Raw genomic sequence first — 57,671 nt, 5'->3', positions numbered from 1 at the left:
CCCACTCAAATGGAGCTACCACATCATTGCCAGATTTCCATGCAAGGCCGGCAACATAATCATTACCCGGATCTCCATAAGTACGTTTTCCTTGGAAGGAGAATGACAGTTTTTTACTGGTCATCATAGCGTCCCCCCAGCCCTCATGCTCCATGGCGTTCCACTCTTCCACGCCACCTTCAATACTGGGGGCAAAATTCGTCAGGTTGGCAATCATGGTCATTGTATCCTTAAGCCCATTTAATCCAACCTTAAACTTGTTGTTATTTACTGGGTATACCTTTGCGTCTCCCATTAATCTCACCTGTTCCTTTCATATATAAAATCCAGCCAGATCACATATTCGTACACTCCGCTATCATCTGTCCCAACGTCCTGCGGCTCAGGAACCATCAGTCTTATGTAATTGATATGGGTGTCTCCTATTGTAAGACTGGTTACACTTCTTAGTTTCTCAAACAGCTCAAAAGCCGTTCTCTCTGTCTCATCCTTGCTTTTACTCCAATGGACCAGTAGAGAAACCGGCTTGGTATCATAGGTGGTGCATTCCAGTCCGCCAATGGCGATATTTGCAGGTCCGGACGACGGCCGGCTATAAACTCCAATGGATTTTTGACTTTTATTATCCAGTTTCCCCATATAGACGTTATCATCTTCTGCAATACTCAGATCGGAAATATATTGACGAATATCCTTTAAAGTCAGCATTATACACCACCTACTCTCTTATAAAAATTCTTATATTTACTAAAAGCAAAATCAGCTTTGCTACCTCCGGCCTCCCAATCTTCATACCAATGCCCTTTTGCGTTGGGGTTTTCGTCCGTCTTGAAGTCGTACTCTGGGTGAAAATAAACCCGCCTTGCGTAAGGAGCACTGGATACCAGCTGAACTTTTCCTTTGGAGGAATCAGAGTAATCAGCAAAGAAGCTTTCATTTTGTAAATTTCCAGTATCAAACGGTACAACCTGCGCTTGAACAACTTCGGTATGTACTGCATCTACAGTCATTTCCAGAGCTGTTACGGCAGCCTGTGTTAGTTGTCGAATCCGAGGCATATTCATTTTAACCGTTGATTTAACCTGCATCAGATTACCTCCAGTGTGCAAAAATTTACGGTACCGTCCGGATTCCGGTTCTTTGCTCCCTGCTCAATCCGTCTTTCTTCCCCAAATATAGTAACGGTACCTCCGCTTAAGGTTGGGAAGGCTGGCGCGATATCACCAGGAAACATAGCTGTGCCGGTTATCTGAACCAGCTTTTTTTCTGCTGTGAGAATCGTCTTTGACCGGTCCTGAAAATTGCACTTCAGATCCAGATCAGCCTTGTATTTTGGCTCTCCCAGATTATTAGTTTCCTCACTTTCCAGGTGAACGTGAATTTCTGTCTTACACAGGCCTTTTGGTACTAAACATGGGTATTTCATAGGCTTACCTCGCTAACCGGCAGCACAAGCCCGTCTGGGACAGCTGTGCGTACACATCACGCTTCATAGCCACTCCTTTATCCATGAACACATTCCAGGAACTCCCAAACTGTGCGGATACTCCATTAATACTGTAACTGGATAGAATCGTGCTGATCTCGTCAGCGTTTTCATGTTCAAAGTCCGCCTGTAGACATACCACTTCCTGAATGACTTCCTGCTGAAACTCGGTCAAATCTGTAAATCCCCGACCCACAATTCGATTGTAAGTCAGGGAATCAATATGGTGGCTAGCTTGTCGGAGTGCTCTTTCCTGCTCATCTTCTGGTACCGTTCTGCCTTTATAGATTTCTTTGTAATAATCCGGTGTTAATAGGGGACATAGGCCATCTTATTCACCGGCCTTCTGGTTCGCAGATTTTCCTTTCTTTAATTCCTTATCAGGTTCTTTCTCTGCATTTTCTTCCGGGGCTTCAGGATTCTCCTCTTGAGGTTTCCCCAGATCTTCCGCAGGATCCTCTGATTCCGGCAGATCCTCTACTTCATACCCATGGCTTTTGAACCAATGTATCAGGCGGAGATCTGTTGTCTCTCCCACACCGTTGCAAAAAGGTACGCTGGCGGACGTACCTGTATACTGTTTGTTGGGTGCAAATACTTTCATGGAAAACCCTCCCTTATTTTACTTTAATATTACGGAATGCCCCGGCTGCTTTGGAAGCCTTTAAGGCGATTGCTGCGTTCATTTCCACTTCACCAGTCTTTACTGCTCCTGCCGTTGTAAAGTCAGGAAGCCAGGTCTGCACCGGGGCTACTCCTGCAAAGGACACACCGTGAAGTCCATCAAGTGCCAGTCTTGCTGCAAAGAGGGAGGTGGTTCCTTTGGTTGCGTCAATTTCCACCACTTCACTATTGGTTCCCGGCTTCGCTCCCAAATCCACGAAAGGAATATTTCCGTAGGCTTCCACATTGGTTCCCCAGTCGGTCTTTGTTACATTATACATGGAAGCACGCCTTGCGCACGCTCTCAGTTTTGAGATTAGTTTTGTATTGCCTGCAATGAAAGAGGGTTCTCCATCAAGTCCCCTGAGGAATTCGTCAAGCATATCTAGGAAGAGCTGGAAATTATCCGTTACCAACTGGGATGTGGACAAATCAATGACGGACGCTCCAGCATTATACTCTGTGGAGCTGCCTGTCAGAGCTTTTTCCAGACCGTCGAAAGCATTGCCATTTACAGCAATATCTCCATTAATAAATGTATCATTAAACAACGCTTGAGCTGCCTTAATCTTCTGGGACTGCTGAAGCTCTACCTCTGATACGATACCGCCCATATTGGCGATAACACGGTCGATTTGATAGGATCCACCAAACACCTTAATATCTACTGAAAAACGTTCCTTTGTAACTTCATGGGGCGTATACTCCTTATTGATCTCACGGAACTGCGCCGTAGGCTGAGTTTTCAGTCTGGTGTAGGAATAAGTAGGGGTCGCTCCGCCTCCGGTTGGGGAAACGGCATCATCAAACGTAATATGATCCAGGATCCAGTTGGACTTTCTGAATTCATCAATCACCCCGATCTGCAGGTCGTCCTGCACATTATTTCTTGCTTCTTCTAACGTAATAGCCATAGTCTTTCATCTCCTTAATTTTATTTAGACGGCATCTGTGCCTGAAGTGCTGCTTCAATAGCGGACTTCATATTCACCTTGCTACCATCGGTTGTAGTTGTTGTCTGGGTCTGCTGACTGGGAGCTCCCAGAGGACGGAAACCAGTATTTTTTGCTGGTTCTGTCTTTACTTCCTTAAACAAAAACGGTTTCGATTCCTTAATGGACTTTAACTGCTCCTCCAAACCGGTTACCTTCCCGTCATCAGAAAGAATCAGCTTAGACTTATCAAATAAACCCGTTACCAGATCTGCATCCTGAGCAGATTCAGCAATGGCCAGCTTAATAGCAGTGGAAAGTTTCAACTCCTTCATGTCAGCTTCGTTTTTCTCAACGGCTGCTTTGTTTTCTGCCTGCAGGGTTTCGATCTGTTTTTTCAGTTCCGCATTGTCCCCGCTGTTCTTCTTTAAATCTTCCAGCTGCTTATCCCTGTCCTTGATATCCTTTTCAAGCTGTCCCTTTGCCTGATTGGCTGTATCATAATCAGCTTTAGGTACATAGGATTCCAGCTCCTTTTTTGAAGCCTCTGCCGCTTTGGCCGCCTGATCCTCACTGATTCCCAGTGCAGTAAATTCTTCTTTCTTCATGATCTCATCCTTTCTATGCAATAAAATAACGCCCAGGTTATCCTGCGCGCTTTATCTGTAATGATTTTTAATTATATCGGATCCTCTCTTATCCGGTTCATACTGCCTCCGATCTGTTGCGACGGTCGCAACGCAGAATATAAAAATACCACCAATCCTTAATAGATCAGTGGTATCAGCCATTCATTACAATATCCCCTTCTTCATAATGCTTAAGGATCTCCAACTCTCCCAGTTCTTTCAACCTGGTAGGAAATTCTTTCTGCTTTTCCAAATCTTCCGTGAATAAGACACAAGTGTTTGGAAAATACTCTTCAATTAATTGGTGTACTTTAACTTCATTTTCTGGATTATGAAGCCACTGTTTCGGAATGTAAACCATTATTTTATTCCCTCCTTCCACATAGGTATATAATTTAATAATACCACCGGCCATTTTACTGACTGAAGGTATTAACTGTTATTCTGTGCTTCAGCTTTCCTTAACTCTGTTTCAAAAAGACTAAGTACCTGTTTATCTTCCTGCTTTTCTGTTGGAAAGGCATTGTTTAATAGCTTTTCGGATTCACGCTCATCTATCACATAATCTCCATTTTTATCTGTTAGATATTCGCCGTTCTTACCCTTTTTAAATATGGCACCGATTACCATGTCTGCCTCCTTAATGGTACATTTTCTTTATTCTATCATATTCAGCCATAAGTGCCAAGGCTTCTTTTGTCGGCTTCGTTCCATGTACAGAAGAAAAAGCCTCAGCAAATGCTTCTGAATGTTCTGATACTGCATATCCGCTTATTTTCTTCTGAAGCTTACCTGCAGTAATATGTAGTCTTTTTGCTGTTTCTTCAACCCTGACCTTGCTGAAAGCCTTTCCTGCCACTCTTACATTTTTCCATTCATCTGCTGTAAATTTACCATTAATATCAATATGACACATTTTAAGACCCATCTCATCTGCCAGGGCGTGAGCGAATTCATGATCAACAATATTTTCATAAGTTGTGCCTTTAGGGAAATATCCAGACTTAACAAGGGAAGAGTACTTTTTACTTAGCACTTCTATGTTTTTATATTCTTCCTGGTTAAATTGTATAGATCGGCTTATTCTGCCATCTCCTCCCGGAGTCAGAACCCTTGCAGCATAAGCGCCCTCTCCTAAAGTATCCGTAAACTCAAATTCCTGAATGAATCCTTTCATATGGGGGTTTTCTTTTATAAGCTGCCCATATCTCCTATTTATAGAGTTTACATTTTCTAAAGAAATATCTTCGGCACCTTTAATTAAAACTGAGAATTCCTTAAAAGCATATTCCTTTGCTTCCTGTAATGAGCTTGCTGGTATAAAATCATTTGCAATATTGTCTACTTTTTCTTCGGTCACTTTCTTCGTCTGTATTTTCTTAAAGAATCCAATTTCTTCTTTTTCAGACTGGCTCTCCCATTGCTGCCTTTTCTTATCGTAAGCCTTTTTATTGGATTCATCTAAGGAATATTCAGCCAATCTTTTAAACTTATCCGCCTGTCTCTGATTGTATTGCTGATCCTGCTCCTGCTTATAAGATTTTTCAATTGATTTTAGTTCTTCTCTGGTCCAGATATCATCCGCCGTAGATATTCCAGGGAAATATGTGCTGTGACTGTCCTTGCACCTTGGGTGATAGAGTCCTCTTGCAATGGCTGCGCTCATAAGGGGATACGGACCATCAGACGCCTTTCCTCCGCTCCACACATCATCAATCAGGACTTTTCCCACAAAGGGGAGGCACTTGGGGCAGGGGTTTCCACGCTTGTTTACAATAACGGTACTGATTCCCCATTCCTGACGTTTCTCCCCCTCTCCCTGCAGATATGCCCGCTTACTGGCTGTCCGGATTGCCATGTCTGCATAGTCTGACAGAGCATGGCGCGCGCCATTCTTATACTCCACACAGTTAAGCCCACGGGAAAGCATATCCTTGGTAGCCATATCCACTGCCTTTTCATAAGTACCGGCTCCGGAGTTGGCATATACCTGGGCATTAAAAATAGCCTTACGATACTGGTCATTTGCTATTCGTAAGACTGCCGTTTCTGCTTTCTTCATATCATTACCGGTTGCTTTGATCAGGGCTTCCAGCTTCCGGGTATTCAGTTTGAAAAACTCTGCCTGCATGGCTGCCGAAGCGGGCTTATAGCTTTTAAAGCCGTTCTTGATAGCCCGGAGGATCTGCGCCTCCTGCTTCATGCCTCCCTGCTGTCTGGCCTGCCAGATAAGTTCTCCGATCTGGGCGTTTATGCTTTTAAACTGCTTGCTGTATTTTTTCTGGTTCTCCAGCTTATATTTTTCCAAAGACTTAAGCTGTTCCGTCTGCCACATGGACCAGTCATAGCCCTCTTTCAGTTCCTCCGCTCTGTGCCGGTCCATATTTCGGATCATGGAGGCAATAAGTTCCTGTTCAATCGATTCAAACGCAGCGGAGATATCATACTCATTCATGTGATCACCTGCCGTTTGCTAAAACTTTAAATCCCTGTGCCTTAAACTTCCGGGTAAGATCTTTCAGCTGTGTAATGCTTTTGCACTTATCACACCTGAGCTCTGCATAATCCTTTTTTTCAACGGCATAAATGCCAAACGGAACCTGCTCATTTGCCACTTTCAGGAGTCCCTGGTACTCCAGCTGGCTCATTTGGTACTGGCGGTTCATCACCTTCACTTTCATCCGCCTTCACCCCTTCCGTATTTAGTCCAGGCTCTTCTGTTTCAAAGATCCCCTGCTCAATCTTGATCCGCTTGACCTCCTCTGCCTTTTCATCTTCTGTCAGAGTATCGCCGTACATTTCATCTATGGACTTCTCTATACTCATGACTCCACTGGTTCGCGCCTTGCCGACCGTCTCCACAACGGCATCAAAGCCTGGAGCTGCATACTCTCCAAATTTTACGGAAACTTTATACTCCCCAGGAGCCTTTTCCTGCATCTGGTCATAAGTCATCATGATTTTACTTACCAGCTCAGGAAGAACCTTGCACAACACCTTAACCAGCGTCCCTCTGGTATGAGTGGTGATCTTTTCCTTTTCTCTCTGGCTTTCTGCATTGTCCGTCTTTTTCAGATCAATACCAAGGGTTGCTGGGGAAATGATTCCCTGCAGCACTAGATCCAAAAAGGAAGTATAGCTGTTTAAATACGCTTCGTAGGATATCTGGGGCTGAACAACTTCAATTTTATCGCTGTATCCTTCCTTCTTTACTGCACCGATCGCTATGTAATCATTGTCAAACTCATTCGGTTCTATCAGCTGCCCTGTATTGGGATCCCTGGGAACCATATCTTCCGGGATATACCGGTTCACCCTTCCTTTTCTCACTGCATCAAGCCACTGGCTGATCACTTCGTCTAAAGCGTCCAGATCGTCCGTCTTGCCTTCAAACAGCGCTTTCCCTCGCCCCTTCCACTTACTTGATGTGAAGAAGATAAGGGGCACTCCCATGATGTAATCCCCGTCATAGGCAGTATCTTCATAGACTGCTGTTTCAGGAAGAGTATTAAGCGGAACTTCTCCACCAGCATCATCAAAGAGTTTATAAAGGACATACCCTTTCCCGTAAGTCTCCTCTAAACGGTATTCTTTTTCCTTGTTATCTGGATATGAGTAGCTTGTCGAGAAGATAATTTCACTCAATCTGCCCCGCAGGTATTTATACTCCACCCGGTCCGCTTCGTAAAATTCTATGACCGGATATTCACTGACCTGATCCAGACTAATTTTAAAGGCGCCATCACCGGCTGACAGAACACCGGCCACTGCTTCGCCCAAGAGCCCTTCAAAGTTATTATCCTCTGCAATCTGATCCCATAATTCCTTTAAAGGCTGATTGTCTCCTTTTTCTCCAAAGCTGATATCATTTAGATCTGCGGTTATTATATCCTTAAACCGATCCACCACAATTCCTACAATGCCGGAATGGATCTTTCTTACTTTCCGGTATGGAACGGAAGCCCAGAACCTTGCCTTAAACACATCACAGTAAGCGGTCTGTTTGAAAAACTGTTCTAGTTCTGACGGATCTCCGCGGTACCAGATCTTATTTTTTAAGACATTGCCCTGAAAGGAAAGCGGTTCCTTTATGACCACCTGCCTCTCTTTTGCTCCTACAATCTTAAGCAATTTAAAATACATATCCTTAAACCAACCCACTTATGAAGCCCTCCTTCCTGTTCCGATTTTTACTTCGTATGGCAGCCATGCATACTGCACGCTATTTACCATGTGATCGTTTCTGTCTTCTGGCGTATTGTCCTTGTCTTCCAGCCAGCTATATACTTCAAGCTCCCGGATATAATTTGAGCAGGTATCCACGATATAGAAACATGGCTTTGCTCCTGCATCAGCAAACCAGTTTAACTGATTGATAATACGGTCAATAATCTGTTCTTTCTTCCAGGCATCATTGAAATTGTAGACGCAGCCATTCAGGCGCTTATACTTTAAAAACTCTGTTATGGTTGCCTGATCCGCAGAATCTATAAAGGTATCTCTGGCAAATCCCCATTCATTCCGGTTGCGATCAAGGAAGTCAATAAAGTTCCGGACCGTATCTGTAGGGGCAAGAGGAGTTCCCAGATCTGCGTTGTTGTACACCTTCTCATCAAGCACATAGCAGTTGCCCCGGTTCGTGATCCCGATAAAACTCATGGAAATGGTATCCGGTGACTTCTGGGAATAGGACGTATCTAGCCCCGCAGAAAAATGTACAAACCACTCTGTTTGATGGCGATCGTTCTGATTCCGTATAAACTGCTTTGCAAGAGCCTTACTGACCACATGCTTTTTGCGGTCAAAGTTCGGGAAGATCAGGCCGGTTGCCTTACCTCTTAAGCCCTGGATCTTATTCTTCCAGATCTTTGTACCTTTTGGAGTGTTCCGGATAATGTTCTCCAACTTCTCCTTTGACAGACCCAAATTGTGGGTAAAAGAAAAGAACCAATGCACCCAGCCGGGCTTTGGTTCCTCTCTTAGTTCTTCCAGTATTTCTTTTGGTGTCTCTTCCTCCCAATCAGGAAGCGGACGGGAGCAGTTAATATACTCTTTGTAAACAGGCAGGTTCGGATCGTCGGGGTTAAGTGTCCCCATCAGGTAATCACACCGCATGGCTGACTCTCTTACAAACTCAATATCTGCTGTATTGATCTCGTCAATGTAAAGGCAGCCGTACTGACCGCCCAGGGCTTTCTGCCACTTCTTTTTGTCACCATAACCCAGAACGTAGATGACCTTATCCCCTCCTGAAGTATGAAAGAGAATATGAGGAATCTTATCGTCTTTGGTACCGTTGCCGTTATATTCAGTCAGGATCCCGAAGTCGTCTGTGATGCCCAGATCCTTATTGATGATATTCTTCTCAGCAGTACCGGTATCCTTTGCTGCTATGATGTGTAACTTCTTGGGGTTCTCTGCAACCTTAAGCATGAATTTAAACAAACCGACCGTTGTTTTACCCGCAGCCGTTGTCCCTTCCAGAAACTCGACTGGAGCATCATGTTTAAGAAAAGCTTTATACTTCTCTGACAGAAGCAGGCGCTCATTGCTCATTATCCATCACCGCCACGCATTTGCTTGATCAGATCGTCAAGCTTAGTTTTTTCTGTTTCCAGTGTGCCGGAGACATTGTTTTCCACCTTAGTTGTATAACCATATTTGCTCATCCAAAGCCCTGCCAACTGTGAAGGAATCACCTGCAATTCAAACTTCTTGCGGGCGTCGACCTCACATTCCTCACGTATACGCGTAACGATGTCCGAATACCTCTTCTTTGTAGAATATGTATCATAAAACAACGACCTTGGAATTCCCACAAATACACAGAACCCCTCAATTGTATATGTGATGCTGCGCTGTAACTTAGCGCTTACAAATTCGCTATTCTTGGAACTGAAATCATGGGTAAGAACCTCCTGATTGTCACAATCTGCTTTATACTTTTCCCACGACTGCTCCATTTCTTCTGGAGTTTTTATTTTTAATGGTCTTCCCATGCTCTCACCTCACCTTCCAATCTTGTTAATATTTGTATAAAAAAAACACCGGGTGTGGTGTCCTTTTTATACAAACTTTTTTATTCTTTTTGATAATTTAAATATGTCTCATACAGACGCTGTAATGAATTAAAATTTCCATCTTTTATTTCATTCCACATAATAGTAAAATCAGAAAGTTTATCTGTATTTAATTTATACAACCAATCCTGATCATCTGTGTATAGCACTCCTTCATTTATAAGAAAACTTAAGATTTCTTTTTTCTTCTCACTTTTCCCAATTATTCTATTATCAATAAAATCCATTTTTCTCGCAGGTGTATCCTTACTGTGCGATCTTAAGCAACTAAAAATCCTCCTAATTGCATAAGCAAACGGTTCGAATCCCGAATCAGTAGAATTAAATATGTTATCTGCTTTATAAGCAATTAATTTATAATAATTGCCCAAATTACTAGATGATATATTTAAATTTTCTTTTCTATCCGTTTTTATTTCAAATCTGGGAGAGCCAGTAGTGGCCGATTTAAAAAGATTAGCAATCAAAAGACATTCACCTGGAGAATATGCTTCAATCAAGATTTTTTCACTTTTCCAAAGCAATTCTTCACAAATAATAGTAGAATTATTTATTCTTGCTTCTCCATAAGCATCTCCAACTATAACATTTCCAACTATATCAATATAACAATTTGAAAGTTGATTAATAAAAACACCTTCATCCAAATCTATTAGCTGAAATTCTACTGATAATACAATATTATCTTCTCTTGTAAGTTCAAACTCAATATAACAATCTTCTTTATCACCGCTTATATTTAATGAAACTTTATCTCCTAAATGTGCATGGGCCTTAAAAGAATTATACATTAACGGAACGAATTTACCTTTAATTTTCCCACCCGAAAACAAAGCATAAAATTCTATAAGCATTTGAGATGGAAGATATTTCAAATGGTCATTATTAGCAAGAAATTCCCATGTATAATCTGATAACTCTTTATCTGCTAAACCGTATGCAATCACATAATCACGAAATGCAGGCCCAGTAAATTCGTATTTAACGACTCCATTGTTATCTTTAGCACAAATAAATGGATGTTGGGGCAATTGGGTAGCAACAACTTCAAGATACTCATCGTAATATTCAGGTGGCATTGCATCATGAATTGTTCCGAACATTGTGGCATCCAAAAATAACATCATGCCAATAATGCGATAAAGTTGCTCATCTTTTATATAGAAATTAAACCAATCCCAATTAATATCTCTATTGTTTTTACTTAATTTATTACGTAAAGCTTTTAAGAACTTATCCTGTTCTCTAATTAGCAAATCATCAAGAATCTTTATCATTAATGAACAGTTATTTTCACCCTTAGTAGTGTTTTTCAAAAGGTTTACTGTATTTCTTTCTTCTGTATAAGAAGCAGCCAAAGCATCCAGGACCGGAGCATAACCTAAAAATTCTTGTGCACTTTTATCTGTGAATATTCTGTGTATCTCATTGAACTGTTCATCTATGCATTCCTCAACAACCAATGTAGTTTCAATTTTCAAGCTTGCAAGTTTATTTTTAATATATATTTTAGATTCTTTTTCTTTAAAATACCCCACTTCATAATGTTTAAAAGCTATATTATTTTTGACTAAGTATTCTTTTATATAAATCGCACTTTCTGTTCTTGCTAAAAGAACTGCAGAAGTGTCAATACAATTTTCCGTTACCGCATTTAAATCTCTCAAAAAAAATTCAACACCAGATCTTCCAGAACCCGCCTCAGCTTCATCAAATGCATCTATAACAAGAAAGTTTTTTCCCTCTTCTATACTTTTTACAAAGTTGCTGATATTAGCAAAACCAACGGCTTCAGATAAAGCTCCTTGAAAACTATATTCTGCAATTTTATTATTAGGAAGATCCCAGTAGATTCCATTCTTTGTGTAACAAATATGTTTCGCTAACGCTGTCTTTCCAGTTGCGCCAGGTGCCGAGAACAAAATAAACTTTGGATTTTTTAAATTTTCTGAATTTGAATCATGAAATTCAGGACCGACATATTTATATATATCCTGTTGGTATTCCTTCTCATCTATATAACGTATTGTCGTATATTCACTGTTTAAATTAAAGTTTTTAACTTTTTTCCCAATTTTCGGCAGTATATCATCTAAAGTCATTATATTTCCTCCCGTATTTCCTATACCTTTATTTAAAGTATACTCCCAGTAACTATTCGTGTCAAACACCTTCTTTTCATTTTTATAATAAAACTATTGAATATGTACATTTATTAAATTGTATGATTTGTTTTTAATTTTATACATTAGTGTATTGATATATTTATTAAACTAATTTAAAACAGCTTACTAACATTAGTATGGATTTCAATTTAATATGGTAAACATCTATTTCAATGGGAGGCCAAATATGTTGGCGTAGCCGCCGTGTATGGATTTTTCAAATTTATTCAATCTGTAAAAACACTATTTTAAATCTAATGTTCAGTCATTAACAGGACACGAATTTGGCATGGTTTTTCAAACTGAACCCAACAATTTTTTTTTCAAAAAGCGCCTATTGATATAAGATCAACAGGCGCTCTATAAAAAAGAACTAAGTAACTTCCAGTTTTATCTAATACTGGATAATATTAATATACCATATTGACTTGTCCTGTTATTACGGTTCATTTTACATTTTCCTTCTTTTATCCAATAACCAGTAAAATTTTCGGCGTCGATCATAATACATATCCTTACCACAGGGAATCTCCATGATCATTTTTAAATACCGAAAAGTTACATCTTCTTCTGTCACGGCCTTAAGTATGTACTGGTATATATCCGGATCAACCTCAATAGCCGTCTGCTCTATCAATCGGCAGTTCTGTTCTAACATGGTGCGTCTCATAGCCAGCTGCTGGGTAGCATCACCGATATTCCTGCTCATAGGCATGTCAGTGATCTCCATGGCACCCACCGTATCCGTTTTATATTTAAGCTCATCTTTCCATTCACCATACTGCAAACACCAGTAATATAGTTCCCAGAATCGATTTTTACTGATACCGTATTTGCTGTAATTTAATGGTCTTATATTTCCCAAAAAATCACCTCTTCCCGTTTTGTTCACTTCTTACTTGGTAAAAATACATTTTAATCTATTTTGTAAACTTCTTCGGTTGATACAACCTTCCTACCGCAAACAATCTCCCGTGATCCTTGCAGCTGCAGCTTGTCCGCTTCGAATCAGAAGGATAAGTCTTTCCGCAGATCAGACACCTTTTCCTGATAACACTAAACCTTATCTTTTCCATCTTCCACCTCCACCGATACAATTCTCACCCGTTCCTGGGGAACATCTATGTATTCACCACTTTTTAACATGATCCCGATCAGACCGTCATTGCTGCCGATCATGGTCCCAAACTTTCTCCCAGGGTAAACTGGACAGTGATTATCTGTTTATCTAAAAGCTTCATGTTGCACCTTCTTCCTCGCAGGATGCTTCCTGCGCTTCGGATCCGGACACAGGCTTGTATATGTATAAGCTGGCATCTGCGCGCTGAAACTCATAACCGGCGGTGCCTTTATAGCTGCATCCGCCTCGGCCTGTATGCGACTGTTTACACTGGCTCTGTCTGCTCTGCAGTCTTTTGATGATTTTCTCAATGTATCCCTCCTTTTGGGCAATAAAAAACCAACTACCGAAAATTGATAGTTGGTTAACATATTAAACTTTAATTGACTCTTCTTCCCTCAAAGTTTGTAGAACATTGGTTATAATCTCCATGTAGAGAAAACGCAACCGAATATTTATCAAGGACTTTACTTCCAAAGATATCTGTATATTGCAAGTATATTTTCAAAATTGCAAATCCATTGAAATCTTCTAATTTTAAGATTGATTTTAGTTGTATGTGCCTTTCTTCATTTTTTGTCAAAATACTTTTGTTTTCATTGTCAGATATCAATGGGTAGACTTTTTTGTCAAGCTGTAATTCAGCTTTACCCACTCCAAAATTATAAGCTATTCCATCCGTAATATTTTTTATTTTGAAATTTAAACCATCATGAGATTCAAATGCCAAAATAGGCCTTTTGCTATCTTTTTGTTCCATTTCTAATCTTTGATTAAGTTTATTGCTTTCGTTTCTGTAAAGTTTATTTTGGTATAGAGACAATCCACCAAGCAAAATCGTTCCAATAAATGATATTGCCGAACCATAATACCCCAAAATAACACCCTCATTCCATTCTGAACCAGCCCTCAAGATTTCATATTTAGCAGGAATTTTAAAAACTCCATTTATGATAAGTGGAACACCTATGATTAAAAAAATTGCTAACAAAACTAACGCCAAAAAAAATAAACGTTTAATCACCCATACAAATATTGGTATTATCTTTTCCATACGCCCCTACCCATTTTTTTAGTTATTATATCCCATATATTACCAACTATCAATATTCAATTATCAAGGAACAATAAATCTTTAAATTTCAGTTTTCCTTACTTGCAATATTTGTACTTTTCGGCTGAATATCTTCTATCCCGTACTATCTGACTTACTCCATACCGCTTTGCAGTAATACCACAACAGGTGCATTTATAAGTGTCATACATTTGCCCAGCTCTACGAATGGTAACAAGATTCTGTTTTTCCCATGAATGTTCCTTTCTGCTCTCCCCATTTTCCTCAATAACAGTAACTTCGAGTAATTCTCTTGGGCTTTCATTGGGCCGTAATGTTGCATTGAAGTTGCTTATAAGATTTAAGCATATACCTTTTCTGAAACTGAATTGTCAATTTCATATGTTTCTTCAACAACGCACCCACCCTCAATAATCTTAGTCTGCATTTTAATTTTTTTCATATATACCCTTTCTCCCAGTACTCCAGGAAATCCTAATTCACCCGGCTAAACCGTTCCGTTAAATGCCACTTCCAGTCAGCCACCATATTCTCATGTGCAGCCTGTCCCTGTAATATCTTTGCCCCAGAACTACTCATCCGGTTATATGTATTCAGTATATTACAGATATGATCTCCCATCTGACACCCCCCGCAGATCTTGTCCAATTCTTCCTGATCACCAATCTCCCCAGGGAACCGGCACAGGTGATCACATACATGCTCCATCATAGGAGTGACGATTTTTAACATTTCATTTTGCTCTGACATCTGCTCTCCTTTCACAACTCTTTAGGCAAATCTAAGCTGAGCCTGACTATCATCAATCCTCATGTTCGGCATTCGCTCTCCCACTTTCAGATAAGGACAAGCTGTATAACAAAGTTTCTCTGCCATCAAAGGAACAACGCTGTTTCCAATCTTCTCAACCTGCATAGTCTTGGGATAAAGTTTTCCGTTTGGCATTTTAAACTCAATAACGTAATCTTTCGGAAACCCCTGTCCCAGTTTTAATTCTTCAGGCTTCAACATTCGAAACCAGATATCTATGATCTGATATGTCACTCCGTCTATAATCACAAGGACGAGTCCGAACCGGTCTTTTGTGACAATGGTGCCTATCGGTTCATTAAGACTTTGACCGATTCCATGACCGTAATACTTAATCAGAAAAGCTGATACTAAAGCAAAATGTCCGGGAGAAGTAGTGATTGTATGTATTGGTTCATTAACGCTCTGACCGGTTCCAGTCTTATAGAACTTTGATAGAAAGCAGGTAACAAGCGCATAACGGTTCGATGTATCAATCGTCTGTATGGGTTCTTTCAAGCTCTGTCCCCGTACCTCACCTTTTGTTGTTTCGGAATGATACTGTATCAGGAATGGCGCTGCCAATTTGTCCGGAAGAATAAACCGGTTTGGATCATCAACAACAAACTTTTTAATACCTGCGCCTATACGGCTTAGTGTTTTATCTTTTAGTGGTCGCTTCCTGGTGAATATCGAGCTACCTAAATCAGTAAAATCAATATCCTGACTGATCGGCTCCCAAGGCTTTATTCCGTTTAAGCCATTCTTTGAATGAGTTTGTTCCGGCCAGACAATAGGTCTTCCATCAGATCGAAACTGCCCATACCAGCGCTCTCTGGTCGTATGAGCTCCGTAATCCGCAGCAACTAAGACCCGACATTCAAACTCATAACCAAACTCTTTCATAAGGCGAATAAATTTATTGTAATACTCTCCTTCTTTGGCTTTGATCGGCTTATTGTTTTTATCTAGAGGACCCCATTTCTGGATCTCCTTAACGTTTTCCATCATGATCACTTCCGGAACTTTTCCCGTAGCCTTCAGGATCAACTTACACTGTTTCCATACTCCCATTGGAAGAATTCGTAAGCCCCTCTCAATTGGTTTAGATCCTTTTGCGTTTGAATGCGAGGTACAGTCAGGACTTGCCCATACAAAGCTGACTTTCTGTCCCCAAGTAAGGAACTTGTCAATCTTGACTCTCATGATATCTTCCGTAAAATGGTGAGTATATGGGTGATTGTATTTGTGCATTGCTATTGCAGCGGCATTATGATTAATTGCATAATCAAAGCATCTGCCCCATGCCATTTCGCCACCAGTACTCACGCCACCTCCACCGCAGAAATAATCTATAATTACGTCTCTCATTTTGAAAGGAGCCAGGATATCCTGTCACGGTGGCCACCGCTCCAGCCTCCTTTCAGTTTTTAATTAACTTGTTGCCTTTACCGACACACACTCAAAATGTATGTGCAGCTCAGTCCGTCTCTTAGTCTTTATGTATACATGATCCCCATGGATCTCCTTACCGCAGTAAGAACAAATATGTGTTTCTACTGGTGGAGGCCCACCGGCTTTCTTTTTAGCTGGCATTTCTTTCACACCCTTTCACAATCCCATGAACAATTTCCCTCAGCTGACCGGCATATTCAAGGACCAGATCTGCATCCTGCTGAACGAAAGCTGCCTGACTTGCCTTTTTCATAATTCCCGATTTCCTGATAGCTAAATTAATTTCCGTATATCTCTGATCCGCTTCGGCTCGTTCGATCTGCAAACCTTTAAGCGCTACATCCTGAAGGATCTCCCTGGTCATGGACTGTATCTTTTGCGTGAGCTGATCATATCCCTTCCGGTATTCCGTCTTTAGTTGCTCCAGAGGTATGTTTTCCTTGTTACGCTTTAGCGTTCCAAGTAAGGACCGATACTCATTTATTGTATCGGTTTTTTTTTGAATGTTATCAGCTACATTAATACAAGCACATCTTGCAGATTTTCCGTATACATTTGTTGATTTATACAGATTCCCCTGGCTGTCTTTAGTAAGCCGACCATTCTGATCAAGCCAGGACAGCAGTGCCTTAGGATTAAATCCTCCGTCTTCACATATTTTTTCAAAGTTATTTCGTATTATTCGAACCTCATCCCCCTTGATAGAACCAAGACAGGGATCGGATCCGCTTTCGAACTTTGCCTGATTACTGACACAAAAATCCTGTATGTACTCAAAGCCACGAACACCCACATCCACATTCTCCTTGGTGTGCAAATGCTTTTCTATGTCTGCTACTGTTAAGGCTCGTCCATCGCAAAATATCCACTCCGTTGCCAAAGCGTCGCCGGTCAGAATTGCCGCTGCAGCCATGGTCTGCTTTTCAGTCGAAGAGGTGCCTAATTCCTGGTAGAACTGTTTATAATAATTCTTTGCCTTTTCCCTGGCCCCTTCTGTTGATAGAAAACCCATGAATAACCGCCCCGCATGACCGTAGTTTGTTCTTATGACCTCCAGGAGACCGTGTGCATCCTCAAACAACTTATCCCTGCACTCAATCTCAATGATACGGTTTACGGATCCGCCCCCTGACGCATTGTGGGTAATGGGAGACTCTCCGGATGTAATGGTGCAATTCTTCCATGTAAGAGTATTCTGTAATCCTCCTGTTTTCGCTCCTCTGGTCTTACCTATGCCTTCACAGAGCATATAAACGGCTTGCTCAAAAGACTTCTTATCTTTCACAAGCTGAAATTCATCTAAGATCAATGGGAGGTTATTTACAAATCCTGCCTGCTGTTCCAATCCCACTACTGTGCCATTAAAAGTCTGCATAAAGTTAGCATCATCGTTCGGATCAGCCCATACGGAAGCTGCCATAAGTTGGGCTACTGTTTTTCCCGTCTCAGTTCCGCCCCATAGATGAACAATAAAGTTCAGTTTTCCTATGGTTTTTAGTACAACCGATGCGAAGCTTGCAGCCAGAGCAATCTTGGCCGGAGAGTTGGTTTTTCGAACCTTCCGTACTTCTGAAACCCAGGCTTCCAGAGTCCCTTCTGAGCGCACAGACCGAAATATCTTTCTAAAATTATCCTGGCCGTCAAACTCCAGGTTGCCTGTATAGGGGCAGAAATGTCCGGTTTTGGTCCAGCCCAGGTGACTCACAGACTGGACTTTTGGAATGATATCATGATTAAGATCATCAATATTTTGCAGGTACTCCACCAAATAGGAAGCATTTTTATCCGAAACTGATATATCTTTGTCAGCAAGATCTTTTATACCATTTGCCGTAAACAATGCCTTTTTAGGAGCCACCACACTGCCCCAAGCTCCGTAATTTCTGCGGAACATCAGACGAAGCCTTACGCTTTCATCTTCGATATTCACAAGCCTCTGTACGGGCAAGATCGGGTGTGTACAAGCTATATCAATTCCCTGCTTATCATTACGACGGACAATGCCCTCATCATTGGCAATCCAATCTCCTGTGTAAAGTTCTATTGGCTGATCTTTAAAATTGGTGACGTTATTTACAACACTATTCATGCTCTTTTTATCGCCATGCTGTGCAAAGTACGCCTTAACCATCGTACCAAAGCGTCGGAAGCCTACCTTTTCTGCATTGGCAGCCAATTCATTAAACAGCTGTAGGTATCTAAATCCATCATCACGGTGAGAGTAAAGGAGCTTATAAGGCTCTTCGGTATTAAATTCTTCCTGGGTGTATACCTTTAAAGGTTCATTCATTCTAAGCTTCTCATCTCCTCTTGCTCTTTCCGGAAACCAGATGTTAAAATCCTGTAATCTTCTTCAAGAACTTGTTTTTTATTAATTACCAACACCCATTCATCTGACATTGGCTCAAATACCATTTCCAGCTCATCATACATTCGAAGTAACCGGCATACTTCAATTAACTTTTGCATCTTCCATGCCCTAAATACTTCCTCATACCTACGCGCTCTTTCTCTCTCCCTCTTTCTCATTAATATCTGAGATAGATGTACTTTTTCACCAGAGTGATAATCCCCTCCCAGTTCAATAAATGCCTCTTTAAAGCTGAGATCGTCCATCATTTGAACAAATGAGAAAATATCTCCGTTGGCACCGCAGGCGTGACAATGAAAATCTCGGTCATAGATTTTTAATGAAGCCTGCCTATCACCTTCATGGAAGGGGCATGGAATGAACCCCCTCCTGTTTGGTTGGAAGCCATAGCGCTCCACGATATCCCTCATGCTATATGTATCTTTGATTTCCTCAACGGTCACCAGAGACACCTCCCAATAATTCAATTATCTTGCTGCCAGTATGTAGTTTGTCGCAGAATAAGAACTGAGTATCATATTTACGCTCCATGGTCTTTAAGATCTTTTCCAGCTTCTCGCCAGTGACCGCTTTAGAAGACGTTTTCAGGCGTGGATTGTTCCATTCATGAACATCATCAATGCTCTTGATCTGGTTGCTGTGCTCCACCAGAATAATTACCTTAACGCCTATTTCCTGCGCTCGTTTCAGTTCATCAGTAAATCTTCGATGCCCCTGGCACACGTTGGATGCGACCTCGGTTAAATTCTGCTTCCGGTCTATAATCAGCCTTGGATTGTCAAAATTCATATAATCCCCGACATGGAGCTTGCTGACAAAGTGCTGTATTCCCTGCTGGTCGAAAGTGTCCACAATTTTACGGATTGCCCTGGCCTTTTCTCTGGAATCAATTTGTATAACCATCTGATCCCTCCTTAGTTGAATGGAAGACCTTCGTCTTCCACTCCATCTGGGATATTCATAAATCCGTCACCGATTGTACTACTGGGAGCAGGCCTTGATTCATTTGCGGATCCATTTGTATTATTAGAATTCTTAGATTCACCGAATTCTACCTCTCTCGCAATTACGTCCGTAGTATAAATTTTCTGGCCCTCCTGGTTCGTATATGAGCCAGTTTGAATACTACCCTCTATTACTATTTTGCTGCCCTTTGAGAAGTATTTTTCAATAAACTCCGCTGTTTTTTTGAAAGCAACGATATTTATAAAATCTGCTGTTGGTTCACCATCTCTTTTAAATTTCCGGTCAACCGCAATTCCAAAGTGAGCAATTGTATTACCGTTGTCTGAATATCTAACCTCCGGATCCTTGGTCAACCTACCTATTAGAATTACTCTATTAATATGTCATTCCTCCTCTATAGTTCATATTCCAGTCTTTTATTTGCCATATAAACGGGACACTCTACCAACTCCTGGACTTCCTTCTGAAAAACTGTTTCATTGCTTGTCCGGTCAGATAAATGCATTAGACAGACCGTCCTTAAATCATGGTTCTCGTTTGCTCGAATAAAATCCTTGCAGGTATCAAGCTCCATGTGCGTAAGCTTTATCCGGTCCTGTAAGCCATCATAATATGATTCTCGCAACAGATCTTTGCTGTAATTGCACTCGATCATAATGTGATTCAGGCTTTTAAATTTATACCGGATATACTCAGTATCAGTTGCAAAAAGCAACCTTCCAACTTCCTGGTGTTCAATCAGAAAACCAGTACACGGTGCGTCATGTACCAGTGTGAATGTCCTGACAGCAAAAGGCTTACTGATAGCCGATAATGCTCCTGTTACATGTCCCATACTTGGAGCCATGACGGGAATACCGACTTTTATGTACTCATGTAGATACTTTGCATGGTCTCCATGCTCATGAGAGACAACCACGCCCACTATCTTACTGATGTTGAAGTCCAGTGCTTTCTTGACCTCTTTGAATGGTATTCCCGCCTCTATAACAAGGCACTCCGTCTCATTGTGGAGCAGATAGCAGTTTCCTGCCGATCCGCTCCCTAAACAGGTCAACTTCAAAATGGATCACCACCAGTTTGCTTAACAACTTCACTATTTACAAACATCGGTTCCTCGAAATCAACTGTATTTGCTTGACTCAAATCATCTTCGTGCTGATTTATTGTCTCATTATCAATGTAACGGGGACTACCATCTTCACTTATGACAGCCATGTCCCGCTCGTATGCGTCAGACATTTCAATACTCATAATGCCCCACTTGCTGATCAACTGCCGGATCATGGTCTTTTCTGCCATTTCATCAAAACTCTTATACCAGAAAGAAGAATATTTCCAAAGATCCTTTTTAGGGATCTTTCCTTCCTGGAGCAAGTGGAAATCATTGAGATTAAATGCCTGCGAATACTGGTCTGCATGTTTTTCCATCTTTGTTCTGGTCCAGAAGATTTCTTTTCTGAAACCGTTTAGGAGCTCAAAGTATGCCAGATAACCGATAACCGGCAGCTCTTCTCTGATCGCATCATCTTCAATAAATTCAAACTTATGCTTACCAGTTGACCGATCGCGTCCCAGGTATTCACCCTGGCGGATATAAATTACATCTAAGTCCTTATACTGGCCTGTCCTCATTGCCAACTGTTTATAACCTTTAGCTCCAAGCTGGAACTGAGCATCTACGGAAACAACTTTACCCTCTCGATCCTTTTTCTTGTATGGGACCATATAAAACTGTCCCAGCTGCGGACTTGGGGAAAGATTCAAGGCCTCACCCAGAAGCGCTGCACTTAAAATGCTGTTGTGGCTACATTCCTGCAAAGCTGGCGTATTCTGTACTGCAGATACCACGCTTGCAATAAATCTTGCTGTATTCTTCTGACCCACCACCTGTAGGATGTTTGCTTTGACCTTATCGCTTGATAAAAAGCCAACCATCCCTTTAGGCTGTGTCGTTGTGACTTCATTTCCCATCTTTATGCCTCCACTTTCAATGTGTTATTAATAGATACTTTTAAGAGAATAAGCTGCCCTTCCATCTCCGGAATATTAAAATCATTTACAGACTCTGCATTATCAATAAAGATAGGTGCTGTCACCCCATAGATCTCCTGCAACGCTGTAATAATATCCAACCCTGCAACTACTCTATGCCCTGCATTTAAGGAACTGAAGGGAACTCCGTTTACCATACATTCGCAGGTTTCCTTGTATCCTCCATTGATCTGATTTTCAAACAGGCGGAAATTGACCAACTTAAATTTTGAGTTAATCCGTGAAGAAAGCAGGTCCATCTTCGCCTTAGTAAATTCTTCCAGAAGAAACAGCCCTTTCTCCTGGTCAGCAATCAGCTGTGACGTGGTTCGCTGCTCCTGTTGCAGTTCTAATATGCGGGTCTGCACTCTCTGATTATTCTCTTTTCCTGTAAGCGTAGATTTGACTCTGTCAAGCTGTGCAACCAGATCCTGCTTATTCTGTCTCAACTGATTCAGATACCCCGATCCGGTCCCCATTTCCTGAGCCTGTTTTTCTAATTTTTCAATCTCTGCAGAAATAGTCTGATACTCCGGACTGTCAGATATCTCCACTTGTTGAGGTAATTTAGCCAACTCTTCCATGGCTGCTGTCTTTTGCTTATTCTGCTCCACCTTATTGGCTTTACAGGTTTCCAGCTTCGCATTAAGGACACTAATCTCCTTTTCAAAAGCTTCAATATTTGCAGCAACCTGTTTTCCATTCTTAACAATGTCAGAAAGGCTCTTTTGCTTATTGGACTTAAACTCCTCCAGCTTAGTCTCTCTCTGCTCTGGCGGAAGCATCTGCTTACACATCGGGCAGCATAGAGTATCCTCATTTACCTGCATGGTCTTTACTTCTTCATAATTTTTAAGCAATACTTCTCTATAAGACCTGTTACTCTCCAGAAGTTCCTGTTTTTGTTTAATCTCCCGTTCTGTCTTCTCAAACTCTCTTATCGCATCCGAGAAGGAGTATCCGGCATCATCAATCTTCCGCTGAATTTCCCGTCGCTGATCCATTAGTTTTTCATTGGCTTTACGTTTTAAATCACCCAAATCAAACTGTTTTTGCATAATCGCATTGTTAATCTGGGTAAGTACCTCACTGGCTTTTGATGCGTTATTTTCCTGCTCTGCCAGATCATTAATCTGCTTTTCCAGATTGGCTTTCTGATTCTCGCATTCTGCAAAATCAGCCTGTACCAGACCTTTGTTGGCTTCGTCAATTCTGGCCGGCAGCTCCGCCTGCCTATTATTCAGTTCTTTTAGAGCTTTCTTTGCTTTAGCTGTCAAATCATCTACAGAGAACTCTTTCAAAATCTCAGACAGTGGAGAAAACTTCTGATTGGTGGAGATCACATCCTGATCCGTAACCTCAGAGACCAATTTTAAAAGAATCGTTCTCTGGTCTTTCCATTTCAACGATGTAAACGCCTGGGGACTGGTGATTAACTTAAACAATTCCTCATTCATCAAATCATCTATGTAAGCTTTGTAATCCTTTTCCGCCTTGGGGATTTCATTGATTTCATATTTATTGATATTCCCCTGCAGCTGAGAAACCTCGCTACCTTTTTTCTTAACCCAGTTCTGCTCCTGCTTCTTGCAAAGAAGAATATCCTTCCCATCCGCTTCCAAAATGGCAGATACTTTAATAACCAGATTGTCTATCGGCTCACCCTGGCGATTGTTAGGGCGAATGTTAAAATCAGACTTTCCTTCGCTGTCCTTATTGAAAAGTAGCCATGTAAAGGCGTCCATTATGGTTGTCTTTCCGGTTGCGTTCTGACCGGAAATGTTTGTTCTCTCTTGGAAATCGATAACCAACTGGGTGATTCCCTTGAAATTCTCGATAGAAATTTTCTTTAATCTCAGATTCATTCTCTTGCAATCCTCCTATGCCCTATGTATAATAGGGGTGAAAAGTGTTTACGAGTTACATTGATTCCCTGGCTGTTCCCGCAGCCGGGGTTTCTGCTTTTTCAAAGCCAATAATATGACCATCATTTATCATCAGTGGATCCAAATGCCCCGCATCGAACGCTTTTTCCAAGACATCTATAGATAGATTATCTACCTCTACTAGCGTCCACGGATTAACAAAAACTTTCATTATTCCTTCGCCTTCTCTCTTGTGGATAACTTATGACTTTTCCACATATTCTTACGATTTTCTTAGTATAAAAATTGACTTTCTAAATATTTCCAACTATAATAAATGCATAACTATTGTCTGGCACGATACATAGAAAGGGATGAGTAAATTGGCTAAAAACTCAAAGCAAACATCTTCAAGCGCTGCTTCTGCAGCATCAAAGGTACTTCGTGATGGTCGCACTGGTGCAGCTTCTAAAACTGCTGCTGGAAGTGCCTTATCACAAACACCATCTAAGAAGAAAAAATAGTTTGTGTACTGAAGAGGTGGTATAAAGCAGTTGCAAGACTTTGTACCGCCTTTTCATCGTCCCTTAGTTCTGCCAAACCCAAGCTTTCAAAAAGCCCATGTAAAATCTCATGCATAAGAACTTGAGCCTTTTTCTCATCAGCTAAACCTTTATCAATTCTAATTTCAAGGGATTGATAGTTAATTTCTCCATCGCAAGGAGTGTTTTTATTAACCACCTCAACCTCTTCAATCTTGTAAGTAATTCCCAACAAATTAACTTTCTCCGGTAATTTCATAAGTTTTAACCTCCTTCACTAAAATCCCCGGTTCAATATCTAACGCTTTACACAAACTGATATACTCCCCAGCCTCACACTTACGCTTCCCATTTAGTATCAAGCAAAGGTGATTTTCTTTCATTCCAGCCTTTACTGCTACGACCTTCTGTTTCATACCAGAAGAGTCAATCTTGGCTTTCATGGCTTTGTAATCTAATTGATACACACATTTTCACCTCCTTTCACGTCACTTCCAGTGCACCGACCGCAAAGAACATCAAAGCCATTGCACCGATGAAGATCACTGACGGCATGATCCGCTTTGTAAACTCTTTAAGCTTCGATGGGCGGGAGTCGGTGTAATCGTCTAATTTGTCATAGTACTTCCGCATAGGGAGGCCTCCTCGGTATCAACTGACATAATGGGATATTGTTCTATGAACCTTTCTAAGTCAGTCCCTCTTACCTTTTTTAGCCCAAGTTGCAGGCATGGAAGCTTACCTGTATTAATAAGCTCATACACCGCATCAGTGTTTACCTTTAAAACTTTTGATACCTCTTTTACTGTATAAAGAGGCTCATATACTTTTACCATCTCTCTTACTCCTATCATAATCTTTACATGAGTACCATTTAACATAGTCAGGGCAGCGATTTCTCTTTTAAATGTGCATTATACGCCTCGGTTTTCTTTCAGCAAACTATCTACAGTTACGCCTAATAACTTTGTGACTCTTTGAATTTTATCCACAGATGGAATATTCTCATTCCATTTACAGATACTTCCTTTTGATAGTTCCGCTTCTTTTTCTAATTTGTAAATAGAGTATCCTCTTTCTTCTGCAAGTAACTTTATTTTGTCAAATAGCAAAATCTCACCTCCTTATAGTTGAAAATATTCTACACTTTCTATTGACATATAGTTGAAAATATTCTATTATATGAGTAACGACACTGCATCTAATAAAACAAGTTCAACTATATGTGGCTTCGTTGAATATATTCAACTCTTAATTGCATTATACTGAATATATTCATCGTTGTCAATAGTTATCGTTGAATTTTTTCAGGAGGATTTGTAATGACTTTATCTGACCGAATTCAGCAACTTCTTGACAATACTAAAACTTCTCAATCAGAATTAGAAAAAATTTTAGGTTTTGGAAAAGGCACTATAACGAAATGGAAAGGCAATACTGCCCCTTCTGCTGACAAATTATTAAAAATAGCAGAATATTTTGGCGTGACAATTGATTATCTTATGACCGGGCGGACAGGTAATAACGTTGGCTCACCATGCCCAGATTGTGGTTTAATGTATGAACCAAATGATTTTGATGATGTAAAATACCACGAACGTCTACACTCATCTTGGAAAAAAGCGGTTGAAAAATATGGGAAATTATATTGCAATTACGCAGAACGAGAAAAACTTAAGGGGGATAACAGGGCTATTAGAAATAACAGTTCACTCTCATTAAGTGAAAGGTATAATGCCGAACTTTTAGTTTTAAGATGCTTATTTTCTAGAAGTCTTGAGCGTAATCAATTTGAATTGAACCATGTGAATTTTGAAGGATATGTTGCTATGATGTTAAATAATGAAAAATACCGTGACAATTTAGATGAAGAATTATGCAACAAATTATTAAACGAGTATGGTACCTTATCAGGGATCAAAAATGGAGAATCATATTACTATCCTGAAGAAAATACTGCTGAGTTCAATAAATTAGTATCATCCTATACACAGTTAAATTCCAACAATAAAAAAAAGATAATTAATTATGGTAAAAACCTTCTTAACATACAGCAAGCTGAAGAAGAGCAAAAACATCTTATACCAGTAGCAGCTCACGAACGCACTGATATCGAAGTAACTGAAGAAATGAGAAAGCACGATGATGCTTTTTTTGATGAATAATATCTATTTTATTTATAAAGAAAAACCGCCCGGTATTGGCGTACCGAACGGCTTAAATATAGATTTTCTCTTGTCGGGATTACCGAAAAGATACAATCATTCTCATAAAGATTATATCATTTTCGTAACGTCCTGACAAGGGGCGTATTTTTATACTCAAAAATAGAAAGGAAATGATACAATGGGACAATTAGGTGCTAGAAAACGAGGAAAAACCTGGGAGTGGTTTTTTGAAAGTGCCCGCATAGATGGCAAAAGAAAGCGAATTACTAAAGGAGGCTATCGAACTAAGGCGGAAGCTATAGAAGCTGGAACACAGGCAAAAGCCGAATATGATAACGCCGGAGCTCATTTTTTGCCTTCCGAAATATCTGTAGCAGATTATTACGATTTTTGGTTAGAGGAATACTGTAAAGTAAACCTAAGTATGGATACACTAATTGGGTATCAAAAAAAGGTCGATCTACACATAAAAGCAGATTTAGGAATGTATAAGTTAAAATCCCTTACACCAGCTATTATACAAAAGTTTCTTAATGATAAATTCAACCAGGGCTACAGCCGTAATACATTGTCCGTATTTAAAGGGTTATTAACCGGGGCTCTCAATTATGCCGTTGAACCAATGCATTTTATAAAATACAACCCCGCTGTAGGAGTTAAACTTCCATCACATCGAGCAGTGCCAGAATCCCCCTCCAGAAAGAAAGATCGGAACATAATTCCCGCTGAACAATGGGAAGTCATTATAAATCGCTTTCCTGAAGGTCATACCTGTTTTATTCCATTGCAGCTTGCTTACCGATGCGGCCTACGCCTGGGAGAAGCATTTGCTCTCACATGGAACGATGTGGATATGGATGCTAAAACATTAAATATAAACAAGCAGGTTCAAAATTTAGATGGTATGTGGACATTCTATTCTCCAAAGTATAATTCCGCCCGTATTATCCCTTTAGACAGTAAAATGCTTGATATTCTGAAACGAGCAAAAGATAATCAGGAACGATCAAGGGCATATTACGCTGAGTATTATACAATTTTATTCGAAGATGATAAAAGACATATTAACACAGAAGGCAAAGGAACCGAATTATTCATGATTAATCGCCGCGAAAACGGAACCTATATCCAGCCACGAGTCCTACAGCACTGCAGCCGGATCATACACCATCAACTTGGGTTTACTAATTTTGATTTTCATTCCCTTCGGCACACACACGCCACTATGCTTTTAGAGAATGGAGCAAATCCCAAAGATGTGCAGGCAAGACTGGGGCATAAAAATATACAGGAGACACTTCAAATATACACACACGTGACTTCTAAAATGCAAGATCAAACTGTCGACATACTTGAAAAGATATTGTAGTTTGTCTACCACTAATTATTTTGGTAGACAAACGGTAGACAAAAGCATCATATTACCCCACCGCGCAAAAAGAGGAGCCGCCCAAAGCGAACTCCTCTTTCCTATATCAAATGGTATTTTCCCTTGAAATATCAAGGTTTTATCATTAGAATTTACCTGCGTTAGCAGCCTCTTCAATACCAACAGCTACAGCTACAGTAGCGCCTACCATTGGGTTGTTACCCATACCGATCAGACCCATCATCTCTACGTGAGCTGGAACGGAAGAAGAACCTGCGAACTGAGCGTCAGAGTGCATACGTCCCATCGTATCTGTCATACCATAGGAAGCTGGACCTGCTGCCATGTTATCTGGGTGAAGGGTACGTCCTGTACCGCCGCCGGAAGCTACGGAGAAATACTTTTTGCCTTTTTCTGTACATTCCTTTTTGTAGGTTCCTGCTACCGGATGCTGGAATCTGGTTGGGTTGGTGGAGTTACCAGTGATGGAAACGTCAACGCCTTCCTTCCACATGATAGCAACGCCTTCTGTTACGTCGTTTGCGCCGTAGCAGTTAACTTTTGCTCTTAAACCTTCGGAATAGGATTTTCTGAACAGTTCTTTTACTTCGCCTGTGTAATAATCCATTTCAGTTTCTACATATGTAAATCCATTGATTCTGGAAATGATCTGAGCTGCGTCTTTTCCTAAACCGTTTAAGATTACTCTTAATGGTTTCTGACGTACCTTGTTTGCCTTCTCAGCAATACCGATAGCGCCTTCTGCTGCTGCAAAGGACTCGTGACCAGCAAGGAAACAGAAGCAGTCTGTGCCCTCTTCCAGAAGCATCTTTCCAAGATTACCATGACCAATACCAACGTTACGCTGATCAGCTACGGAACCTGGGATACAGAAAGCCTGAAGACCTTCACCAATTGCTGCTGCTGCATCTGCTGCTTTTCTACAGCCTTTTTTGATTGCGATCGCTGCGCCTACTGTATAAGCCCAACAAGCATTTTCAAAACAGATAGGCTGGATCTTCTTCACCTGTTCGTAAACATCCAGACCTGCATCTTTTGTAATCTTTTCCGCTTCTTCAATGGAAGCGATGCCATAGCTGTTTAATACAGAATTGATTTTGTCAATTCTTCTCTCATATGATTCAAATAAAGCCATTATCTTGTCCTCCTTATTATTGGCCAAACCTCTTCGCTTTCATAACCGGATACCGGCAGGCTTTCGCCGACCGATTATTCGTGTCTTGGGTCAATGATCTTTGCAGCTTCCGCTACACGGCCGTACTGCCCTTTTGCTTTCTCCCAAGCAGTGTTGGGATCATCACCTTTTTTGATGAAATCAGTCATCTTACCAAGACTTACAAACTGATAACCAATGATCTGATCTTCTGCATCAAGAGCTATACCAGTTACATAGCCTTCAGCCATTTCCAAATAGCGAGGACCTTTCTTTAAGGTTCCATACATGGTACCAACCTGAGAACGAAGACCTTTTCCTAAGTCTTCCAGTCCCGCACCAACTGGAAGTCCGTCTTCTGAGAATGCACTCTGAGTTCTTCCGTATGCGATCTGTAAGAATAATTCTCTCATCGCTGTATTGATGGCATCACAAACAAGGTCTGTATTCAATGCCTCTAAAACGGTTAATCCTGGCAGAATCTCAGCTGCCATAGCAGCGGAGTGTGTCATACCGGAGCATCCGATTGTTTCCACTAATGCTTCCTGAATAATACCCTCTTTTACGTTAAGGGTCAGCTTGCATGCGCCCTGCTGGGGAGCACACCAGCCGACACCGTGTGTCAGACCGGAGATATCTTTAACTTCTTTTGATTTTACCCATTTTGCTTCTTCTGGGATTGGAGCAGCGCCGTGATGAACGCCCTGTGCTACTGTGCACATCTCTTCTACTTCATGTGAATAAATCATGTTAAAACTCCTTTCAAATAAGTAATCATCATGAAAAGTACTTTGTTAATTATATCACATCATACTTGATATCATTTTCTCATATTCTGTCGAATTCCGCAAGTGTTTTTTAGGGCTTGCAAAACAGCCGGAGGTAGAAACTGACCCATTTCTTCCCTCCAGCCGGCTATAATACTGACTATTGTATGATTCTCCTCACCGATAAGATGGTACGATAGGTGGCTGTACCAACCTTGATACCGGTAGCTGGAGAGCTTGCATGAACGATCTGGCCATTCCCGATATAAATACCAATATGACCTGCATAGCAAATTAAATCTCCAGGCTGGGCATCGGAGTAAGAGACCTCAGCTCCTGCAGAGCGCTGCTCAGAAGAACTTCTGGGCAGGGAATATCCAAAATGCCTGTATACAGACTGCACAAATCCGGAACAGTCCGCCCCGCTTGTCAGACTGGTTCCGCCAAACACATAGGGGTTCCCCACAAACTGCAGACCATAATCCGCAACGGATCTTCCCTGAGCCGTTCCCCCTGCGCTTTTCGATGCAGTAGGTCCGGAGTATTTGTTATTATTATTGGTGCTGCGGCTGCCGGTGTTAGAGGCGGCTTTTTTCCTTGCATCCTCTTCCGCCTTTTTACGTGCCTGCTCTGCTGCTTTTTTTCTGGCTTCTTCTTCCTTGGTCTTGCGGATTTCTTCATTCTTTTTTGCTACCGTCTGAGCATAAAGATCCGCATCCTTCTTGGCCTGTGCCAGCTGGCTGTCAAAATTGGAGACTTCTTTTTTCTTTGTTGCAATGAGAGTTTCCAGCTGTTTCTTCTGATCCTTATACTCCAGCTCCATTACTTCCATCTCATTCTTGTCCTCTTCCAGATCATCCTTATAATCAGCAACCTGCTGCTTCGTCTCCTGGAATTTTACAAGCATCTTCCGGTCATATGTATAAATTCCTTCCACATATTCCGCTTTATTAAGCAGATCCGACATATCCTTTACCTGAAGAAAGATATCCATGTACTCTGTATCACCCTTCTCATACATATACTGGATTCTTTTTTTCATGGCAAGATACTGCTTCTCTTCTTCTTTCTTCGCTTCCTGGTAATCCGATTCGGCCTGCTTAATTTCTTTTTCTTTATTGGCCATATCGTTCTCTAAGACTTTAATATCTGATAAAAGAGCGGTTAAATCAGTGGTAAGCTTAGAGACCTGATTTTGAGCCGCATTTTTCTTGTTGGCAGCATCCTGTGCCTGTTTATTGGCCTCATTCAGCTTTTTCTGAGCTTCCTGCTTTTCTTTTTCCGCCTTGGAAGTCGCAAAGACCGGAACAGTCTGTGTGCAGACCATGGCACTTATCATGATACCGCAGAACAGTCTTCGCACTACCCCTGCATTTTTATGATACATAATCTGTACTTTTCGTTTCATCGTCAGTTCCTTTGCATTTTTTCTATCTTTATCCCTCCTATATGTTAACGTAAACCGAGGGTAAAATTCAAGTCCAAAATGAAATTTTATAGATTTTTTTTCTCCTGATGTTTTCCAATCTTTCTGGATACCACAATAAAACACAGGAAAAACAGAATTCCCTTTATAATACTGGATATGGAAAAAGCCCACCAGATTCCGTCAAGTCCCAAAGAGGTACTTCCAAGGAACATGGCAAGAGGAATTCTGGCTGTGGTAAACACAATACTGATTACAGAACTGAGCAAGGTTTTTCCAAGTCCTGAGAGTGCACCTACCGTGGTAAGCTCCACGCACATAAACATCTGGCTGACACCTAAAATAACAAGATAGCGCACGCCCATAGGAATTACATCTGCCTCATGTATGAATAGTCCAAATATCTGCTTCGGAAAAACAATCAGCAAAAAGGTACAAAATAATCCCCATATAAACATGACTGCCACTGCCGTGAAATATCCCTTTTTTACTCTCCCATACTGCTTTGCTCCATAATTCTGACCCACAAAGGAATTAATCGCAGCTGCAAAACCATCTGCAGTCATCCATGAGATGGATTCAATCTGCCCGCCTACCCGGAGTACGGCAACTGCCGTATCACCAAATTCAGCTACAAACCGGGTTAAAATCATGGAAATACTGGTGTATATTAAATTCTGGACAGAAGCAGGAAATCCAATTCTGATCATGGAGCTCATATAATCCCATGGTACTCTTTGAACCAGCCGTACCTTATCAAATACCAGTTTGTCTTTACGAATTGCAATTATGAATACAAGTGTTACAACTGCCTGGGCAAATACCGTAGCTGCTGCTGCCCCGGCCACGCCAAAACCTTTTACCGGCCCCACTCCGAAAATTAAGATGGGATCTAAAACCATATTTAAAACAAGTCCTACCACATTCGCCTTTAAAGGAGTTCTGCTGTCTCCCATGGCTGTGAGGATACCTGTCAGAATCACATTCATATAGGAAAATACAATCAGCCCGCAGGTTATTTTTAAATATATCTGGGCATTCTCCACGATCCATCTGTTGCTCAGTCCGAAAAAACCAATCAGCGGCTTAGCGCCAAATATACAAAGAGCACCGTAAAGAATAGCAAACAGAACGCCAAGCTGAAGTGCCCCTGATGCATATTGAGCGGCTTCTTCTTTCCTGCCTCCCCCAAGAGTATGGGCAACTTTAACCTGTCCGCCCATCTTAGCCAGTGCAACAACTCCCTGGGAAAGCCACACATACATACCCCCTGCACCCACCGCAGCAACCGATGAAGCGCCAGCAATGCCGATCCACGCCATATCCGTTAAGTTATAAGCCATCTGGACCAATGCAGTGACCATAATAGGAAGTGCCAGCTCTGTCAGTGAAGTAAAGATGTGTCCCTTTAGTAAATCTACTTTTTTATTCATAAAAAATTTTTCTCCGTTTCAAAAGGGCTGCCAAATGAGCGGCAGCCCTGATCTGTCCGGATTAATTCCTGGCAGAAAGATATTCGTCAATTCCTCTTGCACCAGCACGTCCGGCTTCCATGGCCAGGATTACAGTTGCAGCACCTGTCACTGCATCTCCTCCCGCATATACGCCTTCCTTGCTTGTCTTTCCTGTAGACTCCTCTGCAATAATACATCTGCGCTTATTAATATCCAGTCCCCTGGTGGTATTGGATATTAAAGGATTGGGGGATGTTCCCAGTGACATGATGACAGTATCTACATCAATGACAAATTCAGATCCTTTCACCTCTACAGGTCTTCTTCTGCCGGAAGCATCCGGTTCTCCAAGTTCCATTCTGATACATTTCATTCCGCTTACCCAGCCCTTCTCATCGGTGAGAATCTCAATGGGGTTTGACAGAAGATTAAAAATAATTCCTTCTTCTTTTGCATGATGGACTTCTTCCGCTCTTGCAGGAAGTTCCGCCTCGCTTCGTCTGTAAACAACATGCACCTCAGCGCCAAGACGAAGAGCGGTTCTGGCTGCGTCCATGGCAACATTGCCACCGCCGACAACTGCCACCTTTTTACCTGCTACAATTGGGGTATCGTAGTCGTCACGGAATGCCTTCATTAAGTTACTTCTTGTTAAGTATTCATTGGCGGAGAATACACCATTGGCATTCTCTCCGGGAATTCCCATGAACATGGGAAGTCCGGCTCCTGAACCGATGAATACAGCCTGGAACCCTTCTTCATCAAGAAGTTCATCAATAGTCACAGACTTTCCAACGATTACATTGGTCTCAATCTTAACGCCCAGCTTTCTGACGTTATCGATCTCCGGCTGTACTACGCCGTCTTTTGGAAGACGGAACTCAGGAATACCATAAGTAAGTACACCGCCCGGCTCATGAAGTGCTTCAAATATTGTAACTTCATATCCCAGCTTTGCAAGATCTCCTGCACAGGTAAGACCAGAAGGGCCGGAACCAATGACTGCCACTTTCTTTCCATTGGTTTTTTCAGGTGCTTCCGGAACAATACCATGCTCTCTGGACCAGTCTGCAACGAACCGCTCCAGCTTGCCGATAGAAACCGGTTCTCCCTTAATTCCGCGGATGCACTGACCTTCACACTGACTCTCCTGGGGACATACACGTCCGCATACCGCCGGAAGTGCTGAGGATAACGCGATCACTTTTGCAGCTTCCTCAATATTGCCCTCTTCCACCTCTTTAATAAATCCAGGTATATTAATGGATACAGGACAGCCCTTTACGCACTTGGGATTTTTGCACTGAATGCAGCGGCTGGCCTCTTCTCTTGCTTCTTCTTCATTATATCCAAGACATACTTCTTCAAAGTTTGTCGCTCTTACTTTTGGATCCTGTTCTCTGACTGGTACTTTCTTTAAAACGTCCATTAGTTGTCACCTCCACACTGTCCGCAGCCGCCATGATGAGTATCGCCTTCCTGGGTTTTTAAAATTGCACGCCCTTCTTCGCTCTTATACATCATCTGACGTTTCATGGCCTCGTCAAAATTCACTTTATGGCCGTCAAATTCCGGGCCATCCACGCAGGCAAATTTGACTTCGTCCCCAACAGTGATACGGCAGGCTCCGCACATTCCTGTACCGTCTACCATGACAGGGTTTAAGCTGACAACGGTTGGAATTCCTAATTCCTTTGTTAAAAGACAGGTAAACTTCATCATAATCATGGGCCCTATGGCAACACAGACATCGTACTGCTTTCCCTGATTATTCACAAGATCCTTAATTACTTCGGTAACCATTCCTTTTCTCTCATAGGAACCGTCATCCGTGGTCACATATAAATTGCCGGCCTGTTCTCTCATGGCATCTTCTAAGATCAGCAGATCCTTTGTCTTTGCGCCTACGATTACATCAACCGATATTCCGTGCTCCCTCATCCATTTTACCTGAGGATAAACAGGAGCAGTTCCAACACCACCGGCTACAAATAAATAGTTCCGTTTCTTTACTTCTTCCAAATCTTCTTCTACAAATTCAGATGCATTCCCTAAAGGTCCTACTACATCCTCAAAGCTGTCCCCTGTTTTTAGAACAGCCATCTTTTCCGTGCTGGCACCCACTGTCTGAAATACAATGGTAATTGACCCTTTGTCACGGTTATAATCACAGATGGTGAGCGGAATACGCTCCCCTCTGTCATCCATCTTTACGATAACAAATTCTCCAGGCTGGCAGGCTTTGGCAATCCGGGGTGCTTCCACATCCATCAGATAGATCTTGTCAGCTAACATCTCTGCTTTTAAAATCCTGTACATCTTCATCCTCCTAATGTCTTCGTGAATATACCTTTGCACCGTTCCTGAAAGCCATCCTGACAATCAGGTGAAATGGTACTCGTTCCATATTATCATTTTTAAATATCAAAGACAATACGTATTAAAAAATATCATTATTTTTTTATCGATTGACCAGTCCTCTGGTACATGCGGAACGTATAACACAAATTAAAGTATGTCTGTTCTTCACTTTCAGCACACATCTCCCAGCCGGTATCCTGATCCAGATTGGGGAAATGGGTATCTGCACTGTATGCATAGTCTATATATGTCACATGAGCTGTATGGCAATACGGAAGGAACTGTTCATAGATACTCTGACCGCCAATAACAAAACATTCTTTTCCAGGATGCTTTTCAAGCTCTTTCATCACTTCTTCTATGCTGTGGCAGATGGTAGCGCCTTTCACCTTATAATCAGTATTTCTGGTAAGTACGATATTGGTTCTTCCATATAATGGCTGTTTTCCCGGAAAACTCTCCAATGTCTTGCGACCCATGATAATAACTTTTCCAAGAGTTTCCTCACGGAACATCCGCTTATCCTCAGGTATGGATACCAGAAGCTGCCCCTGGTTCCCAATGGACCAGTTTTTATCCACTGCTACTATTAAATTCATAAGCATGTCCACCTTTTATTCTTCCTCTGCAAGGATCAGCTCCTTTGCGTAAGGAAGGCTTTCGATCCAACTGCAGAATGTATGCCATTCCTTTAATTTGTGGCTTCTTCTTGCAAAATAAATGTTGATTAAAGTTTCATAATTTAATGTACAGGTACGCATCTGATTGTAGCTGGAGGGGAGAAGCTGGATCATGTCATACCAGTCTTCCTTGTTCTTTGTTTCTATATAACGCAGTCGAATCTTCTCTAATTCTTCCACAACACTTCCCATAAAGGCAAGGGTTCCCTCTGTCATATGATCATGGCTGAAATCGTCCATATCAAATGGTTTTGAATGCATCTTATGCATGGTACTTGTAGAATTCGCTACAGTAGATACCTTATAGGTATCGTATTCCTTCCACCAGTATATAGGAGCAGTCACATCTACCGAAACAAAGATCTGCCGGATAAATTTTCTATGATCGCTGCCAGCTTTTCTTAGCCGTCTGGCAAGCCCCAGATCATTTGGTCCCAGTATGTACTCCCCTTCCTCATTATACTCGCTGTCCATACGGTCCCAGCTGTTCATTGGGTTTCTTGCACCACGTATGGCGTTTTCTATGTTCATAACACTGGTTCTTTCACACTTTAACATGGTATCTTCCTTTCTAACTGCGGATTCCCTCTTGCATGATCCTATCCATTATAAAACAAAACAGGTGTTACGTCTATTCCTTTATTACCCGATTTGCGCTTAATAAACAAACATTATTTTTGCGAAAATTTACATAATAAAAAAAATAATATCTGTTTTCTATTGAATCATAGCCAATAGTCTTCTATAATTATAATATTAAGTTTTTGGAAGGAGAATGATACCAATGGATGAAAATTACATACCGTTAAGGCTGGCACAGCTTCGGACTAAAAAAGGCATATCAGCCAGAGAAATGAGTCTTTCACTGGGACAGGCGGAAGATTACATCAGCGATATAGAATCCAGAAACAACACACCATCAATGGACCACTTTCTATTGATTTGTGAATATTTAGGGATATCGCCAAGGGAATTTTTTGATGAAGAAAATCCAAACCCCATCCTGCTTCATGAACTGATCACAGAGCTGGAACCACTGGGGGACCAGGACTTCGATAACCTGCTGAATCTGCTGTTTGAGGGCCAGAAAAAAATAAGAGAATAGCGAAAAAAGCAAGCGGGAAAACTGACTTTTTAGTTCCCAGTCTCCCGCTTCCACCACTGATCAAAGGCAGGACAGGTGATCCAGCTCCCACCGGATTTTACTGCCACTCTCGTTTTTGAAAACGATCAGCTTCTTATCAATCTGTTCTTTTAATTCACTTACATGGGAAATAATTCCTATAAGTCTGTGTTCTCCCGCAAGTTCCAAAAGGATCCGTACTGCTCTTAATCTGGATTCCTCATCTAAGGATCCGAAGCCTTCATCAATAAACATGGCATCCATCCGCACATTTCCTGCTGTTCTTTGAATAATATCTGCCATTCCAAGAGCCATGGCGAGTGCTGCCATGAAAGATTCTCCTCCAGACAATGTTTTCACATCGCGCAACTGCCCGGTCGACAGGCTGTACACGTCAAGATCCAGTCCAACCTCCCCCTGTTTTCCCAGTGCATTTAAATCCCGGCACTGCAGTAAAAACTCACCGTCAGACATGATTTTTAACCGCTTATTGGCGGCATAAACCATCTGATTAAAGTACTGACGCTGCACATAGGTCTGAAAATCCAGACTGACGGAAAGCTTTCCATTGGCTGTCTGGTTTAAACTATGATACAGCTGGTATTGCTTCTCAAGTTCTTTCCGTTCCTTAAAAAGTTTTTTTAAATTACTCTCTGTCCGCTCAGTCCGGCTTTTGATCCCTGCTATTTCTGCCAGTTTTAACTGGAGTAGTTTTTGTTCTTCCCTTAAGACGACAGCCTCTTCATCCCAGTGTGATGTATCGATTCTTTCCCTGCCTTTTGTCTCTTCTTCGTACTGGTTAAAAATCGTCCTGGCAGTGAGACACGCCTCCTCATAGCTACGTATTTCCTGCTGCCAGACTGTCCTCTGTTCCGAAGACATCTTTGCCTTCTGATAGTCTGTTTCGTCAGAAAATCCCAGTTCGGTAAGCAGGGAATCATAAGCCTCTTTTGAACTCTCCTGCGCCCTTAGAAGGGTCTCTCTGTTCTCTTTTAATGAAGCAAGACGGCCTCTCTTCTCCTGTTCCTCTTCTGATAACAGAAGAAACCTTTCATTAGCCTGTTTCTCCTGGGCCAGCAAAAGTTCTCTCCTGTTTTTTAATTTTTCCAGCTGAACTTCGGCCTGCTTCTCATCTGGGTAAGGAAGATTCTTTTCTAATTGTTCCCGCTGTGCAAATAAAGCTGAATTCTCCACTTTCTTATCCTGCCACTCAGTCCGCAGTCTCTCTCTTACCTGCTCCAGCTCTGCCATACGAAGCGCATCCGTTTGCCTGTCTTCAATCAGTTCCTTTAAACCGGCTTCTGCTTCTTTCGCTTTCTTTTCTTCCTCCCCTGCTTTCATTAGCAGAACCTGTGTTTCCTTCTCTTCGAGCAAAAAACGCTCCTCCATTAAATCCAAATCAATGCATGGATCAAACCATAAACTGGCTTCTTTCTTAATCCATTCTTCCTGGTGCCGGCAGCTTTCATATCTTCGTATCGTAAGAAGTGCTGCTTCAGATCGTCGTTCATTTGCCTGGTCTCTCTTAATCCTGGCTTCATCTACCATTTCAGCTGTGATACTGTCATCATAAAACTTCGCTTTCTGCGGGTGGTGGATGGAGCCACATACAGGACATGCGGTCCCTTCATTTAAATCCTTTGCCAGCAGACCTGCCTGATGTTCAAAAAAGCTTTGATAGAGAATGGCATATCTGGATTGTGCTTCTTCGTATTCGGTCTGCGCCTCCTTCTCAGAAACCCTTAATTGGGATACTTCCAACAGAACTTCCCTGTACTGTTTTAATGCCTGCAGAAGGTTCTTTAAAGCTTCTTCCTTTCTCGTATACTGGCCTGCAAGTTCTTTTAAGTCAGAAAGTTTTGCAGCTGCTGCTGTCAGAGACTCCTGCCTTCTTTCATATTCTTTTAATCGCAGGCTGACTCTTTCCAGTTCTTTTTCTGCTTCTAAAAACTGCTTCCGGGATTCCTCCTCAATACTTTTTTTGATCCGGCATAGTTCTTCCGTCTTCTTCCAGTCCTGGTACAGAGGCATGGAAGAATTAAGCCTGTCTAATAAAATAGTAAGCTTTGGAACTTCTTTTTCTGATGCTTCCTGGGTTTCCACCGCAGCTTTCTTTACTACGGCAAGTATTTCCCCTGCCTTTTTAAGCTCTTTCTCAAGCTCTCCTTCCCGTTTCCCGGCTGCTTCCCAGTCATTTTTTCTGTCCTTATACTGAATCTCTGCCGTATAAACTTTTTCTGCCCGTTCACCTATGGCAAGGCGTTCTCTTTTAAGCTCCCAGTCCTCACTCTGAAGCCTCAGTGCCTCCATGCGGTCAGCGGCTTCTCTTAATTTATCAAACAGCCGGTTCTGTTCCATAGCCTGATTTCGTTTACGTTCCACACTGGAAAGAGTTTCACTGCTTATTTCCCTCTTCTCAGAAAGCTGTTTTTCTTTTCCGTAGATTTCATCCAGGATAACAGATACCTGATTTATGATCTCCTCTATTTTCGTCTCTGGAAATTCCAGCAGCAAAAACCACTGGTCTTTATGTATGCTGTCCTGCAAAAGCTCCAGATTTCCTGTCTCATGAGCGCAAAGCTTCCTGTTGTCCTCCAGCTTTCCTGCATAGAAATTATTTTTTTCTTTTAACTTATACTGAATCCGGCTGTAAATTCCGGTATTGAAAATTCTGGAAAAGATTTCTTTTCTTTCTTTGGAAGTGGCCAGAAGAAGCTTTAAATAGTCTCCCTGTGCAATCATTGCAATCTGGGAAAACTGACTTAAATCCACTCCAATAATCTCTTCTATCTTCTGGTTGATATCCCGGATATTTCCGGCAAATTCAAGTCCGGTTGGAAGAATCAGGGAAGCTTTTGCAGGAACTGAGATTTTTGTATATTCTCCGTCTTTGTTTTTCCTCTTACTGCTTCTTAAATAGGAAGGACTTCTTGTAATTTCATAGGTTTCCCCCTGTTCTAAAAAGCGGAAGGTAACGAAAGTCTCCCTGTAATCGTCTGCATACTGGCTGCGCATCATGGAGGGTTCTCTTCGCTGTCCGCTGGTTTCTCCAAAAAGAGCATAGGAAACAGCATCAAATATTGTAGTTTTTCCAGAGCCGGTGTCTCCCGTAATGAGAAAAATCCCATGACCTGCAATCTGAAAATCCACCGTTTCCATATCTTTGTAGGAACCAAATGCCGACATGGTCAGTTTCAGCGGTTTCATAATCCTTCCTCCTCCTTTGCTTCCTGCACAATTTTTTCCATGGCCTCATAAGCTTCCTTCGTCATCTCTTCCCCGCTTACAGCCTTATAAAACTGCTGGAACGCTTCCAGTGGGTTTAATACAGATACACGCTCCTCTTCCTCCATCATCTTTTCCCTGGTGCGCACATTATCCACTTTCAGTTCCAGCAGATAATCATAAACTTCCTTTAACTGTTCCCTGATCCGGTATGGCTCATCCTCATCGGTCAGCGTGACACTTACAAAATCATGCCGGTTTTTATCATCTGCACGGCTTAGAACCTCTTTTAGTGTCCCTCTCTCACGCCTTACATCCTGAATTCCGCCAAGAGGAAGAACTTCACAAGCAGGTAATTCCCCTTTTGCTCCCATTTCTATGACAGTGATCCCTTTTCTGTGGTGTTCCTCACTGATGGAATATTTGAAAGGAGTCCCGCAGTAACGGATCCAGTCTGTTGAGACCTTTTGGGGACCATGAAGATGCCCCAGTGCTACATAGTCGAAGGGAGGAAGCACGGAAACATTTACCCGGTCCAGACCGCCTGCCATTATGACCGCCTGTTCCGATTCACAGGTTTCCGGGTCTGTGCTTCCCCCAGTATAGAACTGATGGGACAAAAGAACATTCCGCTCCCTGGTGTCAATGGCTTCTCTTGTAAGAACCTCTTTAATGGCATTTTCATATCCCTCCGGCTGACTGTCGGGAAATAAATTTCTTACGTAACCCGGCTTTAGAAAAGGCATCAGATAGAAATTAACCGGACCGTATTGATCGGATAGCACCACCTTTTTTAAGTATTCGTTCTGATTTTGAGGCGGCATCACCGACAAATGAATGGAATGTTTCTCCAGGAAGGAACCTGCATAGGAAAGCCGTTCCGGAGAATCGTGGTTCCCTGCAATAATGAGAACGGAAGGCTGCGGCCGGATCATGGATAGGGCATTTAAAAATCCCCCAAACAGGGTATAAGCTTCTGCCGAAGGAGCTGTCTTATCATAGATATCACCGCAGATTAATATTACATCGGGTTTTTCAGTAACTGCATAATTAACAATCTGGTTTAGTACAGCCTCCTGATTTTCTTTCAGGCTGTAACCATTTAACTGTTTGCCAATATGTAAATCGGACAAATGAAAGAATTTCATCCTTCTTTCTCCTTTCTCTTTTTACCTATCATACCATAAGGTGCTTATATTTAACAGAAGGATGAAAAAACAGGCATCAATCATTCGTCATTTTCCGACGATCTGATGCCTGCTTTATAACTTTTATCGGTTTAACGGCTCCGTGGAAGACACACAGTAAACATTTACATTCTGATTCCAGCGGCTGTTAAAAAATATCCGATCTCCAGAGTGACTGTATATCGGATGGGGATGGGCATCCTGTCCCAGCCAGTCACTTTCATGCTTACAAAGGGGAATCCATTTCAGTTCTCCACCCTCCCAGTCGACCAGTACCCGGCAGATGTATTCCGCATCTTTTTTATGAGGATCCGGTCCATTATCCGTACTGTTTTCCCTTGTTTTTTTAACTTCCCATGGATATTTAAAGTATCCGTCGCACACCAGATTACCGGCATGATCCATGGTGAAATGTCCATAAGCATTATAACTGTCAGGAAGGGCAATCTCCCAGTATTTCCCGGTACCCAGCTCATATTTGCCAACCATGGCCGGACCTCCTGCATAGCCTCCATGATAGATAATACTTGTCCCGTCGTCACTCCACATCTCGTGGCAGACCCAGTCGTTTCTGCTTCTTAAATAGCCTCCAGTACTACCCAGTGTATCACTTCCTTCCCTTCTTACAGGGGTCAGCGTATCCTGACTATGGTCATAAAGCCAGATTCTCCGAATTCCACAGTCAAAAGAGGCCCATTCGTGATTATACATAATCAGATCAGAATCTTGCGGGTGAAACTGTACATGGGTAATCCAGCACTTTTCTACCACTTTCTCATACACCATATCGCCGGTATTAGTATCATAGACACATAAGTAACTGTTCAAATTTTCTTCCTGAACGCGTCCATCAATATCATAAGCTGGTCTTTTGTCCAGTCCGGAACCCTCCGTTTCCGGATCAAAATCCAGGCATCTGCCATCTGTCATGGGAACACAGAGATATTTTCCATCTGAACTGGCATGGGTGAATGCGGTCATTCTTCCTTCCGGCACGGTATTTAAAACAGTAACAGTACCGGTTAAATCTGCCTTGCAGATCTTATCATCCTGGATAAAGTAAACCACATCCCTTTTGCTGTCCAGGCACACACTGGCTTTTCCCAGCCCCTGACCTAATGTGCCGTCAAAATACACATAGCTTTTTAAAATCCCTTTTTTATTCTCAGTCAGAAACCGTTCCTCACCTGTCAGTAAATCTTTGACCATGACATTGGGGTTTCCTCCTTCGTCACAGATCATATAGATCTTCTCGTCTTTCTCGCTGATGGATGATGAGGTAAAATACAAAAGCTGTGTATTATAAAGATCCCTATTTCCCGCACCACCGGTCAGCATACGGCCATTTAGCATTGATTGTTCCATCATGTATTGCAGCTCCTTAAAACCTGCACTTACTCCAAAAAGCGCAGTGAATTTTTTTCATATAGTGACATATTACTTCTAAAAATCATTTGACTTCCAACCACAAAAAGTTCATCCGGGATGGCATCCCGAAGCAGATAATCCATGAGAAATTTGGTTGCCATAAAAGATTGGGCATAGGGATTTTTCTGAACCAGATTCTGGAAAGTTCCCCTTCTTAAAAATTCCTTATTTTCAGGAAACAGGTCACTGCCTATTGCCACAAGATCTTTGGATCTGCCGCTTTCTTCAAGAGCCCGTCCAAGCATAACGCTTGATCTGGAAGAGACACAGCATGCTCCAGCTACATCCGGACGGTTAATATAGTCCAGTATATTTTTATAAGATTCCTCATCGATCTGGTTGGAATGTTCTTTATAAACCAGATTTCTATGGCAGTTTTCTTTCATATAATCTTCAAATCCCTTTTCAATCAGACGATGAGACGGATATTCTTTTCTGCCCGCACATAACAGGACGCTGCCGCAGAATGGTATTCTCCCTAAAAGCTGTTCTGCCATGGTTCTTCCGATACTATCATAGTCAGCCGCAACACAGCACAAGCGGCCGCTTTCTAAAATATCCGTATCTACAAGAGCTAACGCAAGACCCCCATCCGTATACCTGCGAAGCTGTTGTGGCTCATAAGGGCAGCTGTTGCCCTGTATTACCAGTCCATCAAGTTCACCTGCTTCCAGAAGCTGTGTCAGCTCGCGAAGCGCCAAATCCCTGTCATCGTCCGTTGATCCGCACTTCTGGTTTTCCGGATACGGGAACTCCCTGCAGCTTATTTTATAATCATACAAGGTGTTTACATAGGTTCGCATACCATTCCAAAGCTGGGGATAGTAAAATCGGTTATCCTCATCTACGCCGGGAAAACAGGCAGCAATGCGCAGTGTCTTTCTTTTTAAAGAAGCCGCTACTGCATTGGGATGGTAGTCCATCTCCTTTGCCAATGCTATTATTTTTTCCCTGGTCGCTTCTCCTACTCCCGGCTTATGATTTAATGCCAGATGCACCGTACCGATGGATACTCCTGCCATGCTTGCTATGTCTTTAATCGTGGCCCTTTTCATCATCAGGCTCCTCCTTGTATCTATTCTTATATTAATCAAATGAAACTCAGGGCCTTTGAACGATCAGGAAAATCCAAAATACTCCTTTGCATTATAATAGCAGATATTCTGAATTATCTTTGACAGCTCTTCCTCTCCACCAAAATATTCTCCCCGCTCTACCAGTTCACCAAAATAATTGCAAAGAACTCTACGGTATAATTCATGACGGGGATAAGATAAAAAGCTTCTGCTGTCTGTGAGCATCCCTGCGGAAAGACTGACCGGATACAGATTGGCTGCTGACTTTAACTGACGTTCAATTCCATAGCTCTGATCATGAAACCACCAGGGAGCCCCCAGCTGCACTTTGGCCCGAGTCGCCTTTTCACAAAACCCTGCAGCAAGTATAGCATAATTTTCTGTATTTGTTCCATCTAAACAGTATAAAATAGTCTTTGGAAGAAGATCAATTTCATTGAGATGATTTAAAAGTTCGCCTACACTCTGTACCTTTGTTGAATCATCTGCACAATCAAAACCGGTACTCGGCCCAACCTCTTTTACATACCTCCGGTTTGCATTTAAGTATGTACCAATATGAAGCTGCATCACAAATCCATAATTACAGTATAGCTTTCCCATTTCAAGTAGAAAAGCACTTCTGTACTTGTTATCCTCTGATTTGGTTATTGTCTCTCCTTTTATGGCTTTATCAAAAATTCTTTCTATTTCTTCTTCTGTGCTATTCTCCCAGGTGAAGTCCGGTATGCCATGATCGGATACCGTAGTTCCGGTCGTATCTTTGAAAAATCTGAGACGCTTTTCCAAAGCTTTACCCATAGTTTTAAAGGAATCAATATTCATCCCTGCCGCTTCAGCCAGGGACATAATATAGAAAGGAAACCCTTTTTCAGCTGCAAACATGGCTTTATCGGGACGAAATGCGGTGATTACTCTTGTTTTTAAAGACAGATCATGCTTCATGGAAATATGATAGCGCAGATCATCAATAGGGTCTTCCGTTGTGCTGACTAGTTCTACATTGGCATGCTCCATACACCAGCGCGGTGTCATATTCTGTTTTATAATCATCTGCTTAGTAATTTCATAGATCTCTTTTGCATTGGCAGAGCCAAGTGGTTTGTCAATTCCGAAAAAACGCTTTAGTTCCAATGCGCACCAGATGTAGATTGGATTTCCAATCAGCTGGGGAAGAATTTCGGCAAATTTAAGATATTTCTCATAGTAAGTAGTATCCTTACCGGTGATGTATTTCTCATCTATTCCAAAGGTTCTCATGGCACGCCATTTATAATGATCTCCGGACAACCACATTTCTCCCAGATCCTCAAACTGCCGGTTCTCAAAAATATCCCTGGGCAGGAGATGACAGTGATAGTCTATGATGGGCATTGGCTCTGCATATTTGTGATACAGCATTCGGCCCGTTTCATTGGTTAAGTATAATTCCTCATGGAAACACGTATTCATAATCTAATCCTTTCTCCTAAAAGCCAATTAAGGCCCCGCCGTCTACCGGCACGCAGGTACCGCTGATGTAACGGGCTGCCCTGCTGCATAAAAAAGCAGCGCACATCCCCACATCCATGGGATCTCCCACTGTTTTTGCCGGAATTCTCCCCATAATTTTCCCTAGTCGTACCGGATCACTGTCTGTGGCTTTATGAAACATGGGTGTATCAATCCAGCCAGGAGCAATGGCATTTACAGTAATCCCGTATTCAGCCAGCTCCGCCGTAAGGGTATGAATCAGTCCTAAATACCCCGCTTTTGCTGTAGAATACCCGGAAACCTGGGGCTGACCAATATAACTTGTCATACTTGCCTGAAATAAAATTCTGCCATGACGCTGTTTCATCATCTGGGGCACCAGTGCCTTAGTTAGCGCAAAGGCTCCTACAAGATGAACATTCAGCACCTGTTCATATTCTTCCACGCTCATCTCCCAGATATATTTCTTGCAGTGATTACCGGCATTATTCACAAGAATGGATACCGGTCCCTGTTCCTGGCTGATGCGTTCTGCCATATGCTGTGCCTGGTCTGTCTGAGTAATGTCAAACTGGTAATATACAGCCATATCTCCAAATTCTTCCAGGGCTGCTGCGGCCTGCAGGGGTGTTTCCATACTGAGAACCACCACTTTCGCGCCTGCATGGACAAGACATCTGGTAATCGCAAGCCCCAGTCCTGTGGCTCCTCCTGTAACAACTGCAGTCTCTCCTTTTAAAGAATAATAGTCTGATATACAAAATTCCTCAAGCTCCTGATTTGTGAAAGCTGCCATCTCTATTCCTCCTGTGCTGTTTTCCGACAGCTTTTGATAACAGCTGCCTGTTTTTCCTGATATTTATAAGGAATAAAAAACTCCCTGTGAAAAAGTGCCTCACTTTTTGTTAGCGTTCCTTCTGCCGTCCGTTTTACCAGGGCTGCAAGGGAAAGGGCAAGTTCCTCCTGGCTGCATTCTCCCATTAATACCGGACTGGCATCAAAGTCCATATCCTCTTCCATGTGAAGATAAGTTTGATGGTTTCCGGTAATTTTAATGCAGGGACTTACGGCGCTTCCAACTACATTGCCTCTTCCAGTCACTAAGAACACCAGATGAGCACCACAGCTGATTAAATCCATAAGCCCTTCATTGTCATTGGGATTCGTAATACCAAACTGCATCCAGTAGGGATCAGGAGTGGAATCCAAAAGCCAGAGTCCTGGTTTTTTAGGGGCCTGCGCAACTTTTAAAACACCCTCAATCGGCCGGCTTCCGCTTTTTATAACAGCTCCCATGCTCTTTTCCTCAATTGTGCTTAGCCCCCCTGCAAAATTCCCGGGACTGACCGAGTACTGCCTGACTGACTTACAATAATCCAGGGCTTTTCTATAAGTATATTGAATTTCATTTTTGGCGGCTTCACTGGCTCCTCTGGAAACAAGAAAATTTTCCAAACCAATGGCTTCCACAATTTCTTCAAAAATCGCCGTTCCGCCCCAATCAAACAGGAAATCATAAAAACGTCCTACTGCTACATTGCCAGCCAGCCCGCTGGTATAATCACTTCCTCCGCATTCTGCGCCAATTACCAGATCAGAAAAACCCATCTCCACCCGTCGGACAGACTTTATGGCTTCCTGCATACGGCGGATAAATGAAATCCCTTTTTCTACAGACCGGCGTGTCCCGCCTTCTTCCTGTATAAACAGCCAGTCAGCTTCTTTTCCTTCTTCCTCAGCAATTCGTGCAAGCCGCTCTGGCTGGACATATTCACATCCCAGGCCTACCGTAAGAACAGCACCTACGTTCGGGTGTCTGATCAGACTGATCAGAAGGTTTACGGCATACTGGTTGTCTGTACATCCATCAAATCCAACCAGCTCCACGTCAGCGCTGGCGATTCGATCCACAATCTGCCTCGCTACAAATTCACTGCATTTTACAGTATAAATAACCAGTACACGGTTGCGGATTCCCTTATTTCCATTCCTGCGCTCATAACCAAGCCAGCGTGCATTTTTAAGCTCCACCAACTCCCCTCCTTTATTCATATCTGGTGTCCTTAGGAGCACCAGTAACAGCATCTAAGTGACTGGAACGTTCATCGTATACACTGCAGATATTATGAAGATGAACCCAGCTTCCTTTCTGAATCACTTTTGTTGCTTTTCCAATAACTACACCATATTTTATAATGTCATCTCCAGGTTGCATGGTGCTAAGAGAGATCTTATGTCCAACCGGAATTTCTTCTATTGCTGTCTCCTCATCCTTTATTTTTTCTCCGCGAATCAGGACTCTTCCAGGATTAATTGGCTCAAGGGACGTTGCCACGTTGTCATCTTTATGAATTTGAAATGCAAACACGCTCGTTCTCCTTACAATATGCCGAAGGCAGCAAATGCTTCTGTAGCACTCATACCCTCTTCAATCGCCTTTCTGACCTTCTTTTCACCTGTCGCCTTTTCCAGAGACTTTTCCAGTACTTCACTGGCAACTTCTCTTGGAATGATGAGCACACCGTCAATGTCACCAAATACAAGATCCCCGTCATGAATTGTTACCTGTCCGATTTCAATGGGACAGCGGAACTCACTGACATAAGTACGAACGCTGGAATCCTGTGCCCAGCAGGCTCTGGCAAATACCGGCCAGTTTAATCCAAGAACCTGGGGCGTATCTCTGGTGTAGCCGTCTAATACTGCTCCTGCTGCCCCTCTCACCTTTGCGGTGGTTGTTAAAAGTTCTCCCCAGAGAGCGCTGTTATGTGCTCCGGTGGCTATATAAATCTCGTTTGGTTTCAGTTGATCCAAAGCCTCCGTTAAATATCCAAACGGTTTTTCAGGCATCTTAAATACGTCGTGTTCCAGTACCGTACAAGCGTATCCTGCAAGTTTAAAACGATTGTCTGGTTCGTCATTGAACTTGCCGCCAATGGGTGCAAGAGCAGGTAATGGTCTTATCCCGGCAGGCAAAAACTGGTGAGTATATCCCATCTGATCCAGAATATCTCCTACTACCGGCGTATATAGCTTCTCTTTCATCAGTTCAAACATTTCTTCGTCATTCTTCCAAATTGCCATATTAAAAACACTCCTTTTAAAAAATCTGTTAAAAATGCTGCTGCGTTTTTATGTGCGCAGCAGCTGTTTTGCTCTTCTTATACCGGCATAATCATATTTGGGAGGAACATGACAAATGCAGGGAAATAGGTAACAATCATCAATACCAACAGCATAACCAGGTAAAAAGGAACCAGGGTTTTTGAAAGCCGCTCAATAGGAATCCTGGAGATTGCCGCGCCAATAAAAAGTGTGGAACCAACCGGTGGGGTAATCAGTCCGATTCCAAGATTTACAATCATGATAACGCCAAAATGAACCGGATCCACGCCTACACTGGTGGCAATCGGAAGTAAAATAGGAGTCAGAACCAGAATAATACAGCTCATATCCATCATCGTTCCGAAAATCAGCATCAGAATATTCATCATAAATAAAATATGGAATTTATTTGTAGTCATACCAAGAATGGCTCCTGATATTATGGACGGCACCTTTAAATATGTTAACAGCCAGCCAAATGCAGACGAAGTAGCAATCAGAATTAACACAATTGCCAGGGTATTCAGCGCATTTTCGAGTACATTCCATACATCTTTGATTTTCATCTTCCGATAGATGAAGATTGATACAAAAAATGCCCATACAACTGCGATTGCGGCTGATTCGGTTGCAGTAAACACACCCGCTACTACGCCCACTACCACGATCATAACAGTGAACATGCCCCAGACTGCTTCTCCGGAGACTTTTATTAACCGTTTTAAGTTAAACGCCTCTCCTTTTGGATAATTCTTCTTAACGGATACATAGTAGCTGTAGATCATCAGCGCTATTCCAAGTACAATGCCCGGCACAAAACCTGCCAGAAACAAACGCCCAATGGACACACTGCCTGCCACTGTGGCAAATATAACCATGTTATGGCTGGGAGGTATTAAGATTCCCTGAACTGAGCTTGCCATGGTTACATTGGTTGCAAAGTCATCATCATATCCCTGATCTACCATCATTGGAATCAGAATGGTTCCAAGTGATGCCGTATCTGCCGCTGAAGAACCGGAAATTCCGCCAAAAAACATGGATGCAACAATGTTTACCATGGCAAGACCACCCCGGATCCATCCGACCAGTGCATCGGATAAATCAATGAGACGATCAGAAATGCCTCCTTTTCCCATGATTTCTCCGGCAATAATAAAGAAGGGAACTGCCATCAGAGAGAAGGAGAATACTCCCTTAACCATCAGCTGAACCACCTGCATCAAGGGCAGTTTTAAATACATCATGGTAAGAACGCTGGATACCCCGATGGCATACGCTACCGGCATTCGAAAAGCAATAAAACCAAAAAATGTACAGAGTAAAATAATAATAGCAACAGACTCACCTGCCATCTGATCCACCTCCTGTGATTTCGTAGCCGGAAGGGGTTTTCCCCATCATATGTGACAGATACAGGATGAAACGTTCGCTTTGCATCAGCAGCATGCAGACTCCGGCAATGGGAACTGAGGCATAGAGAACACTCTGCTTACATCCAAGACCCGACATAATGCTTGACTGCATCAGCTTTGTAAACTGGAGCCCGTAAATAATCATGAACAGACTGAATGCAAAGATGCAGACATGGCTCATAGCCTTTAAAAATCCAATTACTGGTTTTGGCAGAATAAAATCAATCAGCATTACCCGGATATGGGTATCTGTCCTGACAGCAAGGGAAGCACTGATTAATGCCATATATACCATACAAAGCAGAATTGCCTGCTCTCCCCAGCGAGGAGTTACATGCAGTATGTAGCGGCAGAATACGACAAAGGTTGTTATGCAGATCGAGGCAATGAATACAATCTTGCAAAATGACATAAACAGCCAATAAACAGTATCGTAAAATTTCTTCACTTTATGTCTCCTTCTCTAAAAAGTTATTTCTGAACTTCAATCATCTTCTTCAGCAGATCTTCCATTCCGGCTGTGTAAGTTGCCCAGACACTTTCACAAGCAGCCTGAGCTTTCGCCTTATCCTCAGCTGTCATCTCTACAATAGTAACTCCTTTGTTTTCCAGTTCCTTTTTAAGTGCCGTTTCTTCTGCAGCAATCTCTTCTTTATTCCAGTCGGAAGCTTTCTGTCCTGCTGCCAGCAGGATTTCCTTATCCTCGCTGCTTAGGGCATTCCATTTTGCCTCTGCCATCATAATGATTCCAGGGCTGAAGGTATGACCGCTCATCAGATAGTAAGGAGCAACTTCATAAAATTTATTAGAAGAGAAGCCCGGCATTCCATTTTCAGCGCCATCAACCACACCAGTCTGAAGAGAACTGTATAATTCGCTGTAGGATATAGGGGTAGGCTGTGCTCCCAGTGCCGCCATGGTATCCATCATAAGTGCAGTCTCCGGCACACGGATCTTTTTGTTTTTTATATCATCAAGTCCTTTGATTTCTTTGGAAGTAAAAAGATTGCGGGCCCCTTCGTCTGTATAGAATAATCCTACCATTCCAGCTCCCACTTCACTTCCTTCCGTTAAGAATGCCTGTCCCAGATCCTTGTCTTCCAGAACTTTCCACATGGATTCCCTGCTTGTAAAAACAAATGGGAGTCCGAACATATTCAGTTTTTTAAATCCATAATCAGATAAAGAATTGGTATTTCCACGATACATATCAACGGTACCTCCTCCCATCTGAAGTGCATTTAAACAGGTCTTCTCATCTCCCAATGTTGATGCCGAATACACTTCGATCTTGATGCGCCCCTTTGACATCTCATCTACATAAGCAGCAAATTTGTACCCCACTTTTGTATTAATGTTGTCATCACTGTTTAATTCTGCATACTTAAAAACCAGTTCCGGTGTGACAGAATCAGCTTTCGCTGCGGTTGTCTGGGCAGCTTTTGTCTCTGCCTTAGTAGCTGCAGCTGTCTCAGCAGCTGAGTCTGATTTGCCTGAACAGCCTGCCAGACTCACTGCCAGGGCAGATACCAGTGTTATAGCCAGTAATTTTTTCATGTAAATTCCCTCCTGAATAATATAGTGTTTGCCAAGACCCGCCGTTTACTAAAACGTTTTATGAGCCCCATGTAAAAAGATTATTATATATTCACATTTTTGTCAATATTAATTTTATATCAATCATTATTTTGTGCATTTTCACATCACACTCTCTTTTGATCTTTTCTAATTATTATATTATCAGCTCTAAAATCTATATTATTAGGTTTTTTGTTTATTTTTACTCAAAAAACGTTTTAGTATTTACATTTAAAATCCCATATGATACTATATTTTTGCATAAGGCACGGACGGAAAGGAGATATGCCACATGAAATTCACATCAAATCCAGATATTATTGTGCATGTTTTAATTAACAAAGAGCATTTCAGCCGTTTTTCCAACTTCCAGGCTCTCTGGGTTCACAAACGCTATCTTGGTTTAATTGCCTTTACCGGACTTTTAACCCTTTTTGGCTTGTTTCATCTGATTACCGGAAGCACAGTTTACTTTCTTCTCTTTACCGCAACAGGTTTTCTCGTCCCAGCCATTTATTTAATTCAATACAAACACAGTGTTATCAGAGAAATCAACAGACTCCGCCTCAACCAATTATCTTATGATGCTTATACCATTCAGCTGGGGACAGATGGAGTTATGGCAGACAACCGGAAAGAACAGGTTTTTTATTTCTGGCAGGATATCAGAGCCGCTTACAAATTCGGAGACTGTACCTATCTTTATTACACACCAAAGCGAGCATTGATCCTTCCTGACTGCTGCATTATCAAAGGGACGAAAGAAGAACTTTGGGAGCTTCTAAGTATCCATATGCCCAAACAATGTATAAAGAAATGGAGAAATGTTTTATGAAAATTACAACTTTTGAAACATGGTGGATCAGCAGGGACAAATGCCTGTTTGACAAAAAGCGCCAGGGAGGTGCAAGTATGAACTGGGATGTCCTGGCCATACGGATTAGTACAGATACCGGGCACCAGGGAATTGCAACGTGTCTGGCAGCCAGAAGCGGTGCCGTCAGCGAAGCTTATCTCTACGACAACATAGCACCCGTCATAATGGGAAGGGATCCACACGACCGGGAAGCCATCTGGCATGAGCTTTGGAATATTGACCGTCATCTGACATTTTTTCCGGTTTATCTTCCAGGTCCTGTCGATGTTGCGCTATGGGATCTTTGCGCAAAGGAAGCCGGGCTTCCTCTCTATCAATACATTGGTGCGTACCGCAAAAAACTGCCGGTTTATGCCAGCGGAAATTTTCATGCTGCCGTAGAAGAATATGTTGAAGAAGCACTCCATTATAAAGCCCTTGGAATTCCTGGCTACAAGGCTCATCCCGCAGGTCCTGCTGCCTTTGATATGGAAGTCCATAAAGCCCTGCGGGAAGCAGTTGGACCTTCCTATGTTCTCATGAGTGATCCAGTGGCCGAGTATACCATGGGCGATGCGGTTACTGTAGGCAGGCAGCTGGAACAGTTAGGATATAAATGGCTGGAAGAACCATTCAGGGATTTTGAACTCTACAAATATACGGAGTTGTGCCGTACCCTGGATATCCCCGTAGCTGCCACAGAAACTACAAGAGGTGCTCACTGGGGCGTCGCCCAGGCAATTGCCCAGCGCTCCGCCGATATTGTAAGAGCCGATGTAAGCTGGAAAGACGGTGTTACGGGAACTTTAAAAATTGCTCACCTGGCGGAAGCTTTTGGCATAAACTGCGAAATACATACAACAACCATGAACTATATGGATCTGGTCAATCTTCATGTCAGCTGCGCAATCAGGAATTGTGAATATTTTGAATATTTTGTTCCGGAAGAAAATTACCAGCTTCCAATGAAGGGAAAACTGCCCATAGAAAACGGGATCATAACAGTACCTGATCTCCCCGGAGTAGGCGCAGACCTTGATTGGGAATTAATCGAAAAATCATGCAGAAGCTATCAAAAGATGGAACTTGAATAAAGGAGACTCCAATGAAAGAATTAGTAGGACTTGCAGGAATTGTAACTGGCGGAAGCAGCGGAATCGGTCTTGCAATAGCCAATACCCTGGCCAGTGCAGGTGCAATCGTTTATATTATCAGCCGGTCTGGAAAAACAAAAGAAGGATACCCGGAGAGTCTTTCGGGTACGGTTCACATAAAAGGGGATATTACAAATTCAGAGAGTATGGAAAAGATATGCGCAGATCTGGCATCCCGTCATGGCGGACGGCTGGATTTTCTGGTTAACAATGCAGGAGCCACCTATAAATGCCCTGCTGAAACTTTTCCTGAAGAAGAATTTAACCGGATTATGGAAGTTAATGTTTCCTCTGTTTTCCGTATGAGCCAGCTCTGCTACCCTTATTTAAAAAAAAGCAGCTTTAAAGGAAGAATTGTAAACATTTCCAGCATGAGCGCTCACCTGGGCTTTTCCCAGGTGGTTCCATATTGCATCAGCAAAGCGGCAGTCTGCGGAATGACCAGAGGCCTGGCTGTGGAATGGGCACAGGATGGAATCTGTGTTAACAGCATTGCTCCCGGCTGGTTTCACAGCAAAATGCTTGATGACATCATGGATGATGAGAGGGGGGCAAAGATTCTAGGTCGTATGCCTTTCCATGAACTCGGTAATACAGAGGATTTAGGAGCTTTGGCTTTACTTTTAATTGGGCCTAACGGAAGTTATATGACCGGCCAGGACTATGCATTAGATGGTGGTGCACTGGCCTACGGCTATTAAATCACAAAATCAGGGGTTGAAGTAGTTTACCTGAACTTCTTCACCCCTGAATACTTTTTCATCTTATCTTTCTGCCAAAGCCAGTTTTTCCAATTCTTCTTTACTTAAAAGTTTTTGGAGATTTATGAGCAGAAGATTTTTTTCCTTATTACTTCCCGTTAGTATTTTAGTTGCTCCAGACAGACAGCTGCTTAAAGATTCATTGGTAAAATAGGGAACCGGTAAAATTTCTTCCTGCAGCACCTGGCATACCGCTTCAACTCCATCAACAATAAATCCATATAAACTGTTAGAGATCTTTGTAATAATGATACAGTTCCTGTCATTATACTCTTTTGCGTCTCCTCCAAGTTTCTGCCGTAAATCCACAACTGGAAAGGTATCGCCTCTCAAACTGACCACGCCTTTTACATAAGCTGGAGAGTCCGGAAAATGTGTAATCCTTTGTAATCCAACAATCTGCACAACACAGGTAATGGAAAGACCGAGCAACCGGTTATCTGCCCAAAATGTCAGGTATCTGTCTTTTAAGGTATCCGGATTTGCCTGCTGGTGAATCCGCAATTCCTGCCTTTTCAACCTTCATTTCCCCCTTATTTCTGAAACATCAATACTTTACACAGGAACCTGCTGATACATGCCTGGTATCGTCAAATTTCCTTCCTGACTCTGTCCTGCCATGACTGGTATAATCCTCATGCAGCTTGAATTTTCTTACTTCCTGCTGTAGTATTTCAGCCTGCGCAGCAAGCTCCTCACTGGCTGCAGAGCTTTCTTCCGCAGTAGCGGCATTGGTCTGAACAACTGCAGACACCTGGGACAGACCCTGATTGATCTGTTCAATTGCTCCCGCCTGTTCGGTAGACGCTGATTCAATTTCATTAATTGCCTGTTCCACCATCTGAGCCTTATCTTTTACCGTAAATAACAGCTTTAGTGTATCATCAGCCAGACGCTCCCCATGAGATACCATTGTTACCGATTTTTGAATCAGATCAGCTGTCTGCTTTGCAGCATCCGCCGATTTCGCTGCTAAATTACGGACTTCATCAGCAACTACTGCAAAACCTTTTCCTGCATCACCGGCACGGGCAGCTTCTACAGCAGCATTAAGGGCAAGAATGTTGGTCTGAAATGCGATATCCTCCACAAGCTTGGTAATCTTTGATATTTCCTGGGAAGATTCCCCAATCTCTTTCATGGCAGTATTTAACTCCTGCATATATTCGTTGCTTTCCATAACACCCTGACCTGCCTGATTTACATAATCAGCTGCTTTCTCAACACTTCTGGCATTTTTTGTTGCCTGATCAGCAACATTTCCAATGGAAGCATTTAATTCTTCCAGAGTTGCTGCCTGTTCTGTTGTTCCGCTGGACAGAGCCTGGGCACCGTCAGAAACCTGCCCTGATCCGGAATTAACCTGTTCTGCTATGGTAGTAATGGAAGAAGCCAGATTGTGAAATTTTTCAACCAATTCCGCAAGTGCTTTTCCAAGAATATCCTCTTCAGAGCGAATGGCCACAACAGTTGTTAAATCGCCGTCTGCAATTGCCCTTGTCGTCCTGGCCAGTTCAATATTGTTAATAATCATCTTGTCAAAGGCACTGGCGAGGCCACCAACTTCATCTTTCCTGGAAGCCCAGCCTCTTTCTTTTTCACCTGCGATTTTTTCAACTCCAAAATCTCCCACAGCCACCATACTGGCAAATGTCTCAAATATATAAAGGGGATAGGCAATAATATCTGACATATAACTGGAAAGATATAAGGAAAGAATCACAGAAACAATAGAAATTAATGCAATTACAATTATTATAACTGCCACATTCCTGGTAAAATGCAGCACTGTAAAAATGCCTGCACCTGCTGTAATCATTGTAAATGCTACAATTAGCAGATAGCTGACTAACAGTTTCTTTGCAACTTTTAAATCCTCAAACCACTTTTTCACTTTAACATTCCCTCTTTCATTTATTCCGGATGACTGGATCCGGTCTCCTCTTTTGTATTCGCCTGCAGTTAGTTAAATATCATAGAACACCTCCGTTTTCTCTGTCTTTTTAAGCCTTTACAAACTTGGAAACAATCTTCGCAGTATATCTCATACTGTGTCTCAGTCTGTGAAACATAAGATTAATGGCTGTTTCCCGTGATACTGACGGTTTTAAAGACGGCGTATGGAGTCTATGACTATTTAACTGATATGGGGAATAGAAAAGGAGGAGAAATCATCCCTAAAGCGATATTGAACTATCATGTGATAAAGTATGACGGGGTCTGTGACGGCGTTCTGCTATTAATAAAAAAATATTATGTAATATTTAAATTAAATTTCTAACATTTTCTTGCAATTATCGTTTATTTCACTGTATAAACTGTTGTTTGACAAAGAAAAGTAATTACTTTATAATGAGAAATGTCGAAATATATATAATTTTGCAACCGCAGTATGAGATATACTGCGCAAATATTTATATTTATGCACTACTTTCTGATTTTAATTTATAAAAAAAGCCTCCAATGAAGATTGTCGTTTATCTTCGTCGGAGGCTTATCTTATTTCTCTATCATTCTATTTAAAATAATATCTGTATCAGTAAACTTGCGACTATCAGGATAAGTGCACCGCAGATTCTGGTGGCAATCTGCGCAAATGGCAGAAGTTCCATTCTCTTTGCTGCTGAAAGAACTGCAATATCTCCTGTTCCGCCCATGTTGGTTGTGCAAAGTCCAGCCGTAATTGCAGACTCCACCGGGTAAAAGCCAACCAGATGGCCACCGATTCCGGCACCTAGTGATACACTTCCAACTACTACAAATACAAGAAGCAGATACATAGGGCTAACTGCCTGGGCAACTGCACCTAAATCGATCATTGATATTCCAATTCCGACTAAAAGTGCGCTGGTCCAGTTTTTCATAACAAACTGGGACCACTGGCGGGCGGAATCTTCAAATTTTACCGGTATAATACCGCATGCCTTACTGACAGCCACAAGAATAATCATCCATGCATATGAATGAACTGCAGGAACAAATTTACTAATAATAACACCCATTAAGAAGAATAACATAGCGGTAATCATACCGATTCCCAATTCTTCCAAAGTGACAGATGAGTTGTTTTTTTCATTCATGTCAGAATTGTGGTTTCTCATAAGACGTCCATTACCAGTCAGAGCAGGTTTTACTTCCCCAAGCTTTGCCAGAAGACCAGCACCTACAATTGCCATGACATTACCAAGCGTGGAGGCTGGTATCATTCTTGATATGATAGCGGCTTTATCTGTCTGCAGTGCTTCTGCATACATACCGGATAAAGGAACTACTCCGGCACCCATTCCGCCTCCCATCATGGGAATTGCCACATACATGATGGCATCTACAAAACCATATCCAACCAAAGCTCCTACTGCGCCAACACTTAAGATTGCCACAGTCATGGCGCAAAGTGCAACCGGGAGAAAACGTACAGCCGCTTTTAATAAAAGAGTACGGTCCATACCAAGAATACTTCCGGTAATTAAGGCTGCTATGTAGAAATTCAAAAATCCAGTCTTATTCATAAACTGATCTACATTCTCCACTACATCCTTTGGAATCAGACCCGCATACACCAAAGCAGCAGAAGCAAAGATGCACACAATTGCACCGCCGCCCAGGAAGGTTTTTACGATTGGAAGGTTATTACCAATAATATTAAACAATCCGCCAAAAACCATCATAACCAGTAAGGCGCCGATCATGCCGGAGGGAAGCCACTTCATGGCAATTGA

General features: G+C 42.1%; 65 protein-coding genes (2 of these 65 running past the window's edge). 6 read left to right on the top strand and 59 right to left on the bottom strand.

Annotation, left to right across the window (positions count from 1 at the left end; genetic code table 11):
* From ABS301_RS14965 to ABS301_RS14790, 36 genes are all read right to left on the bottom strand, one after another.
* Window positions 1-295, bottom strand: partial view of a phage tail tube protein gene (locus ABS301_RS14965; RefSeq protein ID WP_349672984.1) — the 5' portion only. The gene continues 143 nt to the left of window position 1, outside the view; the window shows 295 of its 438 coding nt (coding positions 1-295); its start codon is at window positions 293-295; the stop codon falls past the left edge of the window.
* A 5-nt stretch (window positions 296-300) separates the two neighbouring features.
* Window positions 301-708: a phage tail terminator protein gene (locus ABS301_RS14960; RefSeq protein ID WP_349672983.1), complete on the bottom strand. Its 408-nt coding sequence runs from the start codon at window positions 706-708 to the stop codon at window positions 301-303.
* Window positions 708-1,088: a hypothetical protein gene (locus ABS301_RS14955; RefSeq protein WP_349672982.1), complete on the bottom strand. Its 381-nt coding sequence runs from the start codon at window positions 1,086-1,088 to the stop codon at window positions 708-710. The genes ABS301_RS14960 and ABS301_RS14955 overlap by 1 nt, the downstream gene beginning before the upstream one ends.
* Window positions 1,088-1,426, bottom strand: coding sequence for a hypothetical protein (locus ABS301_RS14950; protein WP_349672981.1), 339 nt, complete (start codon window positions 1,424-1,426; stop codon window positions 1,088-1,090). The genes ABS301_RS14955 and ABS301_RS14950 overlap by 1 nt, the downstream gene beginning before the upstream one ends.
* A 4-nt stretch (window positions 1,427-1,430) precedes the next feature.
* Complete coding sequence (locus tag ABS301_RS14945) at window positions 1,431-1,661, bottom strand: head-tail connector protein (protein WP_349672980.1); 231 nt, start codon at window positions 1,659-1,661, stop codon at window positions 1,431-1,433.
* A 156-nt stretch (window positions 1,662-1,817) separates the two neighbouring features.
* Window positions 1,818-2,090 carry a hypothetical protein gene (locus ABS301_RS14940; protein ID WP_349672979.1) on the bottom strand — a complete coding sequence of 91 codons (273 nt, stop codon included), beginning with the start codon at window positions 2,088-2,090 and terminating at the stop codon, window positions 1,818-1,820.
* Between the two features lie 13 nt (window positions 2,091-2,103).
* Window positions 2,104-3,063 (bottom strand): major capsid protein, encoded by a 960-nt coding sequence (locus tag ABS301_RS14935; RefSeq protein ID WP_349672978.1) that lies wholly within the window; start codon window positions 3,061-3,063, stop codon window positions 2,104-2,106.
* A gap of 20 nt (window positions 3,064-3,083) precedes the next feature.
* Complete coding sequence (locus tag ABS301_RS14930; RefSeq protein WP_349672977.1) at window positions 3,084-3,689, bottom strand: phage scaffolding protein; 606 nt, start codon at window positions 3,687-3,689, stop codon at window positions 3,084-3,086.
* Window positions 3,690-3,864: 175 nt separating this feature from the next.
* Complete coding sequence (locus ABS301_RS14925; RefSeq protein ID WP_349672976.1) at window positions 3,865-4,071, bottom strand: hypothetical protein; 207 nt, start codon at window positions 4,069-4,071, stop codon at window positions 3,865-3,867.
* Window positions 4,072-4,142: 71 nt separating this feature from the next.
* On the bottom strand, window positions 4,143-4,340 hold the full coding sequence (locus tag ABS301_RS14920) for a hypothetical protein (protein WP_349672975.1): 198 nt from the start codon (window positions 4,338-4,340) through the stop codon (window positions 4,143-4,145).
* A gap of 10 nt (window positions 4,341-4,350) precedes the next feature.
* Window positions 4,351-6,165, bottom strand: a complete 1,815-nt coding sequence (locus ABS301_RS14915; protein ID WP_349672974.1) for a phage minor capsid protein — start codon at window positions 6,163-6,165, stop codon at window positions 4,351-4,353.
* A gap of 4 nt (window positions 6,166-6,169) precedes the next feature.
* Complete coding sequence (locus ABS301_RS14910) at window positions 6,170-6,325, bottom strand: hypothetical protein (protein WP_349672973.1); 156 nt, start codon at window positions 6,323-6,325, stop codon at window positions 6,170-6,172.
* Window positions 6,315-7,871: a capsid protein gene (locus ABS301_RS14905; protein ID WP_349672972.1), complete on the bottom strand. Its 1,557-nt coding sequence runs from the start codon at window positions 7,869-7,871 to the stop codon at window positions 6,315-6,317. The genes ABS301_RS14910 and ABS301_RS14905 overlap by 11 nt, the downstream gene beginning before the upstream one ends.
* The gene (locus tag ABS301_RS14900) at window positions 7,872-9,266 is read right to left on the bottom strand and encodes a terminase (RefSeq protein WP_349672971.1); all 1,395 of its coding nucleotides are present in this window, start codon (window positions 9,264-9,266) and stop codon (window positions 7,872-7,874) included.
* A complete protein-coding gene (locus tag ABS301_RS14895) occupies window positions 9,266-9,709 on the bottom strand; it encodes a terminase small subunit (RefSeq protein ID WP_349672970.1) in 444 nt (147 codons plus the stop codon). Before ABS301_RS14895 ends, ABS301_RS14900 begins: the two co-directional genes overlap by 1 nt.
* Before the next feature lie 80 nt (window positions 9,710-9,789).
* Window positions 9,790-11,892, bottom strand: a complete 2,103-nt coding sequence (locus tag ABS301_RS14890; RefSeq protein ID WP_349672969.1) for a hypothetical protein — start codon at window positions 11,890-11,892, stop codon at window positions 9,790-9,792.
* A 514-nt stretch (window positions 11,893-12,406) separates the two neighbouring features.
* On the bottom strand, window positions 12,407-12,820 hold the full coding sequence (locus tag ABS301_RS14885) for a hypothetical protein (protein ID WP_349672968.1): 414 nt from the start codon (window positions 12,818-12,820) through the stop codon (window positions 12,407-12,409).
* A gap of 55 nt (window positions 12,821-12,875) precedes the next feature.
* Window positions 12,876-13,031, bottom strand: a complete 156-nt coding sequence (locus ABS301_RS14880) for a hypothetical protein (RefSeq protein ID WP_349672967.1) — start codon at window positions 13,029-13,031, stop codon at window positions 12,876-12,878.
* The gene (locus tag ABS301_RS14875; RefSeq protein ID WP_349672966.1) at window positions 13,012-13,134 is read right to left on the bottom strand and encodes a hypothetical protein; all 123 of its coding nucleotides are present in this window, start codon (window positions 13,132-13,134) and stop codon (window positions 13,012-13,014) included. Before ABS301_RS14875 ends, ABS301_RS14880 begins: the two co-directional genes overlap by 20 nt.
* A gap of 45 nt (window positions 13,135-13,179) precedes the next feature.
* Entirely contained in the window at window positions 13,180-13,386 is a 207-nt protein-coding gene (locus tag ABS301_RS14870) for a hypothetical protein (protein WP_349672965.1), read from the bottom strand.
* 68 nt (window positions 13,387-13,454) lie between these two features.
* Window positions 13,455-14,129, bottom strand: a complete 675-nt coding sequence (locus ABS301_RS14865) for a hypothetical protein (RefSeq protein WP_349672964.1) — start codon at window positions 14,127-14,129, stop codon at window positions 13,455-13,457.
* A 495-nt stretch (window positions 14,130-14,624) separates the two neighbouring features.
* The gene (locus ABS301_RS14860) at window positions 14,625-14,900 is read right to left on the bottom strand and encodes a hypothetical protein (protein WP_349672963.1); all 276 of its coding nucleotides are present in this window, start codon (window positions 14,898-14,900) and stop codon (window positions 14,625-14,627) included.
* Between the two features lie 21 nt (window positions 14,901-14,921).
* Complete coding sequence (locus ABS301_RS14855; protein WP_349672962.1) at window positions 14,922-16,310, bottom strand: DNA cytosine methyltransferase; 1,389 nt, start codon at window positions 16,308-16,310, stop codon at window positions 14,922-14,924.
* 214 nt (window positions 16,311-16,524) lie between these two features.
* Window positions 16,525-18,684, bottom strand: coding sequence for a DUF927 domain-containing protein (locus ABS301_RS14850; RefSeq protein ID WP_349672961.1), 2,160 nt, complete (start codon window positions 18,682-18,684; stop codon window positions 16,525-16,527).
* The gene (locus ABS301_RS14845) at window positions 18,681-19,208 is read right to left on the bottom strand and encodes a CHC2 zinc finger domain-containing protein (protein ID WP_349672960.1); all 528 of its coding nucleotides are present in this window, start codon (window positions 19,206-19,208) and stop codon (window positions 18,681-18,683) included. The genes ABS301_RS14850 and ABS301_RS14845 overlap by 4 nt, the downstream gene beginning before the upstream one ends.
* Window positions 19,198-19,668 (bottom strand): ERCC4 domain-containing protein, encoded by a 471-nt coding sequence (locus ABS301_RS14840; RefSeq protein ID WP_349672959.1) that lies wholly within the window; start codon window positions 19,666-19,668, stop codon window positions 19,198-19,200. The genes ABS301_RS14845 and ABS301_RS14840 overlap by 11 nt, the downstream gene beginning before the upstream one ends.
* An 11-nt stretch (window positions 19,669-19,679) precedes the next feature.
* A complete protein-coding gene (locus ABS301_RS14835) occupies window positions 19,680-20,111 on the bottom strand; it encodes a single-stranded DNA-binding protein (RefSeq protein WP_349673096.1) in 432 nt (143 codons plus the stop codon).
* Window positions 20,112-20,125: 14 nt separating this feature from the next.
* A complete protein-coding gene (locus ABS301_RS14830; protein WP_349672958.1) occupies window positions 20,126-20,794 on the bottom strand; it encodes an MBL fold metallo-hydrolase in 669 nt (222 codons plus the stop codon).
* Window positions 20,791-21,705, bottom strand: a complete 915-nt coding sequence (locus ABS301_RS14825; protein WP_349672957.1) for a recombinase RecT — start codon at window positions 21,703-21,705, stop codon at window positions 20,791-20,793. Before ABS301_RS14825 ends, ABS301_RS14830 begins: the two co-directional genes overlap by 4 nt.
* A 2-nt stretch (window positions 21,706-21,707) precedes the next feature.
* The gene (locus tag ABS301_RS14820; protein ID WP_349672956.1) at window positions 21,708-23,630 is read right to left on the bottom strand and encodes an AAA family ATPase; all 1,923 of its coding nucleotides are present in this window, start codon (window positions 23,628-23,630) and stop codon (window positions 21,708-21,710) included.
* Between the two features lie 55 nt (window positions 23,631-23,685).
* Window positions 23,686-23,862 carry a hypothetical protein gene (locus tag ABS301_RS14815; protein WP_349672955.1) on the bottom strand — a complete coding sequence of 59 codons (177 nt, stop codon included), beginning with the start codon at window positions 23,860-23,862 and terminating at the stop codon, window positions 23,686-23,688.
* Window positions 23,863-24,137: 275 nt separating this feature from the next.
* Window positions 24,138-24,431: a hypothetical protein gene (locus ABS301_RS14810; protein WP_349672954.1), complete on the bottom strand. Its 294-nt coding sequence runs from the start codon at window positions 24,429-24,431 to the stop codon at window positions 24,138-24,140.
* Window positions 24,409-24,639: a helix-turn-helix transcriptional regulator gene (locus ABS301_RS14805; protein WP_349672953.1), complete on the bottom strand. Its 231-nt coding sequence runs from the start codon at window positions 24,637-24,639 to the stop codon at window positions 24,409-24,411. The genes ABS301_RS14810 and ABS301_RS14805 overlap by 23 nt, the downstream gene beginning before the upstream one ends.
* A 16-nt stretch (window positions 24,640-24,655) precedes the next feature.
* The gene (locus ABS301_RS14800) at window positions 24,656-24,805 is read right to left on the bottom strand and encodes a hypothetical protein (protein ID WP_349672952.1); all 150 of its coding nucleotides are present in this window, start codon (window positions 24,803-24,805) and stop codon (window positions 24,656-24,658) included.
* Window positions 24,781-25,008, bottom strand: a complete 228-nt coding sequence (locus tag ABS301_RS14795) for a helix-turn-helix domain-containing protein (protein WP_349672951.1) — start codon at window positions 25,006-25,008, stop codon at window positions 24,781-24,783. Before ABS301_RS14795 ends, ABS301_RS14800 begins: the two co-directional genes overlap by 25 nt.
* Before the next feature lie 78 nt (window positions 25,009-25,086).
* Entirely contained in the window at window positions 25,087-25,284 is a 198-nt protein-coding gene (locus ABS301_RS14790) for a helix-turn-helix domain-containing protein (protein ID WP_349672950.1), read from the bottom strand.
* A 210-nt stretch (window positions 25,285-25,494) separates the two neighbouring features.
* On the opposite strand from ABS301_RS14790, the gene ABS301_RS14785 reads away from it, so the two are divergent.
* Together ABS301_RS14785 and ABS301_RS14780 are read left to right on the top strand one after the other, a co-directional pair.
* Complete coding sequence (locus tag ABS301_RS14785) at window positions 25,495-26,337, top strand: helix-turn-helix domain-containing protein (protein ID WP_349672949.1); 843 nt, start codon at window positions 25,495-25,497, stop codon at window positions 26,335-26,337.
* 181 nt (window positions 26,338-26,518) lie between these two features.
* Window positions 26,519-27,709, top strand: coding sequence for a site-specific integrase (locus ABS301_RS14780; protein ID WP_349672948.1), 1,191 nt, complete (start codon window positions 26,519-26,521; stop codon window positions 27,707-27,709).
* Window positions 27,710-27,854: 145 nt separating this feature from the next.
* On the opposite strand, the gene ABS301_RS14775 is transcribed toward ABS301_RS14780, so the two are convergent.
* The 8 genes from ABS301_RS14775 to ABS301_RS14740 all read right to left on the bottom strand — a co-directional run bounded on the left by ABS301_RS14775 (window position 27,855) and on the right by ABS301_RS14740 (window position 36,129).
* Entirely contained in the window at window positions 27,855-28,865 is a 1,011-nt protein-coding gene (locus ABS301_RS14775) for a GGGtGRT protein (protein ID WP_349668091.1), read from the bottom strand.
* 74 nt (window positions 28,866-28,939) lie between these two features.
* A complete protein-coding gene (locus ABS301_RS14770; RefSeq protein WP_104436424.1) occupies window positions 28,940-29,632 on the bottom strand; it encodes an iron-sulfur cluster assembly scaffold protein in 693 nt (230 codons plus the stop codon).
* Window positions 29,633-29,810: 178 nt separating this feature from the next.
* On the bottom strand, window positions 29,811-31,058 hold the full coding sequence (locus ABS301_RS14765; protein WP_349672947.1) for a C40 family peptidase: 1,248 nt from the start codon (window positions 31,056-31,058) through the stop codon (window positions 29,811-29,813).
* Window positions 31,059-31,144: 86 nt separating this feature from the next.
* Window positions 31,145-32,509, bottom strand: coding sequence for an MATE family efflux transporter (locus ABS301_RS14760; RefSeq protein WP_349672946.1), 1,365 nt, complete (start codon window positions 32,507-32,509; stop codon window positions 31,145-31,147).
* A gap of 61 nt (window positions 32,510-32,570) precedes the next feature.
* Complete coding sequence (gene gltA, locus ABS301_RS14755) at window positions 32,571-33,959, bottom strand: NADPH-dependent glutamate synthase (RefSeq protein ID WP_349672945.1); 1,389 nt, start codon at window positions 33,957-33,959, stop codon at window positions 32,571-32,573.
* Window positions 33,959-34,849, bottom strand: a complete 891-nt coding sequence (locus ABS301_RS14750; protein ID WP_349672944.1) for a sulfide/dihydroorotate dehydrogenase-like FAD/NAD-binding protein — start codon at window positions 34,847-34,849, stop codon at window positions 33,959-33,961. Before ABS301_RS14750 ends, gltA begins: the two co-directional genes overlap by 1 nt.
* Window positions 34,850-34,983: 134 nt before the next feature.
* Window positions 34,984-35,490 (bottom strand): dihydrofolate reductase, encoded by a 507-nt coding sequence (locus ABS301_RS14745; RefSeq protein WP_349672943.1) that lies wholly within the window; start codon window positions 35,488-35,490, stop codon window positions 34,984-34,986.
* Window positions 35,491-35,505: 15 nt separating this feature from the next.
* On the bottom strand, window positions 35,506-36,129 hold the full coding sequence (locus ABS301_RS14740) for a hypothetical protein (RefSeq protein WP_349672942.1): 624 nt from the start codon (window positions 36,127-36,129) through the stop codon (window positions 35,506-35,508).
* Between the two features lie 226 nt (window positions 36,130-36,355).
* Between ABS301_RS14740 and ABS301_RS14735 the strand changes: the two genes are divergently transcribed.
* Entirely contained in the window at window positions 36,356-36,676 is a 321-nt protein-coding gene (locus ABS301_RS14735) for a helix-turn-helix domain-containing protein (RefSeq protein WP_349672941.1), read from the top strand.
* 60 nt (window positions 36,677-36,736) lie between these two features.
* Here ABS301_RS14735 and ABS301_RS14730 read toward each other — a convergent pair whose 3' ends face one another.
* The 12 genes from ABS301_RS14730 to ABS301_RS14675 all read right to left on the bottom strand — a co-directional run bounded on the left by ABS301_RS14730 (window position 36,737) and on the right by ABS301_RS14675 (window position 51,160).
* Window positions 36,737-39,901 (bottom strand): AAA family ATPase, encoded by a 3,165-nt coding sequence (locus ABS301_RS14730; protein ID WP_349672940.1) that lies wholly within the window; start codon window positions 39,899-39,901, stop codon window positions 36,737-36,739.
* Window positions 39,898-41,067, bottom strand: a complete 1,170-nt coding sequence (locus tag ABS301_RS14725) for an exonuclease SbcCD subunit D (RefSeq protein ID WP_349672939.1) — start codon at window positions 41,065-41,067, stop codon at window positions 39,898-39,900. Before ABS301_RS14725 ends, ABS301_RS14730 begins: the two co-directional genes overlap by 4 nt.
* A 123-nt stretch (window positions 41,068-41,190) precedes the next feature.
* Window positions 41,191-42,474: a hypothetical protein gene (locus tag ABS301_RS14720; protein ID WP_349672938.1), complete on the bottom strand. Its 1,284-nt coding sequence runs from the start codon at window positions 42,472-42,474 to the stop codon at window positions 41,191-41,193.
* Between the two features lie 26 nt (window positions 42,475-42,500).
* Complete coding sequence (locus ABS301_RS14715) at window positions 42,501-43,592, bottom strand: LacI family DNA-binding transcriptional regulator (RefSeq protein ID WP_349672937.1); 1,092 nt, start codon at window positions 43,590-43,592, stop codon at window positions 42,501-42,503.
* 60 nt (window positions 43,593-43,652) lie between these two features.
* The gene (uxaC, locus tag ABS301_RS14710; RefSeq protein WP_502877968.1) at window positions 43,653-45,062 is read right to left on the bottom strand and encodes a glucuronate isomerase; all 1,410 of its coding nucleotides are present in this window, start codon (window positions 45,060-45,062) and stop codon (window positions 43,653-43,655) included.
* Window positions 45,063-45,078: 16 nt separating this feature from the next.
* Complete coding sequence (locus ABS301_RS14705; protein ID WP_349672936.1) at window positions 45,079-45,879, bottom strand: SDR family NAD(P)-dependent oxidoreductase; 801 nt, start codon at window positions 45,877-45,879, stop codon at window positions 45,079-45,081.
* A gap of 2 nt (window positions 45,880-45,881) precedes the next feature.
* The gene (locus tag ABS301_RS14700; RefSeq protein ID WP_349672935.1) at window positions 45,882-47,135 is read right to left on the bottom strand and encodes a UxaA family hydrolase; all 1,254 of its coding nucleotides are present in this window, start codon (window positions 47,133-47,135) and stop codon (window positions 45,882-45,884) included.
* Window positions 47,128-47,451, bottom strand: coding sequence for a UxaA family hydrolase (locus tag ABS301_RS14695; RefSeq protein ID WP_349672934.1), 324 nt, complete (start codon window positions 47,449-47,451; stop codon window positions 47,128-47,130). The genes ABS301_RS14700 and ABS301_RS14695 overlap by 8 nt, the downstream gene beginning before the upstream one ends.
* Before the next feature lie 11 nt (window positions 47,452-47,462).
* Window positions 47,463-48,167 (bottom strand): RraA family protein, encoded by a 705-nt coding sequence (locus ABS301_RS14690; protein ID WP_349672933.1) that lies wholly within the window; start codon window positions 48,165-48,167, stop codon window positions 47,463-47,465.
* Window positions 48,168-48,244: 77 nt separating this feature from the next.
* Window positions 48,245-49,543, bottom strand: coding sequence for a TRAP transporter large permease (locus tag ABS301_RS14685; RefSeq protein WP_349672932.1), 1,299 nt, complete (start codon window positions 49,541-49,543; stop codon window positions 48,245-48,247).
* Complete coding sequence (locus ABS301_RS14680; RefSeq protein ID WP_349672931.1) at window positions 49,533-50,051, bottom strand: TRAP transporter small permease; 519 nt, start codon at window positions 50,049-50,051, stop codon at window positions 49,533-49,535. The genes ABS301_RS14685 and ABS301_RS14680 overlap by 11 nt, the downstream gene beginning before the upstream one ends.
* Before the next feature lie 23 nt (window positions 50,052-50,074).
* Complete coding sequence (locus tag ABS301_RS14675; RefSeq protein ID WP_349672930.1) at window positions 50,075-51,160, bottom strand: TRAP transporter substrate-binding protein; 1,086 nt, start codon at window positions 51,158-51,160, stop codon at window positions 50,075-50,077.
* A gap of 313 nt (window positions 51,161-51,473) precedes the next feature.
* On the opposite strand from ABS301_RS14675, the gene ABS301_RS14670 reads away from it, so the two are divergent.
* From ABS301_RS14670 to ABS301_RS14660, 3 genes are read left to right on the top strand one after another with little or no spacing between them, the layout of a single operon-like run.
* Complete coding sequence (locus tag ABS301_RS14670) at window positions 51,474-52,016, top strand: YcxB family protein (protein ID WP_349672929.1); 543 nt, start codon at window positions 51,474-51,476, stop codon at window positions 52,014-52,016.
* Entirely contained in the window at window positions 52,013-53,131 is a 1,119-nt protein-coding gene (locus ABS301_RS14665; protein WP_349672928.1) for an enolase C-terminal domain-like protein, read from the top strand. Before ABS301_RS14670 ends, ABS301_RS14665 begins: the two co-directional genes overlap by 4 nt.
* 11 nt (window positions 53,132-53,142) lie before the next feature.
* Complete coding sequence (locus tag ABS301_RS14660; protein ID WP_349672927.1) at window positions 53,143-53,892, top strand: SDR family NAD(P)-dependent oxidoreductase; 750 nt, start codon at window positions 53,143-53,145, stop codon at window positions 53,890-53,892.
* Between the two features lie 63 nt (window positions 53,893-53,955).
* Here ABS301_RS14660 and ABS301_RS14655 read toward each other — a convergent pair whose 3' ends face one another.
* From ABS301_RS14655 to ABS301_RS14645, 3 genes are all read right to left on the bottom strand, one after another.
* Window positions 53,956-54,471, bottom strand: coding sequence for a chemotaxis protein CheW (locus ABS301_RS14655; protein ID WP_349672926.1), 516 nt, complete (start codon window positions 54,469-54,471; stop codon window positions 53,956-53,958).
* Between the two features lie 28 nt (window positions 54,472-54,499).
* Window positions 54,500-55,846, bottom strand: coding sequence for a methyl-accepting chemotaxis protein (locus ABS301_RS14650; protein ID WP_349672925.1), 1,347 nt, complete (start codon window positions 55,844-55,846; stop codon window positions 54,500-54,502).
* A gap of 625 nt (window positions 55,847-56,471) precedes the next feature.
* Window positions 56,472-57,671: the 3' portion of a 2-hydroxycarboxylate transporter family protein gene (locus ABS301_RS14645; RefSeq protein WP_349672924.1), read on the bottom strand. The gene runs 78 nt beyond the window's last position; 1,200 of the gene's 1,278 nt are visible here — the last part of the coding sequence; its start codon lies beyond the right edge, outside the window; its stop codon occupies window positions 56,472-56,474.

The sequence above is a fragment of the Lacrimispora sp. genome (genome assembly GCF_031982545.1).
GTDB lineage: Bacteria > Bacillota > Clostridia > Lachnospirales > Lachnospiraceae > Lacrimispora.
This window is presented reverse-complemented; position numbering and strand designations above follow the sequence as displayed.

What these genes read in the sequence shown, in the direction of transcription:
- ABS301_RS14875 (WP_349672966.1), bottom strand. Translation starts at nt 13,134, where the DNA reads ATGATCGGCAGCAATGACGGTCTGATCGGGATCATGTTAAAAAGTGGT.
- ABS301_RS14745 (WP_349672943.1), bottom strand. Translation starts at nt 35,490, where the DNA reads ATGAATTTAATAGTAGCAGTGGATAAAAACTGGTCCATTGGGAACCAG.
- ABS301_RS14700 (WP_349672935.1), bottom strand. Translation starts at nt 47,135, where the DNA reads ATGAATAAAGGAGGGGAGTTGGTGGAGCTTAAAAATGCACGCTGGCTT.
- ABS301_RS14960 (WP_349672983.1), bottom strand. Translation starts at nt 708, where the DNA reads ATGCTGACTTTAAAGGATATTCGTCAATATATTTCCGATCTGAGTATT.
- ABS301_RS14665 (WP_349672928.1), top strand. Translation starts at nt 52,013, where the DNA reads ATGAAAATTACAACTTTTGAAACATGGTGGATCAGCAGGGACAAATGC.
- ABS301_RS14935 (WP_349672978.1), bottom strand. Translation starts at nt 3,063, where the DNA reads ATGGCTATTACGTTAGAAGAAGCAAGAAATAATGTGCAGGACGACCTG.
- ABS301_RS14930 (WP_349672977.1), bottom strand. Translation starts at nt 3,689, where the DNA reads ATGAAGAAAGAAGAATTTACTGCACTGGGAATCAGTGAGGATCAGGCG.
- ABS301_RS14775 (WP_349668091.1), bottom strand. Translation starts at nt 28,865, where the DNA reads ATGGCTTTATTTGAATCATATGAGAGAAGAATTGACAAAATCAATTCT.
- ABS301_RS14685 (WP_349672932.1), bottom strand. Translation starts at nt 49,543, where the DNA reads ATGGCAGGTGAGTCTGTTGCTATTATTATTTTACTCTGTACATTTTTT.
- ABS301_RS14670 (WP_349672929.1), top strand. Translation starts at nt 51,474, where the DNA reads ATGAAATTCACATCAAATCCAGATATTATTGTGCATGTTTTAATTAAC.
- ABS301_RS14810 (WP_349672954.1), bottom strand. Translation starts at nt 24,431, where the DNA reads ATGAAATTACCGGAGAAAGTTAATTTGTTGGGAATTACTTACAAGATT.
- ABS301_RS14705 (WP_349672936.1), bottom strand. Translation starts at nt 45,879, where the DNA reads ATGGCAGCTTTCACAAATCAGGAGCTTGAGGAATTTTGTATATCAGAC.
- ABS301_RS14675 (WP_349672930.1), bottom strand. Translation starts at nt 51,160, where the DNA reads ATGAAAAAATTACTGGCTATAACACTGGTATCTGCCCTGGCAGTGAGT.
- ABS301_RS14785 (WP_349672949.1), top strand. Translation starts at nt 25,495, where the DNA reads ATGACTTTATCTGACCGAATTCAGCAACTTCTTGACAATACTAAAACT.
- ABS301_RS14760 (WP_349672946.1), bottom strand. Translation starts at nt 32,509, where the DNA reads ATGAATAAAAAAGTAGATTTACTAAAGGGACACATCTTTACTTCACTG.
- ABS301_RS14895 (WP_349672970.1), bottom strand. Translation starts at nt 9,709, where the DNA reads ATGGGAAGACCATTAAAAATAAAAACTCCAGAAGAAATGGAGCAGTCG.
- ABS301_RS14735 (WP_349672941.1), top strand. Translation starts at nt 36,356, where the DNA reads ATGGATGAAAATTACATACCGTTAAGGCTGGCACAGCTTCGGACTAAA.
- ABS301_RS14880 (WP_349672967.1), bottom strand. Translation starts at nt 13,031, where the DNA reads ATGGAAAAGATAAGGTTTAGTGTTATCAGGAAAAGGTGTCTGATCTGC.
- ABS301_RS14795 (WP_349672951.1), bottom strand. Translation starts at nt 25,008, where the DNA reads ATGGTAAAAGTATATGAGCCTCTTTATACAGTAAAAGAGGTATCAAAA.
- gltA (WP_349672945.1), bottom strand. Translation starts at nt 33,959, where the DNA reads ATGGACGTTTTAAAGAAAGTACCAGTCAGAGAACAGGATCCAAAAGTA.
- ABS301_RS14820 (WP_349672956.1), bottom strand. Translation starts at nt 23,630, where the DNA reads ATGAATCTGAGATTAAAGAAAATTTCTATCGAGAATTTCAAGGGAATC.
- ABS301_RS14925 (WP_349672976.1), bottom strand. Translation starts at nt 4,071, where the DNA reads ATGGTTTACATTCCGAAACAGTGGCTTCATAATCCAGAAAATGAAGTT.
- ABS301_RS14915 (WP_349672974.1), bottom strand. Translation starts at nt 6,165, where the DNA reads ATGAATGAGTATGATATCTCCGCTGCGTTTGAATCGATTGAACAGGAA.
- ABS301_RS14850 (WP_349672961.1), bottom strand. Translation starts at nt 18,684, where the DNA reads ATGAATGAACCTTTAAAGGTATACACCCAGGAAGAATTTAATACCGAA.
- ABS301_RS14940 (WP_349672979.1), bottom strand. Translation starts at nt 2,090, where the DNA reads ATGAAAGTATTTGCACCCAACAAACAGTATACAGGTACGTCCGCCAGC.
- ABS301_RS14690 (WP_349672933.1), bottom strand. Translation starts at nt 48,167, where the DNA reads ATGGCAATTTGGAAGAATGACGAAGAAATGTTTGAACTGATGAAAGAG.
- ABS301_RS14750 (WP_349672944.1), bottom strand. Translation starts at nt 34,849, where the DNA reads ATGTACAGGATTTTAAAAGCAGAGATGTTAGCTGACAAGATCTATCTG.
- ABS301_RS14840 (WP_349672959.1), bottom strand. Translation starts at nt 19,668, where the DNA reads ATGGTTATACAAATTGATTCCAGAGAAAAGGCCAGGGCAATCCGTAAA.
- ABS301_RS14860 (WP_349672963.1), bottom strand. Translation starts at nt 14,900, where the DNA reads ATGTCAGAGCAAAATGAAATGTTAAAAATCGTCACTCCTATGATGGAG.
- ABS301_RS14950 (WP_349672981.1), bottom strand. Translation starts at nt 1,426, where the DNA reads ATGAAATACCCATGTTTAGTACCAAAAGGCCTGTGTAAGACAGAAATT.
- ABS301_RS14800 (WP_349672952.1), bottom strand. Translation starts at nt 24,805, where the DNA reads ATGCGGAAGTACTATGACAAATTAGACGATTACACCGACTCCCGCCCA.
- ABS301_RS14715 (WP_349672937.1), bottom strand. Translation starts at nt 43,592, where the DNA reads ATGATGAAAAGGGCCACGATTAAAGACATAGCAAGCATGGCAGGAGTA.
- ABS301_RS14955 (WP_349672982.1), bottom strand. Translation starts at nt 1,088, where the DNA reads ATGCAGGTTAAATCAACGGTTAAAATGAATATGCCTCGGATTCGACAA.
- ABS301_RS14740 (WP_349672942.1), bottom strand. Translation starts at nt 36,129, where the DNA reads ATGTTAAAGTGTGAAAGAACCAGTGTTATGAACATAGAAAACGCCATA.
- uxaC (WP_502877968.1), bottom strand. Translation starts at nt 45,062, where the DNA reads ATGAATACGTGTTTCCATGAGGAATTATACTTAACCAATGAAACGGGC.
- ABS301_RS14900 (WP_349672971.1), bottom strand. Translation starts at nt 9,266, where the DNA reads ATGAGCAATGAGCGCCTGCTTCTGTCAGAGAAGTATAAAGCTTTTCTT.
- ABS301_RS14660 (WP_349672927.1), top strand. Translation starts at nt 53,143, where the DNA reads ATGAAAGAATTAGTAGGACTTGCAGGAATTGTAACTGGCGGAAGCAGC.
- ABS301_RS14815 (WP_349672955.1), bottom strand. Translation starts at nt 23,862, where the DNA reads ATGAAAGTTTTTGTTAATCCGTGGACGCTAGTAGAGGTAGATAATCTA.
- ABS301_RS14720 (WP_349672938.1), bottom strand. Translation starts at nt 42,474, where the DNA reads ATGATGGAACAATCAATGCTAAATGGCCGTATGCTGACCGGTGGTGCG.
- ABS301_RS14770 (WP_104436424.1), bottom strand. Translation starts at nt 29,632, where the DNA reads ATGATTTATTCACATGAAGTAGAAGAGATGTGCACAGTAGCACAGGGC.
- ABS301_RS14765 (WP_349672947.1), bottom strand. Translation starts at nt 31,058, where the DNA reads ATGAAACGAAAAGTACAGATTATGTATCATAAAAATGCAGGGGTAGTG.
- ABS301_RS14890 (WP_349672969.1), bottom strand. Translation starts at nt 11,892, where the DNA reads ATGACTTTAGATGATATACTGCCGAAAATTGGGAAAAAAGTTAAAAAC.
- ABS301_RS14920 (WP_349672975.1), bottom strand. Translation starts at nt 4,340, where the DNA reads ATGGTAATCGGTGCCATATTTAAAAAGGGTAAGAACGGCGAATATCTA.
- ABS301_RS14825 (WP_349672957.1), bottom strand. Translation starts at nt 21,705, where the DNA reads ATGGGAAATGAAGTCACAACGACACAGCCTAAAGGGATGGTTGGCTTT.
- ABS301_RS14730 (WP_349672940.1), bottom strand. Translation starts at nt 39,901, where the DNA reads ATGAAACCGCTGAAACTGACCATGTCGGCATTTGGTTCCTACAAAGAT.
- ABS301_RS14725 (WP_349672939.1), bottom strand. Translation starts at nt 41,067, where the DNA reads ATGAAATTCTTTCATTTGTCCGATTTACATATTGGCAAACAGTTAAAT.
- ABS301_RS14780 (WP_349672948.1), top strand. Translation starts at nt 26,519, where the DNA reads ATGGGACAATTAGGTGCTAGAAAACGAGGAAAAACCTGGGAGTGGTTT.
- ABS301_RS14865 (WP_349672964.1), bottom strand. Translation starts at nt 14,129, where the DNA reads ATGGAAAAGATAATACCAATATTTGTATGGGTGATTAAACGTTTATTT.
- ABS301_RS14855 (WP_349672962.1), bottom strand. Translation starts at nt 16,310, where the DNA reads ATGAGAGACGTAATTATAGATTATTTCTGCGGTGGAGGTGGCGTGAGT.